Source organism: Herbaspirillum sp. BH-1, from assembly GCF_002870055.1.
Lineage (GTDB): Bacteria > Pseudomonadota > Gammaproteobacteria > Burkholderiales > Burkholderiaceae_D > Herbaspirillum > Herbaspirillum frisingense.
This window is the reverse complement of sequence record NZ_PKOI01000018.1, coordinates 1-56,615: the sequence shown is the minus strand read 5'-3', so window position 1 is coordinate 56,615 and position 56,615 is coordinate 1. Positions and strand designations below refer to the sequence as shown.

The following is a 56,615-nucleotide window of genomic DNA, read 5'->3' as shown; positions in this document are numbered from 1 at the left end:
CAAACCCGGGATTTCGCCGCGCATGGCGATTTCACGGACCTTGATACGGCCCAATCCGAACTTGCGGAAAGTACCACGGGGACGGCCAGTCAGCGCGCAACGGTTACGTTGGCGGGTCGGAGCCGAGTTACGGGGCAGCGCCTGCAGCTTCAGACGTGCTTCGTAACGCTCTTCATCCGACTTCGATTGGTCGTCGATAATAGCCTTCAACTCGGCGCGCTTGGCAGCATACTTCTTCACCATTTCTGCGCGCTTCTGTTCACGGTTAATCAGTGCCAGTTTTGCCATGGCATCCTCAGTTTCTGAACGGGAATTTAAATGCGGCGAGAAGCGCCTTCGCTTCGTCGTCGGTCTTTGCAGTCGTGGTGATGCTGATGTTCATGCCACGCAGTGCATCGATCTTGTCGTACTCGATTTCGGGGAAGATGATCTGCTCTTTCACACCGATGTTGTAGTTGCCACGACCGTCGAACGCACGACCCGACACACCACGGAAGTCACGCACGCGCGGCAGGGCCACGGTGATCAGACGATCCAGGAATTCGTACATGCGGGCGCCACGCAGGGTCACCATGCAACCGATCGGATAGCCTTCGCGGATCTTGAAACCTGCGATAGCCTTGCGAGCCTTGGTCACCACCGGCTTCTGGCCAGCGATCTTGGTCAGATCGCCAACGGCGTGCTCGATGATCTTCTTGTCCGCAACTGCTTCCGACAGACCCATGTTCAGGGTGATCTTCAGGATGCGCGGAACTTCCATCACCGACTTGTACGAATACTTCGTAGTCAGATCGGCGACGACCTTATCTTTATAAAACTGTTGAAGACGTGCCATGATGTTTAAACCTTAACGACTTCGCCGTTGGACTTGTAAGCGCGGACCTTCTTGCCGTCCACTTCCTTGTAAGCCACACGATCTGCCTTGCCGGTCGCAGCGTTGAACAACGCGACGTTCGACACATGAATTGGCATCAGCTTATCGACGATGCCGCCAGTTGCACCAGTCATCGGATTGGGACGGGTCGCCTTCTTTGCGACATTCACGCCTTCCACGACGACATAATCGGCGCTGACGCGAGCAGTCACGACACCGCGCTTGCCCTTGTCTTTGCCGGTCAACACGATGACTTCATCGTTTTTACGAATCTTTGCCATGACCACTCCTTACAGAACTTCAGGTGCCAGGGAGACGATCTTCATGAAGCGCTCTGTACGCAGCTCACGAGTCACCGGCCCAAAGATACGGGTGCCGATGGGCTCCAGCTTGGCGTTCAGCAGGACGGCAGCATTACCATCGAACTTGACCAGCGAACCATCCTGACGACGCACGCCCTTGGCGGTGCGAACGACGACAGCGTTATAAATTTCACCCTTCTTGACGCGACCACGCGGTGCTGCGCTCTTGACAGTAACCTTGATCACATCGCCAATGCCCGCATAGCGGCGCTTGGAACCACCCAAGACCTTGATGCACAGAACTTCGCGCGCACCAGTGTTGTCGGCCACTTCGAGCCGGCTTTCAGTTTGAATCATGATATTTTCTTTCCCAACTTAATCCGCTTCGCACGATGCGCTGGCGGTCAGTCTTGGTCCTGTTAGCAAGCGAACTCGCTAGTTAGGGGACGAATAGAGCTACTCTTGAGCCTTTCTTTGCAGGCTTATGCTTACAAAGAAAGAGCTCGATATTATGGCAGCATAATATCGAGCACGCAAGTACTACATTTACTACTTAGACGATTTGTGCTTCCTGCACCACACGGGTCACAGTCCACGACTTCGTCTTGGAGATCGGACGGCTTTCGGTGATTTCCACCACATCGCCGGCCTTCGCCGAGTTTTGCTCATCATGCGCATGGTACTTCTTGGTGCGCTTGATGATCTTGCCGTACAGCGGGTGCTTCATTTGACGCTCGATTTCGACAGTGACGGTCTTGTCCATCTTGTCCGACACAACTTTGCCAATCAGCGTGCGCTTGAGCGCTTGTTTCACTTGATCGTTCATTGTTGGCCATCCTTCGAGTTGATCACAGTTTTCACACGTGCGATGTCGCGACGTACCTTCTTCAGCTGTGCGGTATTGTTCAGTTGCTGGGTCGCAATTTGCATGCGCAGGCTGAACTGGGCCTTCAACAGCTCGCCCAGTTCCTTTTCCAGCCCTGCCTTGTCCTTACCGCGGAGTTCCGATGCTTTCATGTTCCGCTCCTAATTATTGACCGACTTGGCGAACAACGAAAGTCGTCGCAAGCGGCAATTTGGCAGCAGCCAAACGGAACGCCTCGCGAGCCAGGGTTTCGTCCACACCGTCCATCTCGTACAGTACCTTACCCGGCTGGATTTCAGCCACGTAGTACTCCGGATTGCCCTTACCGTTACCCATACGCACTTCAGCAGGCTTCTGGGAGATTGGCTTGTCCGGGAAAACGCGGATCCAGATACGACCACCGCGCTTGATGTGACGGGTCATCGCGCGACGAGCAGCTTCGATCTGACGAGCAGTGATACGGCCGCGGCCGACTGCCTTCAGACCAAAATCGCCGAACGAGACGGCGGTTCCGCGGGTGTGCGAAATGCCGGTGTTACGACCTTTTTGTTCTTTACGATATTTTCTACGTGCTGGTTGCAGCATGATTATTCTCCTGCTTTCTCAGCCGACACACCGGCATCGGCAGCTTGAGGACGACCACCGCCACGCTTTGCACCGGCGCCAGGAGCACCAGTCTTGGAGCGGGGACGTGCACCCGGCTTGCCGTCGTCACGACGGGGACCACGACGCTTCTTGTCGTCTTCCGGTTCACCGACCAGCACCGGCGCTTCGCCGTTTGCCAGGCGATCGCCCTTGTAGACCCACACCTTCACACCGATGATGCCGTAGGTGGTTTCAGCTTCGCCGAAGCCATAGTCGATATCGGCGCGCAGGGTGTGCAGGGGCACACGGCCTTCACGGTACCATTCGGTACGTGCGATTTCGATGCCGTTCAGACGACCCGACGACATGATCTTGATGCCTTGGGCGCCCAGACGCATGGCGTTCTGCATCGCACGCTTCATGGCGCGACGGAACATGATGCGCTTTTCCAGCTGCTGGCAGATCGAGTCAGCGATCAGCTGAGCATCGGCTTCCGGCTTGCGGATTTCTTCGATGTTGACGTGCACGGGCACGCCCATCAGCTTGGCCAGTGCCGACTTCAGCACTTCGATGTCTTCACCCTTCTTGCCAATCACAACGCCCGGACGGGAGCTGTAAATGGTGATGCGGGCATTCTTGGCCGGACGCTCGATGACCACACGGCCGACCGAGGCGTTCTTCAGCTTCTTCTTCAGGTAAGCACGGACCTTCAGGTCCTCGTTGAGCATGTCGGCAAAGTTGTTGTTGCCTGCATACCAACGCGAGCCCCAGTTACGTGTAACCGCCAGACGGAAACCGGTTGGATGAATCTTCTGTCCCATCGTGACTCCTTAGTTTCCGACGGTCACGTAGATGTGACACGACTGCTTGGAAATACGATCACCACGGCCCTTTGCACGCGCTGTGAAGCGCTTCAGGACCGCACCCTTTTCCACATAAATGGTCTTGACTTTCAGCTCGTCAATGTCGGCACCATCGTTGTGTTCGGCGTTCGCGATTGCGGACTCCAGAACCTTCTTGATGATGACCGCGCCCTTCTTGGGGCTGAAGGCCAAGATATTCAGTGCCTGATCAACTTTTTTACCGCGGATCAGGTCTGCAACCAGGCGGCCTTTCTGGGCCGACAGGTGCACACCGCGCAGAGTAGCTTTAGTTTCCATCATAGGACCTTATTTCTTAGCCTTCTTATCGGCAGCGTGACCCTTGAAAGTACGGGTCAGCGCGAATTCGCCGAGCTTGTGACCAACCATGTTTTCCGACACATAGACAGGCACGTGTGCCTTGCCGTTGTGCACGGCGATGGTCAGACCGATGAAGTCGGGCATGATGGTCGAACGACGCGACCAGGTCTTGATCGGCTTCTTGTCCTTGGTAGCCTGGGCAGCCTCAACCTTTTTCACCAGGTGGGCGTCGCAGAAAGGACCTTTTTTCAATGAACGTGTCATGTTTTATCCTTTATTTCTTGCCGCGACGCGAGACAATCATCGAAGTCGTACGCTTGTTGCTACGAGTCTTCTTGCCCTTGGTCTGCTGGCCCCACGGCGAAACCGGGTGACGGCCAGCGGCGGTCTTGCCTTCACCACCACCGTGCGGGTGATCCACCGGGTTCATGACAACGCCACGAACGGTCGGACGCACACCGCGCCAACGGGTTGCACCGGCCTTACCGATCTTGCGCAGGTTGTGCTCGCCGTTACCGACTTCACCGATGGTGGCGCGGCATTCGATGTGAACGCGACGCACTTCACCGGAGCGCAGGCGAACCTGAGCGTAGGTACCTTCGCGTGCCATCAGCACGACAGCGGCACCGGCGGTACGGGCGATTTGAGCACCCTTGCCCGGCAGCATTTCCACGCAGTGGATGGTGGTACCGACTGGGATGTTGCGGATCGGCAGGGTGTTGCCCGACTTGATCGGAGCTTCAGAACCGCTGATCAGCTGATCGCCAACCGACACGCCCTTGGGAGCGATGATGTACTTGCGCTCGCCGTCCGCGTAGCACAGCAGTGCGATGTGCGCGGTACGGTTCGGGTCGTATTCGATACGCTCGACCTTGGCCGGAATGCCATCCTTGTTGCGACGGAAGTCGACAACACGGTAGTGCTGCTTGTGACCACCGCCGATGTGGCGGGTGGTGATGTGGCCGTTGTTGTTACGGCCGGCGGTCTTGGACTTCTTTTCGACCAGCGATGCCAGCGGACGGCCCTTGTACAGGTCGGGATTGACGACCTTGACCATGCCGCGCCGACCGGGCGAGGTCGGCTTCACTTTTACGAGTGCCATTATTTAGCCTCCTCGGTGAAGTTGATTTCTTGACCCGGCTTCAGGCTGACGAAAGCACGGCGGGTGTGGTTGCGACGACCCATACCGTTCTTCGAGCGCTTCTGCTTGCCCTGACGGTTGGCGACTTGCACCGAATCCACTTCCACCTTGAACAGCAGTTCGACGGCGGCCTTGACTTCCAGCTTGGTAGCATCCTTGGCGACCAGGAAGACGACTTGCTCGTTCTTCTCGGCGACGAAAGTTGCCTTTTCGGAGATCACCGGTGCCAGCAGCACCTTCATCAGGCGCTCTTCGCTATGTTTCACGATTGCGTTCATGCCAGCAACTCCTCAATCTTTGCCAGAGCCGGCTTGGTGATCAAGACATTCTTGAAGTACACCAGCGACACGGGATCAGCTTGACGCGGCTCGACCACCAGCACGCCCGGCAGATTGCGCGAGGCCAGCAGCAGCTTTTCGTCCAGGCTGTCGGTAATAACCAGCACCGATTCCATGCCCATGCCCTTCAGCTTTTGGGCCAGCAGCTTGGTCTTCGGGGCTTCGACGGCGAATTCTTCCACGACCGACAGGCGGCCTTCACGTGCCAACTGGGACAGGATCGAGCAGACACCTGCGCGATACATCTTCTTGTTGACCTTGTGGGTGAAGTTTTCGTCAGGCGAGTTCGGGAAGATACGACCACCACCGCGCCACAGAGGCGACGAGGACATACCGGCACGTGCACGGCCAGTACCCTTTTGACGCCAAGGCTTCTTGGTGGTGTGGCTGACTTCTTCACGATCCTTTTGCTTGCGATTGCCGCTACGAGCGTTAGCTTGGTAGGCAACCACGACCTGGTGGATCAGGGCTTCGTTGTAGTCACGACCGAAAATGGTATCCGGTGCGGCGACGTTCGAAGCAGCTTGACCTTGGTCATTCAGGAGCTTCAGTTCCATTGATTAAGCCCCCTTCTTCGCTTTGACTTTGACTGCCGGCGAAACGATCACTTGACCGTTCTTGGCGCCGGGAACGGCACCCTTCACCAACAGCAATTGACGCTCTGCGTCCACACGGGCGATTTCCAGGTTCTGGACGGTGGTCTTGACATCACCCAGATGACCGGTCATGCGCTTGCCGGGGAACACGCGGCCCGGATCCTGCGCCATACCGATGGAGCCAGGAACGTTGTGCGAGCGGGAGTTACCGTGGGTCGCGCGACCCGACGAGAAGTTGTAACGCTTGATGGTACCGGCGTAGCCCTTACCGATCGACACGCCTTGCACGTCGACTTTCTGGCCAGCTTCAAACATGCCGATGCCAACGACGTCGCCTGCCTTCAGTTCGGCAGCCTTGGAAGCGTCAACACGGAATTCTTTGAGGACAGTACCTGCCTCGACGCCAGCTTTGGCGAAGTGGCCGGCGGCGGCTTTCACCACGCGCGAAGCGCGGCGTTGACCGAAGGTCACCTGAACAGCGGAATAACCATCCACTTCAGGCGTTTTGATTTGTGTCACGCGGTTGTTGGACACGTCCAGCACGGTCACAGGGATCGAATCCCCATCTTCCGTGAAGATGCGCATCATACCAACCTTGCGACCAACAAGGCCCAGGCTCATTGTTTTCTCCATTCCCGCCTGCGATTGGGCGGGGCTGATGTTCGTACTACCATAAATTGCAGGCTTTGCGGACGCAAAACCCACATCGAAGCCGAGTATTATAGCCCCTAAAAGAAAAGCGCACAACCGAGGTTGTGCGCTTTTCCAACACTACACCTGCTGATGACTGCAATTACTGCAGCTTGATTTCGACATCAACGCCAGCGGGCAGGTCCAGCTTCATCAATGCGTCAACCGTCTTGTCGGTCGGATCGACGATATCCATCAGGCGCTGATGGGTACGGATTTCGAACTGATCGCGGGAAGTCTTGTTGACGTGCGGCGAACGCAGGACGTCGAAGCGCTGGATGCGGGTCGGCAGGGGAACCGGGCCCTTGACGACAGCGCCGGTACGCTTGGCGGTGTCAACGATTTCCAGTGCGGACTGGTCGATCAGACGATAGTCGAAAGCTTTCAGACGGATACGGATTTTTTGGCTAGGAACCGACATGATTTTCCTTTAAAGAACGAACCGGGGATGGGGATCATCCCCGGCGATGTTAAAAATGCGACTAGTGTTGCTTGTTGCTTTGCTGCTACTGCGATTCGACGATTAGTCGAAGATCTTGGCGACGACGCCGGCGCCGACGGTACGACCGCCTTCACGGATAGCGAAACGCAGACCTTCTTCCATGGCGATCGGGTTGATCAGTTGCACGGTGATCGACACGTTGTCGCCCGGCATGACCATTTCCTTGTCCTTCGGCAGTTCGATCGCACCGGTCACGTCAGTGGTACGGAAGTAGAACTGCGGGCGGTAGTTGTTGAAGAACGGGGTGTGACGGCCGCCTTCGTCCTTCGACAGAACATAGATCTCGCCGGTGAAGTGCTTGTGCGGCTTGATCGAACCCGGCTTGGCCAGAACCTGGCCACGTTGCACGTCTTCACGCTTGGTACCGCGCAGCAGAACGCCAACGTTGTCGCCAGCCTGACCTTGGTCCAGCAGCTTGCGGAACATTTCCACGCCGGTGCAGGTGGTCTTCTGGGTGTCAGCGATACCGACGATTTCGATTTCTTCGCCGACCTTGACGATACCGCGCTCAACGCGACCGGTCACCACGGTGCCACGGCCAGAGATCGAGAACACGTCTTCCACCGGCATCAGGAAGGTACCGTCAACAGCACGTTCCGGGGTCGGGATGTAGGTGTCCAGCGCTTCAGCCAGGGCCATGATCGCTTGCTCGCCCAGGGGACCGGTGTCGCCTTCCAGCGCCAGCTTGGCCGAACCCTTCACGATGGGCAGGTCGTCGCCAGGGAACTCGTACTTCGACAGCAGTTCACGGACTTCCATTTCCACCAGTTCCAGCAGTTCTTCGTCATCCACCATGTCAGCCTTGTTCAGGAAGACGATGATGTAAGGAACGCCGACCTGACGCGACAGCAGGATGTGTTCACGGGTCTGGGGCATCGGGCCGTCAGCGGCCGAGCACACCAGGATCGCGCCGTCCATCTGCGCAGCGCCGGTGATCATGTTCTTCACATAGTCGGCGTGGCCTGGGCAGTCAACGTGGGCGTAGTGACGGTTGGCGGTTTCGTATTCGACGTGCGCGGTGTTGATGGTGATGCCGCGGGCCTTTTCTTCAGGCGCTGCGTCGATCTGGTCGTATGCCTTCGCTTCGCCGCCGAACTTCTTCGACAGAACGGTTGCGATTGCAGCGGTCAGGGTGGTCTTGCCGTGGTCAACGTGACCGATGGTGCCGACGTTCACGTGCGGCTTGGTCCGTTCAAACTTGCCTTTTGCCATTTTAAATTTCCTTCAAAAGAACGATGTGTTCGATGTTCAATATTCAATGATTGGCTGGTGATCCAGCCGGCGATCCCTTCCACACGGAAGAGACCGCCCTTGCTGCAACTTACTTGGCCTTGGAGGTGACGATTGCGTCGATCACGTTCTTGGGCGCTTCGGAGTAATGCTTGAATTCCATCGAGTAGGTTGCGCGACCTTGAGTGGCCGAACGCAGCGTGGTCGAGTAACCGAACATTTCCGACAGAGGCACTTCGGCCTTGATGATCTTGCCACCGCCGCCGGCGATTTCATCCATGCCTTGCACCATACCGCGGCGGGACGACAGGTCGCCCATCACGGTACCGGCGTAGTCTTCCGGGGTTTCCACTTCGACAGCCATCATCGGTTCCAGGATGACCGGGCTGGCGCGACGGCAACCGTCCTTGAAGGCCATCGAACCGGCCATACGGAAGGCGTTTTCGTTCGAGTCCACATCGTGGTACGAACCGAAGAACAGGGTGACCTTGACGTCAACCACCGGGTAACCAGCCAGCACGCCGGTGTTCAGGGTTTCACGCACACCCTTTTCAACGGCCGGGATGAATTCGCGAGGAACGGTACCGCCCTTGATGGCGTCGACGAACTCGAAGCCCTTGCCGGCTTCTTGCGGCTCGATCTTCAGCACGACGTGACCGTATTGACCACGACCACCTGACTGCTTGACGAACTTGCCTTCGGACTCTTCGCAGGTCTTGCGAATGGTTTCGCGGTAGGCCACCTGCGGCTTGCCGACGGTGGCTTCAACGTTGAATTCACGCTTCATGCGGTCGACGATGATGTCCAGGTGCAGCTCGCCCATACCGGCGATGATGGTCTGGCCCGATTCTTCGTCGGTACGCACGCGGAAGGACGGATCTTCAGCAGCCAGGCGGTTCAGGGCCAGGCCCATCTTTTCCTGGTCGGCCTTGGTCTTGGGCTCGACAGCCTGCGAGATCACCGGCTCCGGGAAGACCATGCGTTCCAGCACGACCATTGCCTTGTCGTCGCACAGGGTGTCACCGGTGGTGGTGTCCTTCAGGCCGACGACGGCGGCGATGTCACCGGCCATCATTTCCTTGATTTCTTCACGCTGGTTGGCGTGCATCTGGACGATACGGCCGATACGTTCCTTCTTCGACTTCACCGAGTTCAGCACGGTGTCGCCCGAGTTCAGGGTACCGGAGTAGCAGCGGATGAAGCACAGCTGACCAACGAACGGGTCGGTAGCGATCTTGAAGGCCAGGGCGGAGAACTTCTCGTCGTCCTTGGCTTCGCGCACGACCGGCTCGTCGTCTTCGTTCAGGCCCGGAACCGGGGGGATGTCCACCGGCGACGGCAGGTACTCGATCACGCCGTCCAGCATGGCTTGCACGCCCTTGTTCTTGAAGGCGGTGCCGCACATCATCGGAACGATTTCGCCGGAGATGGTGCGTTGACGGATCGCGCCCTTGATTTCGGCTTCGGTCAGGTCGCCTTCTTCCAGGTACTTGTTCATCAGGTCTTCCGATGCTTCAGCAGCGGTTTCGACCAGGTTTTCGCGCCACTTCTGCGCGTCAGCCTTCAGATGCTCGGGGATGTCTCGGTAGTCGAACTTCATGCCCTGGGAAGCGTCGTCCCAGTAGATCGCGCGCATCTTGACCAGATCGATCACGCCTTCGAAGTTTTCTTCGGCGCCGATAGGCACTTGCATCGGGATCGGGTTGGCCTTCAGGCGGGCGCGCATCTGGTCGTAGACCTTGAAGAAGTTGGCACCGGTACGGTCCATCTTGTTGACGAAGGCCAGACGCGGGACCTTGTACTTGTTGGCCTGACGCCACACGGTTTCCGACTGGGGCTGCACGCCGCCGACTGCGCAGTAGACCATGCAGGCGCCGTCGAGCACGCGCATCGAGCGTTCGACTTCGATGGTGAAGTCAACGTGACCCGGGGTGTCGATGATGTTGATGTGGTGGGCCGGGAAATTGTTCGCCATGCCCTTCCAGTAACAGGTGGTCGCAGCGGAGGTGATGGTGATACCACGCTCTTGTTCCTGCTCCATCCAGTCCATGGTGGCGGCGCCGTCGTGCACTTCACCGATCTTGTGGTTCACACCGGTGTAAAACAGCACGCGCTCGGTCGTGGTGGTTTTGCCAGCATCGATGTGCGCGGAGATACCGATGTTGCGGTAGCGCTCAATGGGGGTCTTGCGAGCCATGATTTATTCCTAAGTCTTTAATGCACGAAACCGAGCGTCATTTTTTTCAAATAAACGCTCGGCTCGAACCAATTTAAGATGCAGACCAGGGCACTCCCGGATAGAGAGGCACTGGCCCAGTCTTTGTTAGAAGCGGAAGTGCGAGAACGCCTTGTTCGCTTCTGCCATGCGGTGCACTTCATCACGACGCTTCATGGCGCCGCCACGGCCTTCGGCGGCTTCCATCAGTTCACCACCCAGGCGCTGCGGCATCGACTTTTCGCTGCGCTTGTTGGCGGCTTCACGCAGCCAGCGCATCGACAGGGCCATACGGCGCACCGGACGCACTTCAACGGGCACCTGGTAGTTGGCGCCACCGACGCGGCGGGACTTCACTTCCACCATCGGCTTGCAGTTGTTCAGGGCTGCGGAGAACACTTCCAGCGGGTCCTTGCCCGACTTGGTCTGGATGTAGTCGAAGGCACCGTAGATGATGTTTTCAGCGACGGACTTCTTGCCCGACAGCATCAGCACGTTCACAAACTTGGCGACTTCAACGTTGCCGAACTTCGGATCCGGCAGAATTTCCCGCTTGGGGACTTCACGACGACGTGGCATTTCGATTCCTTTCAATCTTCAGTTGAGTGGGCGAACCCTGCTTCAACTTCGCCTGCACTCGCGGAGAGCCATCATGGCTTCCACTTACTCGGCCCGACCTGGACCGACTCTGAGTCTGTTCACACGACGCAGCGCGTCATGATAAACACCAATTATTACTTCTTCGCTGCCTTGGCGCGCTTGGCACCGTACTTCGAGCGAGCTTGCTTACGATCCTTGACGCCCTGGGTATCCAGTGCACCGCGAACCATGTGGTAACGCACACCCGGCAAGTCCTTCACACGGCCGCCGCGGATCAGCACGACGCTGTGTTCTTGCAGGTTGTGGCCTTCACCGCCGATGTACGAAATGACTTCGAAACCGTTGGTCAGACGCACCTTGGCCACCTTACGCAGCGCCGAGTTCGGCTTCTTCGGGGTGGTGGTGTAGACGCGGGTGCAAACACCGCGCTTCTGCGGGCTGTTTTCCAGCGCCGGCGATTTGCTCTTCACGATCGCGCGGACACGTGGTTTGCTAATCAGTTGATTGATGGTTGGCATCGTTTTAATCCAACAAAGTACAACATTGAAAACAGGTTCCGGAATCGGTTGCCCGGAACCACACAGGAAACTCTTGCGCGAAGACTACGCGCGTATCGGATTTAAGACCGGAAGGGAGATCAGCGTCGCAGAAGCGATGATTCAGACCAAAGAACGCATAAGCCCGGGAGAGCCTAAATTCGAGAACTCGCGAGTATATGCCTGAAATACCAGCGGGTCAACCGGGACCGGCCTTTGGCGCGGATTTCAGGCCGTCTATGGCCATTTCACCACGGTTTTACAGTGGCAAAACGGCAATGTTTTCCAACTTGCAATAGAGGCCGCGATCAGGTGCGGGGCAAGTCTGCCACCATGCGGCGCCATTGTTCGGTTTCTGGCTGGCCGCGGTCCCGGCGCGAGAAGAAATTGACCAGTTGGCGTCCGGCTGCATCGTAGAACTCCACCGAGGTGACGATGCCATGGTCGGTAGGCCGACGTACCACCCAACCATGACGAATCGCGCCGCTGCGGACATGCAGCTCGAAGTCGGCAGCCGATGCGTTGTACCACTCCCCCTTGATCGCAGTCTTGTCGATGAGGCCACTGTAGATCTGCGTCATGCCACCATTGCTGACGAACACCATGATCGGCTGGTGCCGCGACTTGGCATCCTCGATGAGCAGCTGCAGGGCTTGCGGTCCGATGCGCCAGGCGGATTGACTACCGATCAGCTCCAGCGCCTGTTCGCGGCTCAGCTTCAGTTCCCGCAACAGGCGCGGGAACTGGTGTACGTCGGTCAGTTCCTGCCACGACTGGCGCAGTTCGGCGATATCGGCCGAGGAGGGGTTGCCGCGCACGCCGGGGGCAGACGCCGGCAAGGGCTCCACCTGCAGCGCGGCCCGCTGGTCGGGCAAGCGGAACTGGCCGACCAGCCGCTCGAAGTCGGCGACATGCTGGTCATTGTCGAGATAGATCTTGTGTACCGCCTGCCCATGGCGATCGAAGAACTGCAGGCTGCGGCTGGTCTTGCCGTCCCGCCCTGGCTGGACCACGGCGAACGCGCTGCCCCACTGCGCAGCGCCAAAGCGCAGGTCGATGGCGCCGCCCGCCAGGCCGGTGCCCGGCACCACCCTGCCCTGCTCGTCGCGGCGTATCGGCGCCACCTCGCCAGCACGTTCCAGCACCACATCGTCATTGCGGGTGATGGCCTTGATCCGCCCCAGTTCGGGGAGATGCTCGTAGAGCGCCTGGATGTCCTTGGCATCGGCCCCCAGCCGCTTGGCCTGCCAGGTGGTGCCGGCCGCCAGCAGTTGGGCTTCGGACACGCCCAGTTGGCGGGCGGCATCGCGCGGATGCAGCTTGGGCTGCGCCTGGTGCAGCTGGGACCAGCGTTGGGCCAGCGTGGGCGCCGTATTGGCACAGCCGGCTGCGGCCAGCGTCGCGGCCAGCAGCAAGCCCAAAGTATGCAGACGGGTGGTTTGCCTAGGTCGGTTCATGGAAATTCCTTTCATACGTGCGGATGATTCAGTATTCGATCTTCAGGCTGACGTTGAAGCTGCGACCGGGCTCGGTGTAGGCATCCTTGTTGACTGCGCTGTCAGCCAGCGACAGCCCCCGGATGTCGGTCCAGCTCCAGTACTTGCGATCGAACAGGTTGCGGATGCCGACGGTGACGGTCATGTTGCGGGTGAGGTGATAGCCGCCCGACAGATCCATCACGAAGAAGGAAGGCGAGACGAAGTTGGTAGCCGTCGGAATATCTTCCTTCTTCTTGGCCGCGTTGTAGACCAGGTCGCTCTGTACGAACCACTGCTGGGGACGCTCATAGCGCAGGCCCGTCACCACCGACAGCGGGGCCACGGATTCCAGTCCCTGCTCGACGCCATTGGCAGTGGTGGTTCCCTTGGTCCATGCGAACCCGCCCTTGACCGTGAAGCCATTGTCGAGCGCGTAATCGATCCGCCCTTCCAGCCCGTGGATCTCGGCCTTGGCTGCATTGCGGTACTGGAAGATGGTCGGGTTGGCCACCGTGAGGTTGCCGCGTACGGTCACCAGATCGATGAAGTTGCGGTAATTGCCTTTGTACGCCGCCGCGCTGTAGCGCAGTGCTCCGGCCCCGGCCGCCAGCTTGCCGCGCAGGCCGACTTCGACCGTGTTGCTGGTCTCCGGTTTCAGATCGGGATTGGAGATCTGGCGATAGACGGTGTTGTTGAAGAAGGAATTGATCTCCTGCGGCGAGGGCGAACGGAAGCCGCGCGCATATTGGATGTAGGGGATGAAAGCCGGCGTGACTTCATAGAGGAAAGCCAGGCGCGGCGAGAAGGCACTGTCGCGGCTGCTCACTGCGGGCTGTCCGTTGGCGATGGCCTGGGCATCGTACTTGGCGCTGGCCTTGGGCTTGAGTTCATAGCTGTCCAGCCGCAGGCCGGCGATGGTGGTCAGCCCGCCGGTGCGCATCTCATCCTGCACATAGGCCCCGAGCTGGGTGCTCTCGGTCTTGGGGAAGTATTGGCAATACTGCGTGCCGGTACAACTGGTCCAGCCGGTGCCGTCGGCACTGGTCTGCAAGGTGGACAGGCTCAGGTCCAACCCATAGACCAACTTGTGCCGCCAGCGGTCGGAGCCGAAGTTGCTCTCGGCCAGCAGGCTGCCGCTGATCATCTGGTCGCTGTAGGAAACTGCACGGAAACGGGGCCGCACGATCGTCGTCGTGCTGGTCCCCGCTTCATTGGTGAACTGGTCAGTGTCGGCATTGCGATAAGTGAGGCTGGCCTTGAATTTCTGTATCCACGGCTGATCCGCATCGTTGCGTTCGTAGACCAGCGTGGCGCGCTGTCCGGTGGACTTGCTGCTCGTACTGTAGGCGGTCACGCCGTTGCCGATCGCGGAGAGACTGTCGCCGCTCTCGCGCTCTTCGGTGGCCTGCAGGGTGAGCTTGAAGGTGTCGATGCCATTGGGCTTGAAGACCAGCTTGCCCAGCGCGGAGCGATTGGTGTAGCTCATCGGGTCAGGCGTGGTGCGGGCACTGCCGCGCACATCATTGGTCCCCTTGTTGTCACTCTCGTTGCCGTGGCGCGCATTGAGGATCAACATGCCCTGCCACTGCTCGTTGCCCCAGGCCGCGCTGGCGGTCGCGCCAAAGCTCTTGTCGGCCGAGTCGTAGGAAGGCTTGAAGGAGAAATAGCTGGACTTGCCATAAACGTCCAGCAAGTCAGATGGGTCCTTGGTGATGAAGTTGACCGCGCCGGTGAGGCCATCGCTGCCGTAGAGCGAAGAGGCCGGCCCGCGCAGCACTTCGATGCGGCGATACAGTTCGGTATCAGTGGTCGCGCCCCGCCCCACGCTGGCCACGCCCTGGCTGAAAGCGCGCGGCATGACGATGCCATCCTCCAGCAGCAGCACACGATTGCCATCAAGGCCTCGGATCGTGATGCCCTCATTGCCGCCACGCCCGGTGGTGGCAGTCGCCCCCGTGATGCCGGACATGCGATACACCGAGCGCCGTACCTCCACGCCCGGCTCATAGCGCAAGGCATCTTTGATGTCCTTGGCATTGTGCTCCTCGATCTCCTCAGAGGTAATGACGGAGACGGTAGCGGCCGCGTGATCGAGGTCACTGCTGCCGGAGCGATTGGCCGTCACCACCACGTCCTGCAGTTTCTTGCCGCTGGCTTGCGCCAAGGTGATGGACTCACTCGCGGGCAGGCGAGCGGGACTGGCTTGGGTATTGGAATCGGCCGATTGCGCAAAGGCACTCGCACACAGCCACTGCTGCAGCGCCAGGAACACGGCCGCTGCACACTTCGATTTGCTTGGAAACACTGGTAACCACCCCTTGGTCTGGTTCGGTTACTAGCGCTGGCTGGCTACCTCTTGGATAAAAACGGCCTGCGGGCGCAGGCCGTCATCAATATGAAGTTTGATTCCACGCGACGGGAATCAGATGAGAATCATTATTATCTAGAGATGATAAAAGATTCACTCATCCTTGGCAATGCCGCAAGCAGCAAGGCCTACCGCCAGTAGGGATATGAAGGTAGTGATACCCCGACAAATACCCCCCATGAACGAAAAAACGGCACCGGAATTGCTTCCGGTGCCGTTCTCTCTTGCAGCTTGTTGTCTTGCCGGGGCGGCCAGGCCAGCTGGCCGCCCCATGATGCCTTGCCAGCGATGCTTACGCTTCGCCTTCGACACCGCCGAAGGATTCGGCCGAGGAGACTTCCTCGTCGCCGAACTCGGAGCGGGAGGCACGTTCGGCTTCGAGCAGTGCTGCACGCTCTTCGGCTTCCCATGCATCCTTTTCCTTGCGGGCGCGGTGGAAGGCCAGGCCGGTACCCGCCGGGATCAGGCGGCCGACGATGACGTTTTCCTTCAGACCGCGCAAGCCGTCCTTCTTGCCCATGATCGCGGCTTCGGTCAGCACGCGGGTGGTTTCCTGGAACGATGCGGCCGAGATGAAGGAGTCGGTCGACAGCGATGCCTTGGTAATACCCAGCAGCACGTTTTCGTAGGTCGCCGGGATCTTGCCTTCGGCGTTCACGCGGTCGTTTTCGTCCAGCAGTTCGGAGCGCTCGACCTGCTCACCGGTGATGTAGTTGGTGTCGCCCGGCTCCACCACTTGCACGCGGCGCAGCATCTGGCGCACGATCACTTCGATGTGCTTGTCGTTGATCTTCACGCCCTGCAGACGGTACACGTCCTGCACTTCGTCGACGATGTAACGGGCCAGCGCTTCGATACCCAGCAGACGCAGGATGTCCTGCGGGTCGGCCGGACCGTCCACGATCATTTCGCCCTTGTTCACCACCTGGCCATCGTGCACCAGCACCTGCTTGTCCTTGGTGATCAGGAACTCGTGCTTGGTGCCTTCCATGTCGGTGATTTCCAGACGCTGCTTGCCCTTGGTTTCCTTGCCGAAAGCAACGGTACCAGTGACTTCGGCCAGCATGCCGGCATCCTTGGGCGAACGTGCTTCGAACAGTTCGGCCACGCGCGGCAGACCACCGGTAATGTCACGGGTCTTCTGCGATTCGGTCGGGATACGGGCCAGCACTTCACCCACATGCACCTGCTGACCGTCCTTGACAGTGATCAGTGCGCCGACCTGGAAGCCGATGGTCACCGAGTGTTCGGTGCCGGCGATCTTCACTTCTTCGCCCTGTTCGTTCAACAGCTTGACCTGCGGACGCATGACCTTGGAGGACGGACCACGACGCTTCGCATCGATGACCACCAGGGTCGACAGACCGGTGACTTCGTCGATCTGCTTGGCCACGGTGGAGCCTTCTTCCACGTTCTCGAACTTCACGGTACCGGAGTACTCGGTGATGATAGGACGGGTCAGCGGATCCCAGGTCGCCAGTGCGGTACCAGCCTTGATGGTCATGCCATCCTTGACGATCAGGGTGGCGCCGTACGGCACTTTGTGACGCTCGCGCTCACGACCCAGGTCGTCGGTAATCAACACTTCGCCGGAACGGGAAATGACGATCTGTTCACCCTTGCCATTGGTCACATAACGCATCGTGGCGGTGAAGCGCACGGTACCGTTGGACTTGGCTTCCACCGAGGAGGCCACTGCTGCACGCGACGCCGCACCACCGATGTGGAAGGTACGCATGGTCAGCTGGGTACCCGGCTCACCGATGGACTGCGCTGCCACCACGCCGACGGCTTCGCCGGAGTTGACCAGCAGGCCACGGCCCAGGTCGCGGCCGTAGCACTTGGCGCACAGACCATAACGGGTGTCGCAGGTCAGCGGGGTGCGGACCTTGACTTCGTCGATGCCCATGCGTTCGATCTCTTCGACCTTGTCTTCATCCAGCAGGGTGCCGGCTTCGAACAGGGTGGCTTGATCTTCCGGATTGACGATGTCGGTCGCTGCCACGCGGCCCAGGATACGGTCGCGCAGGGCTTCGATGACTTCACCGCCTTCGACCAGGGCCTTCATGGCCGAACCGTTGGAGGTGCCGCAATCGTCTTCGATCACGACCAGATCCTGGGTCACGTCCACCAGACGACGGGTCAGGTAACCGGAGTTGGCGGTCTTCAGCGCGGTGTCGGCCAGACCCTTACGGGCGCCGTGCGTCGAGATGAAGTACTGCAACACGTTCAGGCCTTCGCGGAAGTTCGCGGTAATCGGCGTCTCGATGATGGAGCCGTCAGGCTTGGCCATCAGGCCGCGCATACCAGCCAGCTGGCGGATCTGGGCGGCCGAACCACGGGCGCCGGAGTCGGCCATCATGTAGATCGCATTGAAGGACTCCTGGGTGGTCTTCTTGCCTTCGCGCGTGACGACGTCTTCCACCTTCAGCTGGTCCATCATGGCCTTGCCGACTTCGTCACCGGCCTTGCCCCAGATGTCCACGACCTTGTTGTAGCGCTCGCCCGCGGTCACCAGACCGGAGGAGTACTGCTGCTCGATCTGCTTGACTTCGGACTCGGCAGCGGCGATCAGGGTAGCCTTTTGCGGCGGCACCAGCATGTCGTCCACGCAGATCGAGATACCGGCGCGGGTCGCCAGGCGGAAGCCCGACTGCATCAGCTGGTCGGCAAACACGACGGTGGCACGCAGACCGCACTTGCGGAAGGACGTGTTGATGAGCTTGGAGATTTCCTTCTTCTTCAGCGCGCGGTTCAGCACCGAGAACGGCAGGCCCTTGGGCAGGATCTCGGAGAGGATGGCGCGACCGATGGTGGTCTCGTAGCGCTTGACGGTACGCACGAATTCGCCGGTGACCGGGTCCTTCGGATGTTCGACGATACGCACCGTGATACGGGTCGCCAGCTCGACTTCCTTGTTGTCGTAGGCGCGGATCACTTCCGAGACGTCCTGGAACATCATGCCTTCGTTCTTGCCGTTGATGGCTTCACGGGTGGCATAGTACAGACCCAGCACGATATCCTGGGACGGCACGATGGACGGTTCGCCGTTGGACGGGAACAGGATGTTGTTGGAGGCCAGCATCAGGGTGCGGGCTTCCATCTGCGCTTCGATCGACAGCGGAACGTGGACGGCCATCTGGTCGCCGTCGAAGTCGGCGTTGAACGCCGCGCAGACCAGCGGGTGCAGCTGGATCGCCTTGCCTTCGATCAGGACCGGCTCGAACGCCTGGATGCCCAGACGGTGCAGGGTCGGCGCACGGTTCAGCATGACCGGGTGTTCGCGGATGACTTCTTCCAGGATGTCCCAGACCACCGGTTCCTGTGCTTCCACCAGCTTCTTGGCAGCCTTGATGGTGGTCGACAGACCCATCAGTTCCAGCTTGTTGAAGATGAAGGGCTTGAACAGTTCCAGGGCCATCAGCTTGGGCAGGCCGCACTGGTGCAGCTTCAGCTGCGGACCCACCACGATGACCGAACGGCCCGAGTAGTCCACGCGCTTGCCCAGCAGGTTCTGACGGAAACGACCGCCCTTGCCCTTGATCATTTCGGCCAGCGACTTCAGCGGGCGCTTGTTGGCGCCGGTCATGGCCTTGCCGCGACGACCGTTGTCCAGCAGCGAGTCAACCGCTTCCTGCAGCATGCGCTTTTCGTTGCGCGTGATGATTTCAGGTGCGCGCAGCTCCATCAATCGCTTCAGACGGTTGTTGCGGTTGATGACGCGGCGGTACAGGTCGTTCAGGTCGGAGGTCGCGAAGCGGCCGCCATCCAGCGGCACCAGCGGACGCAGTTCCGGCGGCAGCACGGGCAGCACTTCCATGATCATCCACTCAGGCTTGATGCCCGAGCGCTGGAACGCCTCCAACACCTTCAGGCGCTTGGCGTACTTCTTGATCTTGGCTTCGGACTTGGAGTCCTTCAGTTCCTGGCGCAGGGTTTCCGCTTCGCGGTCGATGTCGATCGAGCGCAGCAGTTCGCGGATACCTTCGGCGCCCATGAAGGCGATGAAGTCGTCACCGTACTCTTCGTACTTGGCGGCGTAGTCGTCTTCGGACATGATCTGGCACTTCTTCAGCGGGGTCATGCCGGGATCGGTCACGACGTAGGCTTCGAAGTACAGCACGCGCTCGATGTCGCGCAGGGTCATGTCCAGCACCATGCCCAGACGGGAGGGCAGCGACTTCAGGAACCAGATGTGGGCAGTGGGGGAAGCCAGCTCGATGTGGCCCATGCGCTCACGGCGCACCTTGGCCAGGGTCACTTCCACGCCGCACTTCTCGCAGATCACGCCGCGGTGCTTCAGGCGCTTGTACTTGCCGCACAGGCACTCGTAGTCCTTGATGGGGCCAAAGATCTTGGCGCAGAACAGGCCATCGCGCTCGGGCTTGAAGGTACGGTAGTTGATGGTTTCCGGCTTCTTGACTTCGCCGAAGGACCACGAGCGGATCTTGTCAGGCGAGGCCAGACCGATCTTGATCGCGTCGAATTGTTCGTTTTGCTGGACTTGCTTGAATAGATCGAGCAGTGCTTTCATGTATCACTCCAGGTTGGCGTGAAAAAACTAAATTTACGTGTGGCCGGTTCACCCTGCTTAACCCTGTTCGCATCGGCGGGAGAGCCAACGAAAGCGCTGTTTCGTGGTGCCGCTCGATACCGGGACAGACCTCCCCAGCTTACTGCCGTACTTCTCTTGAATCTCGTGATTCGCTGATACTGAATTCTCGCTTCGCCGGAAAGACCGGCGGGGTGCGCAGCCTGCGCCGCGCACCCCTTTACATCATTCGCGTTCCAGGTCGATGTCGATACCCAGCGAGCGGATTTCCTTCACCAACACGTTGAAGGATTCCGGCATGCCGGCGTCGATCACGTGATCGCCCTTGACCAGGTTCTCGTAGACCTTGGTACGGCCGTTCACGTCGTCGGACTTGACGGTCAGCATTTCCTGCAGGACGTAGGAGGCGCCATAGGCTTCCAGTGCCCACACTTCCATTTCGCCGAAACGCTGGCCGCCGAACTGTGCCTTGCCGCCCAGCGGTTGCTGGGTCACCAGCGAGTACGGGCCGGTGGAACGTGCGTGCATCTTGTCGTCGACCAGGTGGTGCAGCTTCAGGTAGTGCATGTATCCCACCGTCACAGTACGCTCGAAGGCTTCACCGGTACGGCCGTCATACATGGTGACCTGGTTCTTGGACGGGGTCATGCCCAGCTGCTTGGCGATCGGATCCGGGTAGGCCAGGTCCAGCATGCGGCGGGTTTCGTCCTCGTGCGCACCGTCGAACACCGGGGTCGCGAAGGGCACGCCCTTCTTCAGGTTTTCCACCAACTCGACGATTTCCTCGTCGCTGAACTTGTCCAGCTCTTCCTGCTTGCCGGATTCGTTGTAGATGGTGGTCAGGAACTTGCGCAGTTCGGCGATCTTGGCCTGTGCCTGCACCATTTCGCCCAGACGCAGGCCCAGGCCCTTGGCGGCCCAACCCAGGTGAACTTCCAACACCTGACCGACGTTCATACGCGAAGGCACGCCCAGCGGGTTCAGCACGATGTCGGCGGGGGTACCGTCGGCCATGTGCGGCATGTCTTCGATCGGCAGGATGCGGGAAACCACACCCTTGTTACCGTGACGACCGGCCATCTTGTCGCCAGGCTGCAGGCGACGCTTCACAGCCAGGTAGACCTTGACCATCTTCTGCACGCCCGGCGGCAGTTCGTCGCCCTGGGTCAGCTTCTTGCGCTTCTCTTCGAAGGCCAGGTCGAACTGGTGACGCTTCTCGGCGATGGATTCCTTGATGGCTTCCAGGGCGTTGGCGATGTCATCGTCGGCCGGACGGATGTCGAACCAGTGGAACTTGTCCAGATCGTCCAGGTAGGCCTTGTCCAGCTTGGTGCCCTTGACCAGCTTCTTCGGGCCGCCATTGGCGACCTTGCCGATCAGCAGGCGTTCCAGACGCTGGAAGGCATCGCCTTCCACGATACGCAGCTGGTCGTTCAGGTCCAGGCGATAGCGCTTGAGTTCATCGTCGATGATCTGCTGGGCGCGCTTGTCGCGCTGGATGCCTTCGCGGGTGAACACCTGCACGTCGATGACGGTGCCGACCATGCCCGAGGGCACGCGCAGAGAGGTGTCCTTCACGTCGGAAGCCTTCTCGCCGAAGATCGCGCGCAGCAGCTTCTCTTCCGGGGTCAGCTGGGTCTCGCCCTTCGGGGTGACCTTACCGACCAGGGTGTCGCCGGCTTCGACTTCAGCGCCGATGTAGACGATGCCCGATTCATCCAGACGTGCCAGCTGGTTCTCGGCCAGGTTGGAGATGTCGCGGGTGATTTCTTCAGCGCCCAGCTTGGTGTCACGGGCGACCACCGACAGTTCCTCGATGTGGATCGAGGTGTAGCGGTCATCGGCCACGACCTTTTCGGAGATCAGGATCGAGTCTTCGAAGTTGTAGCCGTTCCAGGGCATGAAGGCCACCAGCATGTTCTGGCCCAGTGCCAGCTCGCCCATGTCGGTCGATGCGCCGTCGGCGATCACGTCGTGCTTGGCGACGCGGTCACCGATCTTGACGATCGGACGCTGGTTGATGTTGGTGTTCTGGTTGGAACGGGTGTACTTGATCAGGTTGTAGATGTCCACACCGACTTCGCCGGCTTGCGCCTCGTCGTCGTTGACGCGGATCACCACACGGCCTGCATCGACGTAGTCCACCACGCCGCCACGCAGGGCTTGCACGGTGGTACCGGAGTCAACCGCCACGGTACGCTCGATGCCGGTGCCGACCAGCGGCTTTTCCGGGCGCAGGCAAGGCACGGCCTGGCGCTGCATGTTGGCGCCCATCAGTGCACGGTTCGCGTCATCGTGTTCCAGGAACGGAATCAGCGAGGCTGCCACCGACACCACCTGGCCCGGGGCCACGTCCATGTACTGCACGCGCTCGGGCGAGACCAGGATGGTTTCGCCGGCTTCACGGGCCGACACCAGTTCGTCGGACAGCTTGCCTGCGCCGTCGATGGTCGCGTTCGCCTGGGCGATCACGTAACGACCTTCTTCGATGGCCGACAGGTAGTCGATCTGGTTGGTGACCTTGCTGCCCTCGACCTTGCGGTACGGGGTTTCCAGGAAGCCGTATTCGTTCAGGCGGGCGTACAGCGCCAGCGAGTTGATCAGGCCGATGTTCGGGCCTTCAGGCGTTTCGATCGGGCAGACGCGGCCGTAGTGGGTCGGGTGCACGTCGCGCACTTCGAAGCCGGCACGTTCACGGGTCAGACCGCCAGGGCCCAGGGCGGAAACGCGACGCTTGTGCGTGATTTCCGACAGCGGGTTGGTCTGGTCCATGAACTGCGACAGCTGCGAGGAACCGAAGAACTCACGGATGGCAGCCGAGATCGGCTTGGAGTTGATCAGGTCGTGCGGCATCAGGTTGTCGGCTTCGGCTTGACCCAGACGCTCCTTGACGGCGCGCTCCACGCGCACCAGGCCGGCACGGAACTGGTTCTCGGCCAGTTCGCCCACGCAACGCACGCGACGGTTACCCAGGTGGTCGATGTCATCGACTTCGCCACGGCCGTTACGCAGTTCGACCAGGATCTTGATGACGGCCAGGATGTCGTCATTGGACAGGGTCATGGTGCCGGTCAGCTCGTCGCGACCGACGCGACGGTTGAACTTCATGCGGCCCACGGCCGACAGGTCGTAGCGGTCTTCGCTGTAGAACAGGCCGTTGAACAGGGCTTCCACGGACTCTTCGGTCGGCGGTTCGCCAGGACGCATCATGCGATAGATCGCCACGCGTGCGGCGGTCTGGTCGGCGGTGTCGTCGGTGCGCAGGGTCTGCGAGATGTAGCCGCCCTGGTCCAGGTCGTTGGTGTACAGGGTCTGGATGGCCGAGATGTTGGCTTCGCGCAGCTTGGCCAGCAGGTCTTCGGTCAGCTCGTCGTTGGCGCTGGCGACCACTTCGCCGGTGTCCGGATCGACGATGTTCTTGGCCAGGACGCGGCCCAGCAGATAGTCTTCAGGCACGGAGATGTGCTTGATGCCGGCGGCTTCGATGTCACGCACGTGCTTGGCGTTGATGCGCTTGTCCTTGGCGACCATCACCTTGCCCGACTTGTCGGTGATGTCGAAACGTGCGACTTCACCGCGCAGGCGCTCGGAGACGAACTCCATGTCCGCGCCTTCGGCGTGCAGGTTGAAGTTGTCGAAGACGAAGAAGTTCGCCAGGATCTGCTCGGAGGTCATGCCGATGGCCTTCAGCAGGATCGTCACCGGCATCTTGCGGCGGCGGTCGACGCGGAAGAACAGGATGTCCTTCGGATCGAATTCGAAGTCCAGCCAGGAGCCACGGTAAGGAATGATACGGGCCGAGAAGAGCAGCTTGCCCGACGAGTGCGTCTTGCCGCGGTCGTGTTCGAAGAACACGCCCGGGGAGCGGTGCAGCTGGGACACGATCACGCGCTCGGTGCCGTTGATGACGAAGGAACCGGTGGTGGTCATCAGGGGCAGTTCGCCCATGTAGACTTCCTGTTCCTTCATTTCCTTGACGACCGGCTTGGTGGGCGACTCCTTGTCCAGGATCACCAGGCGCACCTTGGCACGCAGCGGGGACGCGAAGGTCAGGCCACGTTGTTGGCACTCTTTGACATCAAACGGCGGAGCGCCCAGCACATACGACAGGAATTCGAGACGCGCAAAACCATTGTGCGACACGATGGGGAAAATCGAGGTGAAAGCCGATTGCAGGCCTTCGTTCTTGCGTTCCGATGCGATGCGTTCGGGTTGCAGGAAATTCTGATACGACTCGATCTGAGTCGCGAGCAGGAACGGAACGTTGTGGACGTTTGCGCGTTTCGCGAAGGACTTGCGAATGCGCTTCTTCTCAGTAAATGAGTAGTGCATGGACACTCCGTGAGTGACAGGAAGGATAGAGAGTTCAAGATTCGATCAAACCGCGCGACTTGCCGGTCAAGCAGGTCCGGGTTATCGGCACTCAAATCTTCAAATGTCTACCCTAGTTTTTTGCTGCGATCGCGCTTAATATTCCCGACAACGAACACTGCGGCGCATCAATTCCACCAGCAAAAATAAGAAACGACAAAGGAGCCAAAGCCGAATCCCTTTTTCAAGGGATTCTGCACTTTGACTCCGGAGTAATGACTCGCCTTGGTAGGCAAGAGAATTACTTCAGTTCGGCCTTGGCGCCAGCTTCTTCCAGCTTCTTCTTGGCAGCTTCAGCGTCAGCCTTGGCGATGCCTTCCTTGACCGGCTTCGGTGCACCGTCAACCAGATCCTTGGCTTCCTTCAGACCCAGGCCGGTGATTTCACGGACGGCCTTGATGACGCCGACCTTGTTGGCGCCGACTTCAGCCAGCACAACGGTGAATTCGGTCTGTTCTTCAGCAGCAGCAGCGCCACCAGCAGCGCCACCGGCGGCCGGAGCAGCCATAGCGGCAGCGGAAACACCAAACTTCTCTTCGAATGCCTTGACCAGGTCATTCAGTTCCATCACGGACAGCGCGCCAACGGCTTCCAGGATGTCTTCTTTGCTAATTGCCATTTGAAACTCCTAAATTTATTTCGGTAATAACATCAGATTGGTAATGACGCGAAAGCGTCGAAACAACAGAGCGGGGCCGCCAAGGGCGGCCGTGCATCATGCGGCTTCGGCTTCCTTCTTGGCTGCCAGAGCAGCCAGAGCGCGCGCAAAGCCCGACACCGGAGCCTGCATCATGCCCAGGACCTGGGCCAGCAGAACTTCGCGAGACGGGATGTTTGCCAGCGAAGCAACAGCAGCCTTGTCCAGCTGCTTGCCTTCGTAGTTACCTGCCTTCACAACCAGCTTGTCGTTGGTCTTGGCAAAGTCCGACAGGACTTTGGCAGCGGCCACGGCATCTTCCGAGATCGAGTAGATCAGCGGACCGGTCAGTTGCGGGGCGAGGTCGGCAAACTTCGTGCCTTCGACAGCGCGACGAGCCAGCGTGTTTTTCAACACGCGCAGGTACACGCCTTGGGCACGCGCTTGTGCGCGCAGTTGCGTCAAGGAACCAACCTGGATGCCACGGTATTCGGCCACGACGATCGTTTGCGCAGTTGCAACCTTTGCGGAAACTTCGGCGACGACGGCCTTCTTGTCATTCAGATTGAGACTCAAGATCAACCTCCAAAAATAGTGCTGGGCCACCACACAGGCCACTGCCTGCTTGCCTTGCACCGGTTCGAACACGGCGTCCGACGTTTAGGAGTTCACTGCAGCATAGGGCAAAACTGAAAATGCTGCCTGAGACCACAAAACTTGCTCGGGTTCACCATCTGCGTTGGGTCAACTGAACTTTCGTACAGCCTTTTTAACTTTGACCGGCTTGTTGCTACCGGCTTCCGCCCAACGGTCTTTGAAGGCCTGCCGTCATTATCGAGACAATAACGACAGCCCAAAGAGATGCCCCGCTTCCGTGAGGAAACGGGGACTATATTGCTTGCTTAGGCAGCCAGGGAAGCCTGGTCCACGCGAACGCCAGCGCCCATGGTGGACGACAGAGCGATCTTGCGCAGGTACACACCCTTGCTGCTGGCCGGCTTGGCCTTGTTCAGGGCATCGATCAGGGCCAGCAGGTTGGCCTTCAGATCGGCGTCGGAGAACGACTTGCGGCCGATGGTAGCGTGGATGATGCCGGACTTGTCGGTACGGTATTGCACCTGACCAGCCTTGGCGTTCTTGACAGCGGTAGCGACGTCAGGGGTCACGGTGCCAACCTTCGGGTTAGGCATCAGGCCGCGGGGACCCAGGATCTGGCCCAGGGTACCGACGATACGCATGGTGTCGGGCGAAGCGATGACGATGTCGAACGGCATGTCGCCGGCCTTCACGCGCTCTGCCAGGTCTTCCATGCCGACCACGTCAGCGCCAGCTGCCTTGGCAGCTTCAGCCTTGTCGCCGGAGGCGAACACGGCCACGCGAACGGTCTTGCCGGTACCGGCAGGCAGCACCACCGAACCACGAACGACCTGGTCCGACTTCTTGGCGTCCACGCCCAGCTGGACGGAGACGTCGATCGATTCATTGAACTTCGCGGTTGCGAATTCCTTGATCAGGGAAACGGCGTTGTCGAACGGATAGGCCTTGGTACGATCGACCTTTTCCTTCATTGCCTTGACGCGCTTGGATACCTTAGCCATTACAGACCCTCCACCGTGATGCCCATCGAACGTGCGGAACCAGCGATGGTACGCACTGCAGCTTCCAGATCAGCAGCGGTCAGGTCCGGCTTCTTCTGGGTTGCGATCTCTTCCGCTTGCTTGCGGGTGATCGAGCCGACCTTGTCGGTATGCGGCTTGGCGGAACCCTTCTGGATACCGGCAGCCTTCTTGATCAGGATGGTCGCCGGCGGGGTCTTCATCACGAAGGTGAAGGACTTGTCCGCGAAGGCGGTGATCACGACCGGAATCGGCAGACCCGGCTCAACACCTTGGGTCTGGGCGTTGAACGCCTTGCAGAATTCCATGATGTTCAGGCCACGCTGACCCAGCGCAGGGCCGATCGGGGGGGACGGGTTTGCTTTACCAGCTGGCACTTGCAGCTTGATAAAACCAATAATCTTCTTTGCCATGACGGCTCCTTATTGATTGAGTTGTAGCGCCGATTCGTTGGCCTTGCGGCTTTCTACTTGGGCTCCTCGGATTGCTGGATTGGCAGACGATGACTTGTCCGGTGCGCTCCAGCGGGCGCTGAAAACTTGACAGGGAAAGGCGGGATTCCGGAGCGGGATCAGACTTTTTCCAGTTGGCCGAACTCGAGTTCGACCGGGGTGGCGCGACCGAAGATGGTCACCGAGACGCGCACGCGCGATTTCTCGTAGTTCACTTCCTCGACGTTGCCGTTGAAATCGGTGAACGGGCCTTCCTTGATGCGGACCATTTCGCCCACTTCGTAGAGCACCTTTGGACGGGGCTTCTCAACGCCTTCCTGCATCTGGCGGAGCAGCGAATCCACTTCGCGCTGGGGCAGCGGGGTCGGACGATTCGACTTGCCGCCGATGAAACCGGTCACTTTGGCGGTGTTCTTCACCAGGTGCCAGGTTTCGTCCGTCATTTCCATCTCGACCAGGACATAGCCCGGGAAGAAACGACGCTCGGTCACCGACTTGTGACCATTCTTCATATCAACGACTTCTTCAGTCGGCACCAGGATCTGGCCGAACTGTTCTTGCATGCCGGCGCGGTTGATGCGCTCGGTCAGCGCGCGCTGCACGCTCTTTTCCATGCCGGAATACGCATGCACCACGTACCAGCGCTTATTTCCGGCGCCTGAAACGCTTTGCGCACCAATCGGTGCGCTGTCTTGCGTGCTATCGCTCATGTTATTTCCAGCCCAAAATTACGTCGTACAACAGGAACTCGAGCAACTTGTCCGTACCCCACAGGAAGATGGCCATGACCAGCACGAAGGCAAACACCACCGCAGTGATCTGCATGGCTTCCTTGCGGGTGGGCCAGACGACTTTCTTGGTTTCGCGGACGGATTCCTTGGCGAAACCGACAAAGCCGCGGCCTTGTGCAGAGGTCCAGGCAAACGCCACAGCCACCAGCAGACCGGCGACCAGGGCGACAGCACGCACCGGAGTCGACTGATCAGACAACACAAAAAAACCGACCACGCCTGCAACCACAGCCACGATCGCCAGTGCGATCTTGATCTTGTCGTTGGAGGTGTTGACGGTTTGAACTGGCTGGCTAGACATATTTACTTTCAGTACCCTGCACCAGATTCGGTGGCAGGGGCGGAGGGCATCGAACCCCCAACCTTCGGTTTTGGAGACCGACGCTCTGCCAATTGAGCTACGCCCCTACAAAAACTCGCGATTGAGACACGAATGCCGCGATACGTTACGCACCGCGGCAAAGTGTTTTACAGCTTGATCTTAGTCGAAGATCTTGGCGACGACGCCGGCGCCGACGGTACGACCGCCTTCACGGATAGCGAAACGCAGACCTTCTTCCATGGCGATCGGGTTGATCAGTTGCACGGTGATCGACACGTTGTCGCCCGGCATGACCATTTCCTTGTCCTTCGGCAGTTCGATCGCACCGGTCACGTCGGTGGTACGGAAGTAGAACTGCGGACGGTAGTTGTTGAAGAACGGGGTGTGACGGCCGCCTTCGTCCTTCGACAGAACATAGATCTCGCCGGTGAAGTGCTTGTGCGGCTTGATCGAACCCGGCTTGGCCAGAACCTGGCCACGTTGCACGTCTTCACGCTTGGTACCGCGCAGCAGAACGCCAACGTTGTCGCCAGCTTGACCTTGGTCCAGCAGCTTGCGGAACATTTCCACGCCGGTGCAGGTGGTCTTCTGGGTGTCGGCGATACCGACGATTTCGATTTCTTCGCCGACCTTGACGATGCCGCGCTCAACGCGACCGGTCACCACGGTGCCACGGCCAGAGATCGAGAACACGTCTTCCACCGGCATCAGGAAGGTACCGTCAACAGCACGTTCCGGGGTCGGGATGTAGGTGTCCAGCGCTTCAGCCAGGGCCATGATCGCTTGCTCGCCCAGGGGACCGGTGTCGCCTTCCAGCGCCAGCTTGGCCGAACCCTTCACGATGGGCAGGTCGTCGCCAGGGAACTCGTACTTCGACAGCAGTTCGCGGACTTCCATTTCCACCAGTTCCAGCAGTTCTTCGTCGTCCACCATGTCAGCCTTGTTCAGGAAGACGATGATGTAAGGAACGCCGACCTGACGGGACAGCAGGATGTGTTCACGGGTCTGGGGCATCGGGCCGTCAGCGGCCGAGCACACCAGGATCGCGCCGTCCATCTGCGCAGCGCCGGTGATCATGTTCTTCACATAGTCAGCGTGGCCTGGGCAGTCAACGTGGGCGTAGTGACGGTTGGCGGTTTCGTATTCGACGTGCGCGGTGTTGATGGTGATGCCGCGGGCCTTTTCTTCAGGCGCTGCGTCGATCTGGTCGTATGCCTTCGCTTCGCCGCCGAACTTCTTCGACAGAACGGTTGCGATTGCAGCGGTCAGGGTGGTCTTGCCGTGGTCAACGTGACCGATGGTGCCGACGTTCACGTGCGGCTTGGTCCGTTCAAACTTGCCTTTTGCCATCTTAGACTCCTAGATTTGATGAGAATGTCCAGGCAACACGCCCGACTGATTACTGACTTGTCAGCGATACGACGAGAAACTGGTGCCCTTGACGTGGATTGAACACGTGGCCTCTCCCTTACCAAGGGAGTGCTCTACCACTGAGCTACAAGGGCATTTTTCCGACTGCACAACAACCAAACATGCAACCGGACCAAAACTTGGAGCGGGTGAAGGGAATCGAACCCTCGTCTTAAGCTTGGAAGGCTTCAGCTCTACCATTGAGCTACACCCGCGAGGAAACAACTTTCACTTCACAACCGCCGCGTCTTTCGATCGCGTATGTACTGCAGGACTGCTTTGACTCCCGGCCTAATGGTGGAGAGGGCTGGATTCGAACCAGCGTACTCGTAAGAGGGCAGATTTACAGTCTGCTGCCATTAACCACTCGGCCACCTCTCCGTGCAGGGAACTCAAAACTATAGAGGAACATCTCTGGACTGTCAACTATATTTTTGCTTCAGGGCGAAATATTTGATCGACTGCCGGATATTGCTCAGAGGAACGACCCGCGACGTTTTTTCGAATCTTCAGGCTTTTTGTGTCTGCGACTCAACCGGCTTTTCATTCCAGGGCGCAATTCTAGGCAACATCAGCATTCCAGGCAAGGCCAGAACGAAGCAAATCAGAAAAAAATTTAACCAGCCGGTGTCGGCGACGATATAACCAACCGAAGAATTGACGAAAGTCCGAGGGACGGCCATCAAACTGGTGAACAGCGCAAACTGGGTGGCGGTATAGCGTGGATCGGTCTCGCGCATGATGTAGGCAACGAAGGCGGTGGTGCCCAGGCCGACGCCGAAGGCCTCCAGTCCGATCACCACCGCCAGCAACGGCAGGCTGGCGCCGACATGGGCCAGCCAGGCAAAGCCCAGGATAGGTACCGCCTGCAGCACGCCAAACACCCACAGACCACGATTGATGCCCAGCCGCACCATCCAGATGCCACCGATGATGCCGCCGGCCACGCTGGCCCACAGACTGGTGGTCTTGGAAACGACGCCGATCTCGGTCATCGAGAAGCCCAGATCGATGTAGAACTTGGTGGCCAGCGCCGTGGCCATGCTGTCGCCCAGCTTGTAGAGGAAGATGAAGCCCAGCACCCAGAGCGCATTGCCCCAGCCGCCACGGGCGATGAATTCGCGGAAAGGCAGCACCACGGCTTCGTAGAGGCTCTTGGGCGGCGTCCCATAGACCTTGGGCTCCTTCACCAGCAGCGAGCAGAGCAGCCCCGGCAGCATGAAGGCGGCGGTGATCCAGAACACGGTGGACCACGGCATCTGGTCGGCCAGCACCAGCGAGAGAGCGCCGGGCACCATGCCGGAGAGCTTGTAGGCGTTGACGTGGATGGCGCTGCCCAGGCCCAGTTCAGCCTCGGGCAGGATTTCACGCCGGTAGGCGTCGATGGCGATGTCCTGGCTGGCCGAGAGGAAGGCCACCACCGAGGCCATGAAGGCGATCGTGCTGACATCAGTCAGCGGGTCCAGCATGCCCATGCCGCCGATGGCGAGGAACAGCAGCAGCTGCGTGAACACCATCCACCCGCGTCGCCGGCCCATGCCACCGAAGTGGAAGCGGTCCATCAGCGGCGACCAGACGAACTTCCAGGTGTAGGGAAACATCACCAGCGCGAACAACCCGAGGGTCTTCACGTTCAGACCGGACTTGGCCAGCCACGCCTGCAGCAGGCTCAACAGAATGAACAGCGGAAGGCCGGAAGTGAAGCCGAGGAAGACGCAGATCAGCATGCGCCGGTTCAGGTATTGGTGCCAGGAAGCGGCGGGTGCAGTCATGGGCGGGTCGGCTCGAAAAACACGGGATATGAAAGAAAAAACGCCGGAGGCCAGCGATGGGGCGCTGCCGGACCGGCGTCTGCGGGGCATGTGAAGCTGAGCGCTTATTTCTTGCGCAACCTGAACACCGCCAGGCTGCCGCGCCAGTTGGGCAGGTAGCGTACCGGCTTGCCGTCCTTCAAGGCCACGCATTCCAGCACTTCCAGCCCGACCTGGTTGGCCAGCGCCTCGAAGTCCCTGATCGTGGCGCAGCGCAGGTTCGGCGTATCATACCACTGGTAGGGAAGGCTTCTGGAGACCGGCATGCGCCCCCGCAAGAGCGCCACCCGGTGCGGCCAGTAGGCGAAATTGGGGAAGGACACCGTCACCTCACGCCCGACCCGGGCGATCTCGCGCAACGTGCCTTCCACGTCCTTGACCATCTGCAGCGCCGACAGGCACAGCACGGTATCGAAGGCATTGTCCTCGAACATGGCCAGGCCGCCATTCAGGTCCTGCTGGATCACCGAGACGTCGCGCGCCACGCACTTGGGAATCTGCGCATCATCGATCTCCACCCCATAGCCGGAACAGCCCTTGTCGGTCTGCAAATAATCCAGCATCACACCATCGCCACAGCCCAGGTCCAGCACCTGCGACTTCTCACGCACCCAGTGGGCGATGAAGGCCAGATCGGGGCGCAACGCGCTCAATTGTTCGAAAGTCATGCGCGGCCCTCCTGCTGCAGTTCGGTCCAGATGCTGGCGTAGTATTCGCGCACCACCTTCATGTAGCGCGCATCATCGAGCAAGAAAGCGTCATGCCCGTGCGGCGCGTCGATTTCGGCATAGCTCACGCGGCGTTTGTTGGCCACCAGCGCCTGCACCATCTCGCGGCTGCGTTCCGGCGAGAAACGCCAGTCGGTGGTGAAGGACACCAGCAGGAACCTGGCCCGTGTGCGGGCGAAGGCCTTGGCCAGGTCGCCGCCGAATTCACGCGCCGGGTCGAAATAGTCCAGCGCCTTGGTGATCAGAAGATAGGTATTGGCGTCGAAGTAGGTAGAGAACTTGTCGCCCTGGTAACGCAGGTAGGACTCGATCTCGAAGTCCACGCCGTAGCCGAACTGGTACTGGCCGGAGCGCAGGTCGCGGCCGAATTTCTCGGCCATGTCGTCATCCGAGAGGTAGGTGATGTGACCCACCATGCGCGCCACCCGCAGACCGTTCTTGGGTACCACGCCATGCGCATAGAAATCGCCGCCATGGTATTGCGGATCGGTCAGGATGGCCTGACGCGCCACGTCGTTGAAGGCAATGTTCTGGGCCGACAGCTTGGGGGTAGAGGCGATCACCAGGCAATGACGCAGGCGATCCGGGTACATCATGCTCCAGGCCAGCGCCTGCATGCCGCCCAGCGAGCCGCCCATGACGGCGGCAAAGCAATCGATGCCCAGACGGTCCGCCAGGCGTGCCTGGGCATTGACCCAGTCTTCCACCGTCACCACCGGAAAATCGGCACCGTAGGGCTGGCCGGTGGCCGGATTGGGGTGCATGGGGCCGGTGGAGCCGAAACAGGACCCCAGGTTGTTCACGCCGATGACGAAGAAGCGGTCGGTATCGAGCGACTTGCCGGGGCCGACCATGTTGTCCCACCAGCCGACGTTGTCGGGGTCGTCGGCATAGACGCCGGCCACATGGTGGGACGCATTGAGCGCGTGGCACACCAGCACGGCATTGGATTTGTCGGCATTGAGGGTGCCGTAGGTTTCATAGGTCAGCGAGTAATCGGCCAGCGCGGCGCCGCTCTGTAGCGGCAGGGGCTGGTCGAAATGCATGACCTGGGGCGATACGATTCCGATCGACATGATGTTTCTGCGTAAGTGACTCGGCGCCAGGTGATCCTTGTGGATCAGGGCTGGCGGTCGCTTCGCCGGAATGAGCTGGAGCCCGTCTTCGCAGCGCTGGTCACGGGCAACAAAAAAGCCCGGAAGCAATGCTTGCGGGCTCACTCATCGATGGGGCTGGGGCTGGTCTTGGGAAGAACTGCTGATCCAAGCTCGCTTTAGCCGCATTTAGATGGGATCAGGATCCCGGCGCCCGCAAGCTGAAGTTGGTCAAACCGTTCAAATCGGCGCAGTGGCGTAAGAATACCCAAGTCGGGCAGGCCCGTCAAACGACCCTGCCCGGCCAACGCGGCGCAGCTCAGCGTCGCCTTGCCACCTTGGCTTCGACCGCCGGCACTTCGGCGTGCAGGGCCTGCAGTTGCGCCATGGCCGCGCTGATGGCGGACGGTTCGGAGGCGCGCAAGACCTTCTTGACCTGTGGTTCCAGCAGACGCAGGTCACTGTTGAGGATCTCGTTCTTCACCGACAGGATCTGCGAGGGATGCATGGAAAATTCCAGCAGGCCCATGCCCAGCAACAGGCGCGTCCATTTCAGGTCGCCCGCCATTTCACCACACACCGACACAGGAATGCCGGCCTTGCGCCCCTGGGCGATCACCGTCGAGAGCAGGAACAGCACGGCCGGATGCAGCGGGTCATAGAGATGCGCCACTTCGTGGTCGACACGGTCGATGGCCAGCGTGTACTGGATCAGATCGTTGGTACCGATGGAGAGAAAGTCCAGGCGCTTGATGAACAGGGGCAGTGCCAGTGCCGCCGCCGGAATCTCGATCATGGCGCCCACCGGGATGTCCTCATCGAACTTCTGCTTGCGATCGCGCAGCTGCTGCTTGGCCTGCTCGATCATCGCCAGGGTCTGGTCGATCTCGAAGGCATGCGCCATCATCGGGATGAGCAGCTTGATCGGCCCATACGCGGAAGCACGCAGGATGGCGCGCAGCTGCGTGAGAAACATCTGCGGCTCGGACAGGCAATAGCGGATGGCGCGCAGACCCAGGGCCGGGTTCAGGGCGGTTTCCTCATCCTCGTCCAGCGGCTTGTCGGCACCCACGTCGAGCGTACGGATGGTGACCGGCCGCCCCTTCATGGCGATGACGACCTGCTTGTATGACTCGCACTGTTCATCCTCGGAGGGGAATTTCTCCAGATGCCCGGCGCGCCCCATGAACAGGAACTCGGAGCGGAACAGACCGATGCCCATGGCCCCCGCCTCGAAGGCCGGCGCGGCATCGCCCGGCAATTCGATGTTGGCCAGCAGCGTGACGGGTTCGCCATCCTGGGTGATGGCGGGAGTCTTCTTCAGGCGCGAGAGCTTCTTGCGCTCGCGCAGCAGGCGCTCCTGGCGGGCACGGTACTGCGCCAGCACCAGCGGCGAGGGATCGACGATGACCACACCGGCATCGCCATCGATGATGAGCACGTCGTCGTGCTTGACCAGTACCGAGGCGTTATGCATGCCCACGGCCGCCGGAATGGCCAGGCTGCGGGCGACGATGGCGGTATGCGAATTGGGCCCGCCCAGGTCGGTGACGAAGCCGGCGAAGGCATTCCCGCGGAACTGCAGCATGTCGGCCGGCGAGATGTCGTGCGCCACCACGATGATGTTGGCGGCGGCTTCCCCGGTGGGGGGAAGATGACTGGCGCTACCGGTCATGACCTTGAGGATGCGCTCGCCCACCTGCTGGATGTCGGCCTTGCGCTCGCGCAGGTAGGGGTCCTCGATTTCGTCGAACTGGGCCGACAATTCCTCGATCTGGGTGACCAGCGCCCACTCGGCGTTGTAGTAGCGGTGACGGATGATGTCCTGCGGCACTTCGGCCAGCATCGGGTCCGACAGGATCAGCGAATGCACATCGATGAAGGCGCCCAGTTCCGGCGGCGCATCCTTGGGCAGTTCCGAACGGATGGTGTGCAGTTCCTGGTGCACCGCCTTGACGGCGCCCTTCAGGCGCGCGATCTCGGCTTCGACCTGGTCGGCCGCGATCAGGTAATGTTTGACGTCCAGTGCGGCCGGCGCCATCAAGTGCGCGCGTCCGATGGCGATGCCTTGCGACACCGCGATTCCATGTAAGCTGAAAGAAGCCATCGCGTATCTCCTGCCTGTGTTCTTATAGTCCGCCGTGTTGCCAGCGCGCGGTAGCCTGGAGCAAGTTACCGAACAAATAGCGGTTTGGCAATCGCGACCGGGGACATCGCGGCGGGGTAGGGTGACAGGCAGCTGGGGGTAAATATTGTTTCACGTCACGCAACATGTACGTGACGATCCTCACATCGCAAGAAGCATTCCAGCCGCGCCGCGATGTTGCGGCGCAAAACCGCGGGCGCGGTCGGGGAGGATTACTGGCCTTCGCCGAACTTGTCGGCGATCAGCGCTTCAAGCGCCGTGAAGCATTCCTGCTCGTCGGCGCCATTGGTTTCCAGGGTCACCATGCTGCCCTTGCCGGCGGCCAGCATCATCACGCCCATGATGGACTTGGCATTGACGCGGCGCTTGTTGAAGGTAAGCCAGACTTCGCACTTGAACTTGCCGGCCAGCTGGGTGAACTTGGCCGAAGCACGGGCATGCAGGCCAAGCTTGTTGACGATTTCGAGTTCTTTTTGAATCATGTTCCGCTTTCGTTTTTATCTTGTTGGCGCGCGCCGTCCGCGACCGCGGTCCACTACGGTCACAACGATGGATCAGGCCGAGGCTGCCACACGGATGCGATTGTCGATCCGCACTGCACCATTCTGGCCTCCGGCCAGCGCCATTTCAACCACTACATCCAGCGTGTCATTGCGATAGGTCAGCGCTCGCAGCAGCATCGGCAGGCTGATGCCTGCGATTACCTGGACGTTGCCCAGACCACACAGGAAGCCCGTACAGTTGGAGGGCGTACCGCCCATGACATCGGTGATGACCAGCACACCGCTGCCATCATCGAGGCGACCTACCGCCTCGATGGCGAGTTTTTGCACCTCCGCCGGGTTCTGGTCGGCGATCACGTCGATCGCCTCCATCCGTTCGGGACGGCCGCGGAAGACGTGCGTTGCGGCGGCCAGGAAAGCTTGCCCCAGCGGGGCGTGCGTCAAGAGAAGAATACCAACCATGGATTTGTTGCCATCTGATGCGACGCGCTTTTCCCCGAGCAGCCCGTCATGCTCTGCCGATCCCATTATCCGACCGACCCTGTTGCTTCTGCTGCCCCTGCGGCTGCCTCCAGCGCGTCCACGAACATCGCCGCCACGTCAAACCCGGTCTGCTGGGTAATTTCCTGGAAGCAGGTCGGGCTGGTCACGTTGATCTCGGTGAGATAGTCGCCGATGGCGTCCAATCCTACCAGCAACAGGCCACGTTCATACAGGACAGGACCCAGCGCTTCGCCGATCTCGATATCCCGCGCCGATGCCGGCTGTGCACGGCCCAGACCACCGGCGGCCAGGTTGCCGCGCACCTCGTTGCCCTGCGGAATGCGTGCCAGCACATTGGGCACCACCTTGCCGCCGATCAACAGGATGCGCTTGTCGCCTGCGCTGATCTGAGGAATGAAACGTTGCGCCATGATCGTGCGTTGACCGTTGTCGGTCAGGGTCTCGATGATGGAGCCCAGGTTCATGCCGTCGGCCTTGACGCGGAAGATGCCCATGCCACCCATGCCATCCAGGGGCTTGAGGATCACGTCCTGGTGCTCACCGTGGAAATCGCGCAGACGCTTGGCATCCCGCGTGACCAGGGTCGGCGCGGTGTATTGCGGGAACTGGGCGATGGCCAGCTTCTCGTTGTGGCTGCGGATGGCCGCCGGCTTGTTGAACACGCGCGCGCCCTGCTTCTCGGCCAGCTCCAGCAGGTAGGTGGTGTAGATGTACTCCATGTCGAAGGGCGGGTCCTTGCGCACGATCACCGCATCGAACTCGGAGAGGAAGGCCGAGGCCGGCTTGTCGGCCCGGTACCAGTCATCGGCATCGCCGGTCAGCGTCACCTTGAAGGCATTGGCGGTCACCAGCCCGCTTTCCAGCACCAGGTCGCCCTGTTCGAAGGCATAGATGGCGTGACCACGGCGCGCGGCTTCGCGCATCATGGCAAAGGTGGAATCCTTGTACGTCTTGAACGTGTCCAGAGGATCGGCGAGGAAAGCGATTTTCATGAGACGGGTGTCCTGTTGGGCCTGGCGCAGGCCCGATATTAATAAACTTCCGGGTTGGGATCGGTCTTTTCCATCTCCACCGATGCCGCCAGCAGCGCCAGTCGCGCCACCACGCCATACATGTAGAAACGGTTGGGCGCGGCCGTCCCCGGCTTGGCGTGCATGTCCGGCAGGGCGTGCTGCTGGGCGAAGGCCAGCGGCACGAAATGCGCGCCGGGCGCATTGAGGTTCTCGTTCACGCCACGGTCGGCATGTACGCGGTAGAAACCGCCCACCACGTAACGGTCGATCATGTAGACCACCGGCTCGGCCACGGCCTGGTTGATGCGCTCGAAGGAATGCACGCCTTCCTGCACGATCACCTCCGACACTTCCAGCCCTTCCTTGCCGGCCAGCATGCCGGTGCGCTGCTTGCGGTTGAGATCCTTGATCTCGCTGGCGTCCTTGACCGTCATGATGCCCATGCCGTAGGTACCGGCATTGGCCTTGATGAAGACGAAGGGCTGCTCCTTGATGCCGTATTCCTTGTACTTCTTGCGGATCTTCGACAGCAGCGAGGACACACTGTCGGCCAGCGCGTCGGTACCGGTATTTTCCTGGAAATCGATGTCGCTGACCTTGGCGAAGAGCGGATTGAGCATCCAGGGATCGACTTCCACCATCTTGGAAAACTTCTTCACCACCTCATCATAGGCAGCGAAGTGATTGCTCTTGCGGCGCATCGCCCAGCCGGCATGCAGCGGCGGCAGCACGCTCTGCTCGTGCAGACCCTCCAGCACCGACGGAATGCCGATGGAGAGATCGTTGTTGAGCAGCACCGTACAGGGATCGAAATTCTTCAGGCCCACGCGGCGGCCATTGGCGGACCGCTCCAGCGGCTCCAGGGTGATCTGGGTGCCGTCGGGCAACTCCATGTGCTGTGGCTTGGTCACGCCCGGCGCCAGGGTCCCCAGGCGCACGTTCAGGCCGGTCTGGCGGAAGATCTGCATCAACCGGCCGATGTTTTGCAGGTAGAAGGTATTGCCGGGCTGGTTTTCCGGGATCAGCAGCAGGTTGCGCGCATCCGGACAGTATTTCTCGATGGCGGCCATGGCCGCCTGCACTGCCAGCGGCAGCATTTCCGGCGACAGGTTGTTGAAGCCGCCCGGGAACAGGTTGGTATCGACCGGCGCCAGCTTGAAGCCGGCGTTGCGCAGATCGACCGAGCAATAGAACGGCGGCGTATGTTCCTGCCACTCCATGCGGAACCAGCGTTCGATGGCCGGCGTGGCGCCCAGGATTTTCTTCTCCAGCTCCAGCAGGGGACCATTCAGAGCGGTGACGAGATGCGGGACCATAAAAAACCTTAACGAGATGTAAATGCCGGCAGCGAGTGACGATTTTAGCGGATTCCTGCATCCGTGTTGCGACGCGGTATAGCCCGCCGGGCTGCGCTGTTGCCATTTCAGCCACGCCCCCGGACCGGCCACGGTCGCTGCATGGGCGTGGCTGGGAGACTCCAGATGGCGATGATGAAGGTATTTTAAAGAGCCCGAGTCAAATAGTCGGGAATTATTGCGCGGCGATGCAAAAGCGCATCACTTGCAGCATTACCATGAAGAAATCTTCACTTACCAGTCTCTTCCCGGCGGCCGGAAAATGAAAAAAGGCGCCCGAAGGCGCCTTATAAAGAGGCCGTTTCCAGCCCCGAAGGAATACTGCAGACTCGTTACAGCTGATGCTTAGTGGTAGGCCGACTCGCCGTGGCTGGAAATGTCCAGGCCTTCGCGTTCTTCCTCTTCGGTCACACGCAGACCGATGACGACGTCGACGATCTTGTAAGCGATGAAGGAAACCACACCCGAGACCACCACGGTGGTCAGCACGCCCTGGAACTGGATCCAGACCTGGCCGCCGATGGAGTAGTCCGGTGCCACGGCATTGGCGACGTAGTCGTAGATGCCGGTGCCGCCCAGGCTCGGTGCAGCGAACACACCGGTCAGGATGGCACCCAGGATGCCGCCCACGCCGTGCACGCCGAACACGTCCAGCGCGTCGTCCGAACCCAGCAGCTTCTTCAGACCGCTCACGCCCCACAGGCACAGCAGGCCAGCCAGCAGGCCCATGACCACGGCGCCGATGACGCCCACGAAGCCGGCCGCCGGAGTGATCGCCACCAGACCGGCGACAGCACCCGAAGCAGCACCCAGCATGGAGGGCTTGCCCTTGCCGATCCATTCGCCGAAGCTCCAGGACAGCACGGCAGCAGCAGTTGCCAGGATGGTGTTGACGAAGGCCAGGGCAGCACCACCGTTGGCTTCCAGACCGGAGCCGGCGTTGAAGCCGAACCAGCCGAACCACAGCAGCGAGGCACCGACCATGGTCAGGGTCAGGCTATGCGGCTTGAAGGCTTCCTTGCCGAAACCGATACGCTTGCCGATCACATAGGAACCGACCAGGCCAGCGATAGCGGCGTTGATGTGCACCACGGTGCCGCCGGCGTAATCCAGCGCGCCCTTCTGGAACAGCCAGCCCGAGATCGCGGTCGCCTTTTCAGCGGCAGCAGCGTCGGTGAAGGCGTCCGGACCCGGCCAGAACCAGACCATGTGGGCCATCGGCAGGTAGGAGAAGGTGAACCACAGGATCGAGAACAGGATCACGGCGGAGAACTTCACGCGTTCTGCGAAGGAACCGATGATCAGCGCCACGGTGATGGCTGCAAAAGCACCCTGGAAGGCCACGAAGACCAGTTCGGGGATGACCACGCCCTTGCTGAAGGTACCGGTGTTGGAGTCACCCGTGAGGCCATGCAGGAACAGTCGGTCGAAGCCGCCGAAGAATGCTCCGCCCTCGGTGAACGCGATGCTGTAGCCGTACACGAACCACAGGATGTAGATCAGCGAGAAGATCATGAAGCACTGCATCAGCACCGACAGCATGTTCTTGCTGCGCACCAGACCGCCGTAGAACAGACCCAGGCCCGGCAGGGTCATGAGGATGACGAAGGCGGTGCAGACCAGCATCCAGGCGGTATCGCCCTTGTTGGGCACCGGTGCAGGTGCGGCGGCAGCGGCCGCCGGGGCGGCAGGAGCAGCAGCGGCAGGAGCGGCAGCTTCAGCCTTGGGTGCAGCCGGAGCGGCAGCAGCCGGGGCAGCGGCGGTGGCCGCAGCTTCAGGCTTGGGCGCGTCCTGCGCCTGGGCCGGGGCAGTAAAACCTACTGCAAACAGCAGCGCGCCAATGGCGAGCGCGCCGGAAAACATTTTCTTCATGCTCATTAGAATTCCCCTTTTTTTACAGAGCGTCTTTGCCGGTTTCGCCGGTGCGGATACGGATCACATCCAGCAGATCCTGGACGAAGATCTTGCCGTCACCGATCTTGCCGGTGCGGGCTGCGGTCTCGATGGCTTCCAGCGCGCGCTCGACGATGGCGTCGTCCACCGCTGCCTCGATCTTGGTCTTGGGCAGGAAATCGACCACATACTCGGCGCCACGATAGAGCTCGGTATGGCCTTTCTGACGACCGAAGCCCTTGACTTCGGTCACGGTGATGCCTTGCACACCGATCGCGGAGAGGGCTTCACGCACCTCGTCCAGCTTGAACGGCTTGATGATCGCAGTGATCAGTTTCATACGAACCTCTTGTTAGAAAGTTTTGCTGATGGAGACGACGACGCCGTTCTTGCCGACGTTCTTGGCACCGTCCGATGCCGGAGTGGTAGCGAAGCCATCCTTCATGTCGGTACCGACATAGGCCACGCCCAGGGTGATGCCGGCAACTTCGTCGAAGGTCTTGGACAGGCCGATCTTCCAGTCGGTGTAGCTGGCCTCGTTGGGGTTACCGCGCACGTTCTGGTGACCCACGTGCAGACCCAGCATCACGCCATAGAAGGTCTCGAAGTTGGCACCCAGGTCGTAGTACTGGCTGTACTTGCTGTTGACCGCGCCGAACAGGTTGGTCAGCGATTGCGAATACTTGAAGTAGCCCGGGCCGTAACCGATCTGGCCATACAGTTCGAAGGTATTGGCGTTCTTCAGGCCGGCATTGGCCAGGGTGTTGCCCGGGTAGTAGTAGTACAGGCCGCCGACGTCGTAGGTGAAGCCGCCGCCGATGTCACCACGCTTGCCGCCGTAGATGTCCCATTCGACATTGCCCTTGGTATCGGTACCGGTCAGTGCGCCCGCGTCCTTGATCCACTTGATGTTGGTCAGCCAGGTACCGGCGTACAGGCCGGTCGGGTTGTGCGTGTAGTCAGCGCCAACCTGCAGGGCGGGGTCGAAACGCGTCTGGGTCAGGCCGCGGTAGCGGTAATCGCTCACGACCGCAGCGTTGAAGCTCAATTCATTGTCTGGCTTGGCGTCCTCTGCACGGGCCACGGTAGAAACGAAGGATGCTGCGATGGCTGTTGCAAGAATCAGTTTCTTCATGACTTTCCCTCTGGTTTGTGTTTAACAGTTAAGTCTTTTAGTCTTTTGCCCAAACCATGTAGCAGGAGCCGTGCCATGTCCTTTCGGCAAGGCAGACTTGTGTTTTTGCTGTAAAGCGGAGATTTGCAACGATTTTTTTCGACACCAGCTTCAAAATAGTGCATCGGAAGCGAAAATGCACGACTGTGGTGCGATATTGATTGCTTTTTGATAATCCTGCGTCAAACGAGGCAAACACATTTTGGTGCGTGGGCCCGGGGCGAAGCCAAAGTCACCAAGTCGGCGCATTTCCTGAAGGAAAATTCTTCACTTTCCGGCACCCGCTCGCAAAAAAACGGTCTCATCAGGGCATCGCGTTTTGAGGATGGCTGCGAAACCGCTAAACTTGCAGCTTAGCTATCTGCCAAGGAGATCCGACATGGACAAGCCCCCATTTTTTGAAGACCTGCAATCCAAGATCAACAAGGCGATCGAGAATTCTCCGGCCAAGGACATCGAGAAGAACGTCAAGGCCATGCTGAGCCAGGGTTTTGCCAAGCTGGACCTGGTCACGCGCGAGGAATTCGACATCCAGGCCCAGGTGCTGGCCAAGACCCGCGCCCGCCTGGAAGCGCTGGAAGCGCGTGTTGCCGAGCTTGAGGCTCAGCAAAAACAGACCCCATGACCCTGGCGACGACCTTCTCTTCCTTTCCTCCCCCTCCCCTTTTCCCTTCCAGCACACTGCCGGGCTCGTTGCGATGAGCCTGGCGGTCTTGCGCAGCCGCGCGCTGGCCGGGATGGCCGCCCCACCGGTGACGGTGGAAGTGCATCTGGCCAATGGCCTGCCATCCTTCACCATCGTCGGTCTTCCCGAAGCCGAAGTGAAGGAAGCCAAGGACCGCGTCCGGGCGGCGCTGCAGAATGCGCGGTTCGAATTCCCGGCGCGACGCATCACGGTCAACCTGGCGCCTGCCGACCTTCCCAAGGAATCCGGGCGCTTCGACCTGCCGATCGCCCTGGGCATCCTGGCGGCCTCCGGGCAGATTCCCTCTGACCATCTGGATGACTATGAATACGCCGGCGAACTGTCGCTGTCGGGCCAGTTGCGGCCGATCCGCGGCGCACTGGCGATGACCTGCGCCATGCAGCAGCCCGCGGAGTCGGACGGAAGGCAACCTGCCTTCATCCTGCCGGCCGGCAATGCCGACGAGGCGGCGCTGGTGCAGCAGGCGACCATCCTTCCGGCCGCGTCGCTGCTGGATGTATGCGCGCATTTCAGCGCCCGCGACGAGAGCGGCCGCCTGCAGCGCCATCGAGGCGCCACCGGGGCCGGGGCAGCGGGCAGGCGCCCGGCCTATCCCGATTTCAGCGATATCAAGGGACAGCTCCGGGCCAGGCGGGCGATGGAGGTCGCGGCCGCCGGGGGGCACAGCATCCTGCTGGTGGGGCCACCCGGTGCGGGCAAATCGATGCTGGCCACGCGTTTTGCCGGCATCCTGCCACCCATGAGCGAAGCACAGGCGCTGGAGTCGGCGGCGGTGCAATCGCTGGCCGGCCACTTCGACAGCGCCCGTTGGAAACAGCGCCCCTATCGCGCTCCACATCACACGGCCTCCGCCGTGGCGCTGGTCGGTGGCGGTGGCACGCCCCGCCCGGGCGAGATCTCGCTGGCCCATCACGGGGTGCTGTTCCTGGACGAGATCGCGGAATACCCGCGCAGCGTGCTCGATGTGCTGCGCCAGCCGATGGAGTCGGGTCACATCGTCATTTCACGGGCGGCGCGCCAGGCGGAGTTTCCGGCGCGCTTCCAGCTGGTCGCGGCCATGAACCCCTGCCCATGTGGCTTCTACGCCGACCCGACCGGGCGCTGCCGCTGCACGCCCGAGCTGGTCAAGCGCTACCAGCAACGCCTGTCCGGCCCCCTGCTGGATCGCATCGACATGCAATTGCAGGTGGCTGCGCTGACGCCCACAGAGCTGGGCGCGCCTGGCCAGGGGGAATCCAGCGACGCCATCGCCGCACGGGTGGCGGCCGCCGCCGAGCGGCAATGGCAACGCCAGGGCATGCCCAACAGCCAATTGAGCGGCGGCGCGGTGGACCGGTATTGCGAACCCGGCGCCGAGGGCGCGCAACTGCTGCAGCAGGCCATGGTCCGCCTGCAGTGGTCGGCCCGGGCCTATCACCGCGTGCTGCGGCTGGCGCGCACCATCGCTGATCTGGCCGGCGCGCCTGCCATCCAGGCGGCGCATATTGCCGAAGCGATCCAGTACCGTCGCGCCCTCAATACGGGATGACGCCGCACTGTTGATGCCGCCAGGGCCTGTTGCGATGACCATGCGGCGGCTCTGTATCTTTTGCGACCGCCCTGACCGGGCTAGTCTGTGATGGCTGGAGCGGCGATGACGCCGCTCGCGTCATTTCCGGAAAGAGCCCGCCCATGCCCACCACCTCCACCCTGCTTGCCTTTGGCGCGATCTGCCTGGGCATGGTACTTACGCCCGGACCGAACATGCTTTATCTGGTTTCGCGTTCGGTCTGCCAGGGCCGCAAGGCCGGGCTGATCTCGCTGGGCGGCATCGTGCTGGGATCGGTCTTCTATATGCTCTGTGCGGCAGGCGGCATCACCGCGCTGGTGATGGCGGTGCCCCTGGCCTATGACGCACTGCGCCTGGGTGGCGCGGCCTACCTGCTCTACCTGGCCTGGCAGGCGTTGCGGCCGGGTGGGCGCTCCCCCTTCGCGTTGCGCGAGTTGCCGCCGGACAGCCCGCGCAAGCTCTTTGCCATGGGCCTGGTGACCAGCCTGCTCAATCCCAAGATCGCCGTGATGTACCTGTCCCTGCTGCCGCAGTTCATCCATGCAGACCAGGGCAGCGTACTGGGGCAATCGCTGGCGCTGGGCATGACCCAGATCGCGGTGGGCCTGAGCGTCAATGCCATGATCACGCTCTCGGCGGCGTCCATCTCGGCCTTGCTGGCCGCCCGCCCAGGCTGGCAGCTGGTACAGCGCTGGCTGATGGGCACGGTGCTGGCCGGGCTGGCCTTGCGCATGCTGGTGGAGAGCCGCAGCTAGGCTTGTATTCAGCGCGCCGGCATGATGCGCCGTACGAAGGCCACCAAAATCAGCACCAGCGCAGCCAGTCCCAGCCATTGACCGGTGGACTCGAAGTCGCCCGACACCAGCGCCAGTGGCGCATCCTTGCCGGTGAAGCCGATCACGGCCGCCAGCAGCACCCCGACCAGGCTTTCGCCGACGATCAGGCCGGATGCCACCAGGATGCCGCGCTGGCGCGGCTTGTCGGCATAGGCGTCAAAGTCGGTACCGGCAGCCCGGGCGCGTCGGCGCAGACCGCGTTCGATCAGCCAGCCCAGTACCGCACCCAGGAACAGGGCGCTGCTGACCATCGGCGGCAGATAGATGCCGATGCCCACTGCCAGTACCGGCAGGCGCGCCACACCGCCACGACGCGCCAACAGCCAGTCGATCACGATCAGCACGATGCCCAGCGCCACCCCCACACCCAGCATGGTCCAGTTGAGCTCACGGGTGAAGATACCGGTGGCGATCGCCGTCATCAGGGTTGCCTGCGGTGCCGCCAGCGCCTGCGCCGCATCCATGCCGGCTCTCGGCAAGGCGCCGGTGAAACCGTAGGCGTTGTACAGCAGGTTCAGTACCGGCGGGATGATCAGCGCACCCACCACGCAACCGACCAGCAACGCCACCTGCTGGCGCCATGGCGTGGCACCGACCAGTTGGCCGGTCTTGAGATCCTGCAGGTTGTCGTTGGCGATGGCGGCCACGGCAATGATGGCGGCCGTCACGAACAAGGCCACGGCAATGGCCAGCTTGCTGCCTTCAGGCGTGGCCAGCAGCGGATCGACCGCCCCCGAGACCAGCAGCAGGACCGACACCAGGATCACGGCGACGATGCCGATGCCGGAAATCGGGCTGGACGAAGAGCCGATCAGCCCGGCCATGTAGCCGCAAGCGGCCGCGACCAGAAAACCGAACACGAAGGCGAACACCACCGCATAGACGACCAGTCCGATGAACAGGCCCGCCGTCACCGGCGTACCCGAGAGGAACGAGGCAAACACCACCGCCAGCAGCGCGATCATGGCCAGGCTGATGACGATGATCCAGCGCGGCGACATGTCCTGGTCGGTGCGTTCGGTGCTGCCCTGCTGGCGGCGCGCCAGCGTCGACAGCGAGGCCTTGACGCCTTCCAGCATGGGCTTGAAGAGCGTCATCAGGGTCCAGATCGCCGCCACGCCGATCATGCCGGCGCCGATGAAGCGCACCTGGCTTTTCCACAGCCCGTTGGCAAAGTCGGACAGCGCCACGCCGGCAGCATGCGGGGTCACCGCGGTCAGGTACGGCACGGCCACGCCCCAGGCCAGGACCATGCCGATCAGGATGGCAATGCCGGAGACGATGCCGATCATGTACCCCGCGCCGACCAGTGCCAGCGAAAAGCCCATCGTCAGCCTTACCACCGAGGCACCGGCGGTAAGCCACACGCTGATGCTCTCGGCGAACAGCTTCAGGCCGCTGGCGATGACGCTGAAGGCGGCCGCCAGGGTGCCGCCGAAGAGGATGTCGCGCAGCCCGCGGCGGGTCTCTTCACCGCCATCGGCATCGGCGCTGCCCACCCGCAGGATTTCGGCCGCCGCCACGCCCTCGGGATAGGGCAGCGCGCTTTGCACCACCATCACCCGGCGCAGCGGGATGGAAAACATCACGCCCAGCATGCCGCCGGCAGCACAGATGCCCAGCGTCTGCAGGAAGGGGAAGCCCTGCCAGTGCCCCATCATCACCAGTCCGGGCAGGATGAAGATGATCGAGGACAGGGTGCCGGCCGCCGAGGCCTGGGTCTGCACCATGTTGTTTTCGAGGATGTTGGCATTGCTGAACAGGCGCAGCACCGCCATCGAGATCACGGCGGCGGGAATCGCCGACGAGAAGGTCAGGCCGACCTTCAGTCCAAGATAGACGTTGGAGGCGGTAAACACCACCGTGATCAATGCGCCCAGCAGCATGCCGCGCAGCGTCAGCTCCGGCAGGCTGGTTTGGTTGTCGTTTTGCATATCCGTAGAGGGTTCCGTTGGGATGCGTTCTTATACCGCAAGAATTGCCGGCCGGCCATCAGACAATGGCGCTTTTTCAGCAGCCCGGGTCGGGCCTGATGCCTTTGCTATGATGGACGCCCTTCCATTCCGGTCCGCCCCATGCGCCCTGTCCGCGTCGCCCTCGTTTCCCTGAGCCTGGCCTGCCTGTGCCTGGCGGCCTGTTCGCCGCGCTACAACTGGCGCGAAGCCAGTGACAACGGCGCCCATTTCGTGGTGCTGCTACCGGCCAAGCCGGCCAGCGTCACGCGCCCGGTCGATCTGGACGGCCCCAAGGTGGAGATGAGCATGACCGCCGCCGAGGTGGACGGCCTGACCTTCGCCGCCGGTACCGCTGAATTGCCCGACGCCGCCAGCGCCAACCGGACGCTGGACGCCATGCGCACGGCCCTGCTCAACAACATCGGTGGTCAGGTTCAGTCAGGTGCGGCCTGGCCGGGCAAGACCGAGGGCTTTGCGCGCACCGTCGATCTGGACGCCCGAGGTGTCTCCCGTGGCCGGCCGCTGCGGTTGGCGGCGCGCCTGGTCGCCCGTGAGCGGCGGGTGTACCAGATCCTCATCGTGGGCGATGAAAAGGCCTTCACCGAGGAAAACATTGAAACCTTTTTCAGCTCTTTCAAACCAAGCTGAGCGGGGCCATTGCAAGATGACAGAAATCAGGCGACCGGAGTATTCTTGTCGCTGCCCGTCACTCCAAACGGGCAATCCCGCAGGAATGCGGATGCAGTCTGCAGCGCATTTCCACCATGGCCCGGCCCAGGCGGCCGCGCCCGAAGAAACGTTTTCAATCAAAGACCCTGAGGAAATATGCTGATTACATTCAAATCAAAAGCGGCTGCCGATGTGGTGATGTACGAATCACACGCCAAACCCATCCTGGACCTGCTGCACAAGGATCCCGCACGCGGCGTGATCACCGCGGCCGAGGCCGGTGACGCCGTCGCCCTGCTGGAACAGCAGATCAATGCCAGCAAGGCGCACGAAGCGGCCGAAGCACTGGCGCGTGATGTCAACGCCCACCACAACGCCGACACCGACGACCACAACCACGAAAAGATCGAGGCCGTCAGCTTCTCGGCGCGCGCCTATCCGCTGCTGGACATGCTGCGCGAGGCCAAGAAGGGCGGCTACGACATCCTCTGGGGCGTCTGACCCTGTTACGCCCCCTGCCCGTCAAGACGGCTGCCGCGATCATCCACCGCGGCAGCCGTTTTTTATTGGTGCCGGCCAGGCATACCCCGCCACACCGACAGGTGTAGGACACCCTGGCGGCTGGTACACTGGCGGCCCGCGCCCTTTCGCCGACCCATGACCGCCGCCAATACTGCAAGCCATTGCCAAGGCGCAACTCCGGTCTGCAACGGGCCTCCTAGACAAGCATAGACGTGATCCAGATTTCCCTTCTTTCTCCCTCGGCCAAGGCCGATTCGCTGGCGTACCAGCTGGCCTACGCGGCCCAGGCCGTGGCCGCCGTGCGTGCCGGTCACGCGTTGCCACAGGCCCTGGCACAGATTTTTGCCCGCAGCGACGCCCCGGCGCCGGCCCGTGGTGCCATCCAGGACCTGAGCTACCGCGCCATGCGCCGACTGGGCCTGACCGACGCCCTGCTGAGCCTCTTGGCCAACAAGCCGCCCCAGCCTGACGTGCTCCACGGCCTGCTGGTGAGCGCCCTGGCGCTGCTGGTGGAAGATGACGAGGCCGGCTATGACAGCTTCACCGTGGTCAACCAGGCTGTCGAAGCGGCCGCCATCAGCCCCGAGATGAGCTTTGCCAAGGGTGTGGTCAATGCCATCCTGCGCCGCTTCCTGCGCGAGAAGGCGACGCTGATGCCGCAGGCCACCAAGACCCCGCCAGGAACCTGGAACTATCCCACCTGGTGGATCGACCGTCTCAAGGCCGCCTATCCCGAGCAATGGCAGGCCATCCTGCATGCCGGCAACCAGGCGCCACCGCTGACCTTGCGCGTGAATCGCCGCCGCACCAGCGTCACCGAGTATCTGGCAGAGCTGCAGCAGGCCGGCATCGGCGCGCGCCAGGTCGGTCCCTACGCGGTGCGGCTGGACCAGCCGACACCGGTGCAGCAGATTCCCGGTTTCGCCGCGGGCCTGGTTTCGGTACAGGACGCTGCCGCCCAGCTGGCCGCGCCGCTGCTGGATGTGGCCGACGGCATGCGCGTGCTGGACGCCTGTGCCGCGCCCGGCGGCAAGACCGGCCACCTGCTGGAACTGGCCGATCTCGACCTGCTGGCGCTGGATCACGATAGCCGCCGCCTGCAACGCATCGCCGAAAACCTCGAACGCCTGCACCTGCGGGCCAGCCTCGTCACCGGGGACGCCCGCCAGGACGACTGGTGGGACGGCCAGCCCTTCGACCGCATCCTGGCCGACGTGCCGTGCACGGCTTCTGGCATCGTGCGGCGTCACCCGGATATCCGCTGGCTGCGCCGCAAGACCGACACCGCGCAGCTTGCAACACTTTCCGCGCAAATTCTGGACAAGCTTTGGCAGATGCTGCGACCGAATGGTAAATTGCTGCTCGTAACCTGCTCGCTGTGGCCCCAGGAATCGGAGCAGCAAGCGATCGCCTTCGCGCAGAAACACAATGCCATCCGGTTGCCCGCTCCCGGTCAACTATTGCCGACCGCAGACGCAGAAGCAGACGCCGACCACGATGGCCTGTTCTATGCGCTGTTCCAAAAACCTGGTGCATGAATTTGACGCAATCGGCCCTCCTCCCCTCTCCAGCACGCAGCCTGACCACGGGCGGCGCCCGACTGCTGCGCAGCGTGCTGCCATGGCTGCTGGCGGTGCTGCTGGCCTGTTCCACCCTCACCGCCCGGGCCGCCGAGATCACCGTCAGCCAGGCCAGCATCGAAGCCAGCGACCAGGGCTATCGCCTGTCGGTGTCCTATGACTTCGAATTGAATCGCGGCCTGGAAGACGCGCTTTCACGCGGCGTACCGCTGTACTTCACGACCGAAGTCCAGCTCACGCGGCGGCGCTGGTACTGGTTCGACGAAACCAGCGTCTCGGCCACACGCACGGTACGCGTGTCCTATAACGTGCTGACCCGGCAATACCACACCGCCATCAGCGGCCAGTTGCAGCAGAGCTTCAGCAACCTGGAGGACGCGATGACGCTGATCCGCCGCCCGCCGCGCTGGATCATTGCCGACAGCAACACCCTCAAAGCCGGCGACGCCTACCAGGTCGGCCTGCGCATGCGCCTGGACGTGGCGCAGCTGCCCAAGCCCTTCCAGGTCAATGCGCTCAACAATAGCGACTGGCGCCTGTCCTCCGACTGGATCGAATTCACCTACAAACCCGAATGAGCCGCACCTTACGCTATCTGCTGGTGGTCGGCGGGGGCGTCATCAGCATCCTGCTGTTCCTGCTGGCCTCGGCCTCCGAAAATTCCGCCCTCTTCGAGCAGCACTACCCGTGGCTGCTGTTCCTCAACGGCCTGGCCGCCATCTCGCTGCTGGGCCTGGTGCTGCTGCTGCTGGGCCGGCTCTACAAGCGCTACCGGCGCGGCAAGTTCGGCTCCAAGCTGCTGGCGCGACTGGTGCTGATGTTCGCACTGGTGGGCATCGTCCCGGGCGCGGTGATCTACCTGATGTCGGTGCAGTTCGTGTCGCGCTCCATCGAATCCTGGTTCGACGTGCGCATGGAAGCGGCGCTGGAGTCAGGCCTGAACCTGGGCCGCAATGCCCTCGACTCCTCGCTGTCGGATCTGGTCTCGCGGGCACGCGGCATCGCCCAGGAACTGTCCGACATGAGCGACTCCGAGCAGGTGACCTACCTCTCCCGCCAGCGTGACCAGAACATGGAAATCACCATCGTCAATGGCAACGGCCAGGTGATGAGTACCGTGGGCGGCGCCATCGGCTCGCTCACCCCCATCCTGCCCAGCACCCAGGCGATGCGCCAGGCGCGGGTCTCGCGGGCCTTCTCGGCGGTGGAAAGCGACGATGCCCGCCCCAGCATCGGCGAATCCGATACCGACGGCAACCTGCGGCTGCACGTGGTGGTGCTGGTCCCGGCGCCCAGTCGCGGGCTGTCCCTGCAGAGCGAAACGCGCTACCTGCAGATCCTGCAGCCGGTCCCGGATTACCTCGCCACCAATGCCGAAACGCTCAGGCTGGCCTACAACGAATACCAGCAGCGCTCGGTCTCACGGTCCGGCCTGCGCAAGATCTACCTGGTCACGCTCACGCTCACGCTGCTGCTGGCCATCTTCGCGGCCATCGCCAGTGCCTTCCTGATCGCCAGCGACCTGGCCAAGCCGCTGCTGCTGCTGGCCGAGGGGACCAAGGCGGTGGCCGAAGGCAATCTCTCGCCGCGGCCCATCGTCAGTACCTCCGACGAACTGGGGACGCTGACGCAATCGTTCAATACGATGACGCGCCAGTTGCTGGAAGCCCGGACCTCCGTCGAAAAGAACCGCGCCGAACTGGAAAACGCCAAAGCCTACCTGGAATCGGTGCTGGCCAACATGTCGGCCGGGGTGATGGTGCTGGACGGCCAGTTCAACATCGTCAGCGCCAACGATTCGGTGCGGCGCATCCTGGGCTACGACTTCTCTGCCGACATCGGCACCCCGCTGCAGACCATCGAAAGCCAGGCCCCCTTCGCCCAGGCCATCATCCGCGCCTTCTCCGAGCAACTGGCCCAACACAGCGGTGAAGCCGGCGACGGCCTGCACTGGCAGCGGCAGTTCGAACTGTCGCGCCAGCCCGGCGTGAGCTTCGAGGCCAATGACGAGCAAGGCGGCAAGCCCGACCACGACAAGCTGACCCTGCTGGCGCGCGGCTCGCACCTGCCGGTGGAAAACGGCGTGGGCTACGTGGTGGTGTTCGACGACATCAGCAACGTCATCTCTGCCCAGCGCTCGATCGCCTGGGGCGAGGTGGCCCGCCGCCTGGCGCACGAGATCAAGAACCCGCTGACGCCCATCCAGCTCTCGGCCGAACGCCTGCAGCACCGCCTGTCGGACAAGCTCATGCCGGGCGATGCCGCCATCCTGGAAAAAGGCACCACCACCATCGTCAACCAGGTCACGGCCATGAAGCGCATGGTCGACGACTTCCGCGACTATGCCCGCACGCCGCCGGCCAAGCCGGTAGCACTGGACCTGAACGCGCTGATCGAGGAAATCCTCAACCTCTACCTCAGCGGCGACGGTCGCGACGTGATCCACGCCCGCCTGGCACCGCAGATGGCCAAGGTCCTGGGGGATGCCACCCAGATGCGCCAGGTCATCCACAACCTCCTGCAGAACGCCCAGGATGCGGTGGCCGACGATGGCCAGGAGGCGCCGCGCATCGACGTGCTGACCGAGCAGATCGACATCGCCGCCGCCAACGGCCAGCGCCAGCCGGCGGTGCGGCTGTCGATCATGGATAACGGCCCCGGCTTCTCGGCCAAGATCCTGGCCCGCGCCTTCGAGCCCTACGTCACTTCCAAGACCAAGGGAACCGGCCTGGGGCTGGCGATGGTCAAGAAAATCGTCGAAGAACACGGCGGTCGTATCGATATACAGAACCGTACAGAGGGCAGAGGCGCAAAAATTGTAATTTTGCTGGTAAAGTTAGCATCTATTGATCAAGAGACGGTTTCATAGGGAAACCGACCCTACGGCTCAAGATTCGACAGCACTACGCCGGGGGGACCTGGCAGTTCATCAAGGCCTGCTCGCTAACGCCGCGTTGGGCAGGCCGGCCCGGAACAAGATCGAAAACTTGGACAATGAACTAGCAGCGAGGAAAGCAGCACATGGCAAACATCCTGGTCGTCGATGACGAAATGGGTATCCGCGAATTGCTCTCAGAAATTCTGGGCGATGAGGGACATGTCGTGACCACTGCGGAAAACGCGCAGCAGGCACGCGAGCTTCGCCAGGCCGGTGTACCCGACCTCGTGCTGCTCGATATCTGGATGCCCGATACCGACGGCGTCACGTTGCTCAAGGAATGGCAGCGCGACGGTCTGTTGACCATGCCGGTCATCATGATGTCCGGGCATGCCACCATCGATACGGCCGTGGAAGCCACCCGCATCGGTGCGCTGAATTTCCTGGAAAAGCCGATCGCCCTGCAAAAGCTGCTCAAGGCCGTGCAACAGGGTCTCTCGCACAGCCGCGAGGCAGTACGTCCGGCCAGCTATCGCCCGGCACCGGTGGCCGCCGTGGCCAATGGCGCCGGCGACAGCCTGCACTCGCCAGAACATGTGGCACCGGTGGCCGCCTACGCCCCGGCCATGGGCAGCGAAGCGCTGCACCACGGCACCCCCGCTGCCGCCCCGTTCGGCCAGGTGGCCGACAACGCCGCCAACATCTCCTTCGACCTACCCCTGCGCGAAGCCCGTGACGCCTTCGAGCGCGCCTATTTCGAATACCACCTGGTGCGCGAGAACGGCAGCATGACACGGGTGGCCGAACGCACCGGCCTGGAGCGCACCCACCTCTACCGCAAGCTCAAGCAACTGGGCGTGGAACCGGGCAAGCTGGCGCGCAAGAATCACTGACGCCAACTGAGGCCCGCTGAGGCCACCGGACAGGGCAGCCTGTTCACCCTCCACCAGGCAGCACAGAACGGGATCGCAACGCGGTCCCGTTTCTTTTGCCAGTCTGGGTTCGTCCTGCGGCGGGCTCAGAAATTTCCTGATGTTCTTTTTACGCTGACAGCGGCATCCTGCAGTCATGGACAGGGCTTGCCCGGATGCAATGGATACGCCGGCTCGGCGCGCCGTCGATGAACTTCCATGGCAGCGCGTCATCTACCCTCAGCAGGCAAGTGCAGGTGCAAGCCGCACAGCCATGGAATTTTGTGTGGATTGCATGACTTGCAGGCAAGGAACACGACAGGGACCAAAGTTTTCCGCCCTTCCTGCCGTAACCAGACTCAGGAGCGCAAGCGACGCGGCGCTCCCCGAGGGAGCTGTATCGAAGCAGCAGAAACGCACCAGCGGCCCGCAAGGGCCTTGAAATTGACGGTGATGGCGCCACTTCCTTTTCGAAGCAGTATTCCAGCATAAGGAGTCACTATGAACCTGATCTACAACAGCGAGCAGTACAGCGTCGTCGAATTCGGTGCCGATACCGACCACGAAGCCTTGCGCTTCGGCGGCTACGAGATCATGGACAAGTCCGGCCAGCGTGAAATCTACATCGATGGCCCGGCCGCCGAACTGTTCCGCAAGGACGTTCAGGAGCTGATCGCCTCCGAGCCGACCATGGAAGACATCGACAACTTCCTGAGCCGCTACGACGTGATGATGCGTCATCCCATGACCTTGCACTGATCGGGTCCCTCATCCCGGGTTCAACCCGGTGATCCACGCCGCGCCGCCAGCGCGGCGTTTTTATTTCCAGGTCAGCCTGCTGCCGGCGTGCCACGCGCAGAGTCCATTAAAATGGCGCTTTGCCGCCCATCCCTGGTTTTTCGTGAATTCCTCGCCCATCAGCAGCGCCCAGACCGGCGTACATGAGCAACTGGCCGAACTGGTCGCCCGCCATGCCCAGCACCCCTTCCGCAAACCCGTCACGGACTACAACCAGCGCGCCTTCGACGCCAGCATGCACGCCTGGCAGTCGGCCGGTGCGGCACCGCTGATCCTCGATACCGGTTGCGGCGTGGGTCTGTCCACTCTCAACCTGGCCACGCAATACCCTGATCATTTTGTCATCGGCATCGACCAGTCGGCCGACCGCCTGGCGCGCAACACCCACTGGGACGGCCCGCAACCGGAGAACCTCTGCTTCGTGCGCGCCGACCTGGTCGATTACTGGCGCCTGGCGCAGCAGACCGGACTGCGCCCGGCCCGGCATTACCTGCTCTATCCCAACCCCTGGCCCAAGATCGGCCACCTGGCGCGACGCTGGCCGGGGCATGCGGTCTTTCCCAGCATCGTGGCCCTGGGCGGCCAGATCGAATGCCGCAGCAACTGGTGCATCTATGTCGAGGAATTCGCCGCCGCGCTGAACCAGTTGAGCGGCCTGTCCGTCCAGGCCCAGGCCTGGCATCCCGCCGCACCGATCACCCCCTTCGAGCGCAAGTACCTGGCCTCCGGCCATGCGCTGTGGCGCTGCGTGGCCGATCTCGACCAGGGGCGGGCGACATGAGCCTCGGCGTCATCGGCCTGGTGCTGGCCGCAGCCCTCCTGCACGCCTCCTGGAACGCCCTGCTCAAGAGCAGCCATGACCGCCTGGCCTCGTTGTCGCTGATGACCATCGGCGCCGGCCTCGGCGCCCTCCCGCTGGTTCTGTGGCGACCGCTCCCGGACGCGGCCAGCTGGTTCTACATCGTCCTCTCCGGCCTGCTGCACACCGGCTACAACCTGTTCCTGATCCGCGCCTACCGGATCGGCGACTTCGGCCAGTCCTACCCGATCGCCCGCGGCTCCTCGCCCCTGCTGGTGGCATTGGGCGCAGCCCTGTTCGCGGGCGAACAACTGGGCAGCACCACCGTCATCGGCATCGCCCTGGTATCGGCCGGCATCGTCAGCCTGGCCAATCTGCGCGCCATGCGCAGCCGCGAGCACCTCTCCGGTCCGCTAGCGGCGTTTGCCACCGGCGCCTTCATCGCCGCCTATACCATCACCGACGGCATTGGAGCGCGCCTGGCGGGCGATGCCATCGGCTATGCCGGCTGGCTGTTCGTACTGGACAGCATCCCGCTGGCCCTGATCTACCACCGCAAGCACGGACGCTCCCCGCTCGTGCTGTCGCAGAAGGAAACCTGGATCGGTCTGGCCGGTGGTGTCATGTCGCTACTGGCCTATGGCATCGTGATCTGGGCGGTCACGCTGGCGCCCATGGGCATGGTCTCCGCCCTGCGCGAAACCTCGGTATTGTTCGCGCTCCTGATCGGCGCCCTCTTCCTGGGCGAAAAGCTCACCCTGCGGCGCGTACTGTCCTGCCTGGTCATCGCCGCGGGTGCGGTGGTGCTGGGCGCGCATCATTGAGCGATCGCCGGCGGCTACATCCCTGAATAATTCGGCCCGCCGCCGCCTTCAGGCGTGACCCAGACAATGTTTTGCGTCGGGTCCTTGATATCGCAGGTCTTGCAGTGCACGCAGTTCTGGGCGTTGATCTGCAGGCGGTCGGTGTTGTCTTCGTTCTTGACGAATTCATAGACACCCGCCGGGCAGTAGCGTGCTTCCGGGCCGGCGTACTTGGCCAGGTTGATCTGGACCGGTACGGCCTTGTCCTTCAGCGTCAGGTGCGCGGGTTGGTCTTCACCATGGTTGGTATTGGAGATGAAGACCGAGGACAGGCGATCGAAGGTCAGCTTGCCATCCGGCTTGGGATAGGCGATCGGCGCAAAGTCGGCGGCCGGACGCAGGCATTCGTGGTCGGCATGCGTGTGGCGCAGGGTCCAGGGGGCCTTGCCACCGAACAGTACCTGATCGATGCCCACCAACAGCGTGCCGGCCACCAGACCCTTGCTCATCGAGGGCTTGAAGTTGCGGGCCTTGTGCAGTTCTTCCTTCAGCCAGGAGGCCTCGAAAGCGGCCCGGTAGGCCGACAGCTCGTCGGATTGGCGATTCTCACCCAGGGCATTGAATGCCGCATCCGCTGCCAGCATGCCGCTCTTGATCGCCGCATGGCTGCCCTTGATGCGCGAGGCATTGAGGAAGCCGGCATCGCAACCCAGCAGCGCACCACCGGGGAACACCA

General features: G+C 61.4%; 55 protein-coding genes and 4 tRNA genes (1 of these 59 running past the window's edge). 12 read left to right on the top strand and 47 right to left on the bottom strand.

What is annotated here, in order from left to right; translation table 11 throughout:
- The 45 genes from rpsN to HBH1_RS19800 all read right to left on the bottom strand — a co-directional run.
- Window positions 1–288: the 5' portion of a 30S ribosomal protein S14 gene (gene rpsN / locus HBH1_RS20020; RefSeq protein ID WP_006464921.1), read on the bottom strand. The gene continues 18 nt to the left of window position 1, outside the view; only the first 288 of its 306 coding nucleotides appear in the window; it begins with the start codon at window positions 286–288; the stop codon falls past the left edge of the window.
- A gap of 7 nt (window positions 289–295) precedes the next feature.
- Window positions 296–835 (bottom strand): 50S ribosomal protein L5, encoded by a 540-nt coding sequence (rplE, locus tag HBH1_RS20015; protein WP_006464922.1) that lies wholly within the window; start codon window positions 833–835, stop codon window positions 296–298.
- Between the two features lie 5 nt (window positions 836–840).
- Entirely contained in the window at window positions 841–1,155 is a 315-nt protein-coding gene (rplX, locus tag HBH1_RS20010) for a 50S ribosomal protein L24 (RefSeq protein WP_006464923.1), read from the bottom strand.
- A 9-nt stretch (window positions 1,156–1,164) separates the two neighbouring features.
- Window positions 1,165–1,533, bottom strand: coding sequence for a 50S ribosomal protein L14 (gene rplN / locus HBH1_RS20005; RefSeq protein ID WP_006464924.1), 369 nt, complete (start codon window positions 1,531–1,533; stop codon window positions 1,165–1,167).
- A 196-nt stretch (window positions 1,534–1,729) separates the two neighbouring features.
- Window positions 1,730–2,002, bottom strand: coding sequence for a 30S ribosomal protein S17 (gene rpsQ / locus HBH1_RS20000; RefSeq protein ID WP_006464925.1), 273 nt, complete (start codon window positions 2,000–2,002; stop codon window positions 1,730–1,732).
- On the bottom strand, window positions 1,999–2,193 hold the full coding sequence (gene rpmC / locus HBH1_RS19995; protein WP_006464926.1) for a 50S ribosomal protein L29: 195 nt from the start codon (window positions 2,191–2,193) through the stop codon (window positions 1,999–2,001). Before rpmC ends, rpsQ begins: the two co-directional genes overlap by 4 nt.
- Window positions 2,194–2,206: 13 nt before the next feature.
- Window positions 2,207–2,626 carry a 50S ribosomal protein L16 gene (gene rplP, locus HBH1_RS19990; protein WP_006464927.1) on the bottom strand — a complete coding sequence of 140 codons (420 nt, stop codon included), beginning with the start codon at window positions 2,624–2,626 and terminating at the stop codon, window positions 2,207–2,209.
- A gap of 2 nt (window positions 2,627–2,628) precedes the next feature.
- The gene (rpsC, locus tag HBH1_RS19985) at window positions 2,629–3,447 is read right to left on the bottom strand and encodes a 30S ribosomal protein S3 (protein WP_006464928.1); all 819 of its coding nucleotides are present in this window, start codon (window positions 3,445–3,447) and stop codon (window positions 2,629–2,631) included.
- Between the two features lie 9 nt (window positions 3,448–3,456).
- On the bottom strand, window positions 3,457–3,789 hold the full coding sequence (gene rplV, locus HBH1_RS19980) for a 50S ribosomal protein L22 (protein WP_008334132.1): 333 nt from the start codon (window positions 3,787–3,789) through the stop codon (window positions 3,457–3,459).
- A 6-nt stretch (window positions 3,790–3,795) separates the two neighbouring features.
- On the bottom strand, window positions 3,796–4,071 hold the full coding sequence (rpsS, locus tag HBH1_RS19975) for a 30S ribosomal protein S19 (protein WP_006464930.1): 276 nt from the start codon (window positions 4,069–4,071) through the stop codon (window positions 3,796–3,798).
- A 10-nt stretch (window positions 4,072–4,081) separates the two neighbouring features.
- Window positions 4,082–4,909: a 50S ribosomal protein L2 gene (rplB, locus tag HBH1_RS19970; protein WP_006464931.1), complete on the bottom strand. Its 828-nt coding sequence runs from the start codon at window positions 4,907–4,909 to the stop codon at window positions 4,082–4,084.
- Window positions 4,909–5,226 carry a 50S ribosomal protein L23 gene (gene rplW / locus HBH1_RS19965; RefSeq protein ID WP_102664103.1) on the bottom strand — a complete coding sequence of 106 codons (318 nt, stop codon included), beginning with the start codon at window positions 5,224–5,226 and terminating at the stop codon, window positions 4,909–4,911. The genes rplB and rplW overlap by 1 nt, the downstream gene beginning before the upstream one ends.
- A complete protein-coding gene (rplD, locus tag HBH1_RS19960) occupies window positions 5,223–5,843 on the bottom strand; it encodes a 50S ribosomal protein L4 (protein ID WP_006464933.1) in 621 nt (206 codons plus the stop codon). Before rplD ends, rplW begins: the two co-directional genes overlap by 4 nt.
- Before the next feature lie 3 nt (window positions 5,844–5,846).
- Window positions 5,847–6,515 carry a 50S ribosomal protein L3 gene (gene rplC / locus HBH1_RS19955; RefSeq protein WP_013232185.1) on the bottom strand — a complete coding sequence of 223 codons (669 nt, stop codon included), beginning with the start codon at window positions 6,513–6,515 and terminating at the stop codon, window positions 5,847–5,849.
- 160 nt (window positions 6,516–6,675) lie between these two features.
- Window positions 6,676–6,993 carry a 30S ribosomal protein S10 gene (gene rpsJ, locus HBH1_RS19950; RefSeq protein ID WP_006464935.1) on the bottom strand — a complete coding sequence of 106 codons (318 nt, stop codon included), beginning with the start codon at window positions 6,991–6,993 and terminating at the stop codon, window positions 6,676–6,678.
- A 102-nt stretch (window positions 6,994–7,095) separates the two neighbouring features.
- A complete protein-coding gene (tuf, locus tag HBH1_RS19945) occupies window positions 7,096–8,286 on the bottom strand; it encodes an elongation factor Tu (RefSeq protein ID WP_077234960.1) in 1,191 nt (396 codons plus the stop codon).
- Between the two features lie 109 nt (window positions 8,287–8,395).
- Window positions 8,396–10,501 carry an elongation factor G gene (gene fusA, locus HBH1_RS19940; protein WP_006465488.1) on the bottom strand — a complete coding sequence of 702 codons (2,106 nt, stop codon included), beginning with the start codon at window positions 10,499–10,501 and terminating at the stop codon, window positions 8,396–8,398.
- A gap of 126 nt (window positions 10,502–10,627) precedes the next feature.
- Window positions 10,628–11,098, bottom strand: coding sequence for a 30S ribosomal protein S7 (gene rpsG, locus HBH1_RS19935; protein WP_006465489.1), 471 nt, complete (start codon window positions 11,096–11,098; stop codon window positions 10,628–10,630).
- Between the two features lie 155 nt (window positions 11,099–11,253).
- Window positions 11,254–11,637, bottom strand: a complete 384-nt coding sequence (gene rpsL / locus HBH1_RS19930; protein WP_006465490.1) for a 30S ribosomal protein S12 — start codon at window positions 11,635–11,637, stop codon at window positions 11,254–11,256.
- Window positions 11,638–11,963: 326 nt separating this feature from the next.
- Window positions 11,964–13,112 (bottom strand): hemin-degrading factor, encoded by a 1,149-nt coding sequence (locus HBH1_RS19925; protein ID WP_102664102.1) that lies wholly within the window; start codon window positions 13,110–13,112, stop codon window positions 11,964–11,966.
- A 28-nt stretch (window positions 13,113–13,140) separates the two neighbouring features.
- Complete coding sequence (locus tag HBH1_RS19920; protein WP_199181630.1) at window positions 13,141–15,438, bottom strand: TonB-dependent hemoglobin/transferrin/lactoferrin family receptor; 2,298 nt, start codon at window positions 15,436–15,438, stop codon at window positions 13,141–13,143.
- A gap of 355 nt (window positions 15,439–15,793) precedes the next feature.
- Complete coding sequence (rpoC, locus tag HBH1_RS19915) at window positions 15,794–20,035, bottom strand: DNA-directed RNA polymerase subunit beta' (RefSeq protein ID WP_006465493.1); 4,242 nt, start codon at window positions 20,033–20,035, stop codon at window positions 15,794–15,796.
- A gap of 243 nt (window positions 20,036–20,278) precedes the next feature.
- The gene (rpoB, locus tag HBH1_RS19910; protein ID WP_102664100.1) at window positions 20,279–24,385 is read right to left on the bottom strand and encodes a DNA-directed RNA polymerase subunit beta; all 4,107 of its coding nucleotides are present in this window, start codon (window positions 24,383–24,385) and stop codon (window positions 20,279–20,281) included.
- Window positions 24,386–24,665: 280 nt separating this feature from the next.
- On the bottom strand, window positions 24,666–25,043 hold the full coding sequence (gene rplL, locus HBH1_RS19905) for a 50S ribosomal protein L7/L12 (RefSeq protein WP_006465495.1): 378 nt from the start codon (window positions 25,041–25,043) through the stop codon (window positions 24,666–24,668).
- A 96-nt stretch (window positions 25,044–25,139) separates the two neighbouring features.
- Window positions 25,140–25,637: a 50S ribosomal protein L10 gene (gene rplJ, locus HBH1_RS19900; RefSeq protein ID WP_006465496.1), complete on the bottom strand. Its 498-nt coding sequence runs from the start codon at window positions 25,635–25,637 to the stop codon at window positions 25,140–25,142.
- 326 nt (window positions 25,638–25,963) lie between these two features.
- Window positions 25,964–26,659, bottom strand: a complete 696-nt coding sequence (gene rplA / locus HBH1_RS19895) for a 50S ribosomal protein L1 (protein WP_006465497.1) — start codon at window positions 26,657–26,659, stop codon at window positions 25,964–25,966.
- The gene (gene rplK, locus HBH1_RS19890; protein WP_006465498.1) at window positions 26,659–27,090 is read right to left on the bottom strand and encodes a 50S ribosomal protein L11; all 432 of its coding nucleotides are present in this window, start codon (window positions 27,088–27,090) and stop codon (window positions 26,659–26,661) included. Before rplK ends, rplA begins: the two co-directional genes overlap by 1 nt.
- A gap of 158 nt (window positions 27,091–27,248) precedes the next feature.
- A complete protein-coding gene (gene nusG / locus HBH1_RS19885) occupies window positions 27,249–27,839 on the bottom strand; it encodes a transcription termination/antitermination protein NusG (RefSeq protein WP_006465499.1) in 591 nt (196 codons plus the stop codon).
- 1 nt (window position 27,840) lies between these two features.
- Window positions 27,841–28,221 (bottom strand): preprotein translocase subunit SecE, encoded by a 381-nt coding sequence (gene secE / locus HBH1_RS19880; RefSeq protein ID WP_006465500.1) that lies wholly within the window; start codon window positions 28,219–28,221, stop codon window positions 27,841–27,843.
- A gap of 31 nt (window positions 28,222–28,252) precedes the next feature.
- Window positions 28,253–28,328: transfer RNA gene (locus HBH1_RS19875), tRNA-Trp, on the bottom strand.
- 73 nt (window positions 28,329–28,401) lie between these two features.
- Window positions 28,402–29,592 (bottom strand): elongation factor Tu, encoded by a 1,191-nt coding sequence (gene tuf / locus HBH1_RS19870; RefSeq protein WP_077234960.1) that lies wholly within the window; start codon window positions 29,590–29,592, stop codon window positions 28,402–28,404.
- Between the two features lie 80 nt (window positions 29,593–29,672).
- A tRNA-Thr gene (locus HBH1_RS19865) sits at window positions 29,673–29,747 on the bottom strand.
- 46 nt (window positions 29,748–29,793) lie between these two features.
- Window positions 29,794–29,867 (bottom strand) — tRNA-Gly (locus HBH1_RS19860).
- Between the two features lie 80 nt (window positions 29,868–29,947).
- Window positions 29,948–30,033 (bottom strand) — tRNA-Tyr (locus HBH1_RS19855).
- Window positions 30,034–30,161: 128 nt separating this feature from the next.
- Complete coding sequence (locus tag HBH1_RS19850) at window positions 30,162–31,424, bottom strand: AmpG family muropeptide MFS transporter (protein WP_102664099.1); 1,263 nt, start codon at window positions 31,422–31,424, stop codon at window positions 30,162–30,164.
- A 104-nt stretch (window positions 31,425–31,528) separates the two neighbouring features.
- A complete protein-coding gene (metW, locus tag HBH1_RS19845; protein ID WP_006713312.1) occupies window positions 31,529–32,131 on the bottom strand; it encodes a methionine biosynthesis protein MetW in 603 nt (200 codons plus the stop codon).
- The gene (locus HBH1_RS19840; protein WP_102664098.1) at window positions 32,128–33,267 is read right to left on the bottom strand and encodes a homoserine O-succinyltransferase MetX; all 1,140 of its coding nucleotides are present in this window, start codon (window positions 33,265–33,267) and stop codon (window positions 32,128–32,130) included. Before HBH1_RS19840 ends, metW begins: the two co-directional genes overlap by 4 nt.
- A gap of 337 nt (window positions 33,268–33,604) precedes the next feature.
- On the bottom strand, window positions 33,605–35,392 hold the full coding sequence (gene ptsP, locus HBH1_RS19835; protein ID WP_102664097.1) for a phosphoenolpyruvate--protein phosphotransferase: 1,788 nt from the start codon (window positions 35,390–35,392) through the stop codon (window positions 33,605–33,607).
- 251 nt (window positions 35,393–35,643) lie between these two features.
- Window positions 35,644–35,913, bottom strand: a complete 270-nt coding sequence (locus HBH1_RS19830; protein WP_006713306.1) for an HPr family phosphocarrier protein — start codon at window positions 35,911–35,913, stop codon at window positions 35,644–35,646.
- 72 nt (window positions 35,914–35,985) lie between these two features.
- The gene (locus tag HBH1_RS19825) at window positions 35,986–36,462 is read right to left on the bottom strand and encodes a PTS sugar transporter subunit IIA (protein WP_102664096.1); all 477 of its coding nucleotides are present in this window, start codon (window positions 36,460–36,462) and stop codon (window positions 35,986–35,988) included.
- Window positions 36,462–37,430 carry a glutathione synthase gene (gene gshB, locus HBH1_RS19820; RefSeq protein ID WP_102664095.1) on the bottom strand — a complete coding sequence of 323 codons (969 nt, stop codon included), beginning with the start codon at window positions 37,428–37,430 and terminating at the stop codon, window positions 36,462–36,464. Before gshB ends, HBH1_RS19825 begins: the two co-directional genes overlap by 1 nt.
- A gap of 38 nt (window positions 37,431–37,468) precedes the next feature.
- Window positions 37,469–38,767: a glutamate--cysteine ligase gene (gene gshA / locus HBH1_RS19815; protein ID WP_102664094.1), complete on the bottom strand. Its 1,299-nt coding sequence runs from the start codon at window positions 38,765–38,767 to the stop codon at window positions 37,469–37,471.
- Window positions 38,768–39,151: 384 nt separating this feature from the next.
- Entirely contained in the window at window positions 39,152–40,684 is a 1,533-nt protein-coding gene (locus HBH1_RS19810; RefSeq protein WP_102664093.1) for an ammonium transporter, read from the bottom strand.
- A gap of 16 nt (window positions 40,685–40,700) precedes the next feature.
- The gene (locus tag HBH1_RS19805) at window positions 40,701–41,039 is read right to left on the bottom strand and encodes a P-II family nitrogen regulator (RefSeq protein WP_006713297.1); all 339 of its coding nucleotides are present in this window, start codon (window positions 41,037–41,039) and stop codon (window positions 40,701–40,703) included.
- 12 nt (window positions 41,040–41,051) lie between these two features.
- Complete coding sequence (locus HBH1_RS19800; protein ID WP_102664092.1) at window positions 41,052–41,834, bottom strand: TorF family putative porin; 783 nt, start codon at window positions 41,832–41,834, stop codon at window positions 41,052–41,054.
- 418 nt (window positions 41,835–42,252) lie between these two features.
- On the opposite strand from HBH1_RS19800, the gene HBH1_RS19795 reads away from it, so the two are divergent.
- From HBH1_RS19795 to HBH1_RS19785, 3 genes are all read left to right on the top strand, one after another.
- Window positions 42,253–42,498 (top strand): accessory factor UbiK family protein, encoded by a 246-nt coding sequence (locus HBH1_RS19795; protein WP_006713294.1) that lies wholly within the window; start codon window positions 42,253–42,255, stop codon window positions 42,496–42,498.
- Between the two features lie 73 nt (window positions 42,499–42,571).
- Window positions 42,572–44,107 carry a YifB family Mg chelatase-like AAA ATPase gene (locus tag HBH1_RS19790; protein ID WP_102664091.1) on the top strand — a complete coding sequence of 512 codons (1,536 nt, stop codon included), beginning with the start codon at window positions 42,572–42,574 and terminating at the stop codon, window positions 44,105–44,107.
- A gap of 143 nt (window positions 44,108–44,250) precedes the next feature.
- Window positions 44,251–44,883: a LysE family translocator gene (locus HBH1_RS19785; RefSeq protein WP_102664090.1), complete on the top strand. Its 633-nt coding sequence runs from the start codon at window positions 44,251–44,253 to the stop codon at window positions 44,881–44,883.
- Window positions 44,884–44,891: 8 nt separating this feature from the next.
- Here HBH1_RS19785 and HBH1_RS19780 read toward each other — a convergent pair whose 3' ends face one another.
- Window positions 44,892–46,898: an OPT family oligopeptide transporter gene (locus HBH1_RS19780; protein WP_102664089.1), complete on the bottom strand. Its 2,007-nt coding sequence runs from the start codon at window positions 46,896–46,898 to the stop codon at window positions 44,892–44,894.
- A gap of 141 nt (window positions 46,899–47,039) precedes the next feature.
- Between HBH1_RS19780 and HBH1_RS19775 the strand changes: the two genes are divergently transcribed.
- The 9 genes from HBH1_RS19775 (at window position 47,040) to HBH1_RS19735 (ending at window position 55,900) form a co-directional block, all read left to right on the top strand.
- Entirely contained in the window at window positions 47,040–47,567 is a 528-nt protein-coding gene (locus HBH1_RS19775; protein WP_102664088.1) for a hypothetical protein, read from the top strand.
- A gap of 177 nt (window positions 47,568–47,744) precedes the next feature.
- Window positions 47,745–48,089 (top strand): DUF1840 domain-containing protein, encoded by a 345-nt coding sequence (locus HBH1_RS19770; protein ID WP_102664087.1) that lies wholly within the window; start codon window positions 47,745–47,747, stop codon window positions 48,087–48,089.
- Window positions 48,090–48,322: 233 nt separating this feature from the next.
- On the top strand, window positions 48,323–49,648 hold the full coding sequence (gene rsmB, locus HBH1_RS19765) for a 16S rRNA (cytosine(967)-C(5))-methyltransferase RsmB (protein ID WP_102664086.1): 1,326 nt from the start codon (window positions 48,323–48,325) through the stop codon (window positions 49,646–49,648).
- A complete protein-coding gene (locus tag HBH1_RS19760; RefSeq protein WP_233207661.1) occupies window positions 49,645–50,268 on the top strand; it encodes a DUF4390 domain-containing protein in 624 nt (207 codons plus the stop codon). Before rsmB ends, HBH1_RS19760 begins: the two co-directional genes overlap by 4 nt.
- A complete protein-coding gene (locus tag HBH1_RS19755; protein ID WP_102664085.1) occupies window positions 50,265–52,559 on the top strand; it encodes a sensor histidine kinase in 2,295 nt (764 codons plus the stop codon). The genes HBH1_RS19760 and HBH1_RS19755 overlap by 4 nt, the downstream gene beginning before the upstream one ends.
- A 152-nt stretch (window positions 52,560–52,711) precedes the next feature.
- A complete protein-coding gene (locus tag HBH1_RS19750) occupies window positions 52,712–53,461 on the top strand; it encodes a response regulator (protein ID WP_006713247.1) in 750 nt (249 codons plus the stop codon).
- A 519-nt stretch (window positions 53,462–53,980) separates the two neighbouring features.
- Entirely contained in the window at window positions 53,981–54,238 is a 258-nt protein-coding gene (locus HBH1_RS19745; protein ID WP_006713246.1) for a BTH_I0359 family protein, read from the top strand.
- 142 nt (window positions 54,239–54,380) lie between these two features.
- A complete protein-coding gene (locus HBH1_RS19740; RefSeq protein WP_102664084.1) occupies window positions 54,381–55,058 on the top strand; it encodes a tRNA (guanine(46)-N(7))-methyltransferase TrmB in 678 nt (225 codons plus the stop codon).
- A complete protein-coding gene (locus tag HBH1_RS19735) occupies window positions 55,055–55,900 on the top strand; it encodes a DMT family transporter (protein ID WP_102664083.1) in 846 nt (281 codons plus the stop codon). The genes HBH1_RS19740 and HBH1_RS19735 overlap by 4 nt, the downstream gene beginning before the upstream one ends.
- 14 nt (window positions 55,901–55,914) lie before the next feature.
- On the opposite strand, the gene HBH1_RS19730 is transcribed toward HBH1_RS19735, so the two are convergent.
- Window positions 55,915–56,615, bottom strand: a 701-nt coding sequence (locus tag HBH1_RS19730) for an electron transfer flavoprotein-ubiquinone oxidoreductase (protein WP_199181629.1), incomplete at its 5' end; no start/stop codon positions are given.

Bases quoted from the DNA above. Each gene is read 5' to 3' on its own strand.
- rplE (WP_006464922.1), bottom strand. From the start codon at position 835: ATGGCACGTCTTCAACAGTTTTATAAAGATAAGGTCGTCGCCGATCTG.
- rplX (WP_006464923.1), bottom strand. From the start codon at position 1,155: ATGGCAAAGATTCGTAAAAACGATGAAGTCATCGTGTTGACCGGCAAA.
- rplN (WP_006464924.1), bottom strand. From the start codon at position 1,533: ATGATTCAAACTGAAAGCCGGCTCGAAGTGGCCGACAACACTGGTGCG.
- rpsQ (WP_006464925.1), bottom strand. From the start codon at position 2,002: ATGAACGATCAAGTGAAACAAGCGCTCAAGCGCACGCTGATTGGCAAA.
- rpmC (WP_006464926.1), bottom strand. From the start codon at position 2,193: ATGAAAGCATCGGAACTCCGCGGTAAGGACAAGGCAGGGCTGGAAAAG.
- rplP (WP_006464927.1), bottom strand. From the start codon at position 2,626: ATGCTGCAACCAGCACGTAGAAAATATCGTAAAGAACAAAAAGGTCGT.
- rpsC (WP_006464928.1), bottom strand. From the start codon at position 3,447: ATGGGACAGAAGATTCATCCAACCGGTTTCCGTCTGGCGGTTACACGT.
- rplV (WP_008334132.1), bottom strand. From the start codon at position 3,789: ATGATGGAAACTAAAGCTACTCTGCGCGGTGTGCACCTGTCGGCCCAG.
- rpsS (WP_006464930.1), bottom strand. From the start codon at position 4,071: ATGACACGTTCATTGAAAAAAGGTCCTTTCTGCGACGCCCACCTGGTG.
- rplB (WP_006464931.1), bottom strand. From the start codon at position 4,909: ATGGCACTCGTAAAAGTGAAGCCGACCTCGCCCGGTCGGCGCGGCATG.
- rplW (WP_102664103.1), bottom strand. From the start codon at position 5,226: ATGAACGCAATCGTGAAACATAGCGAAGAGCGCCTGATGAAGGTGCTG.
- rplD (WP_006464933.1), bottom strand. From the start codon at position 5,843: ATGGAACTGAAGCTCCTGAATGACCAAGGTCAAGCTGCTTCGAACGTC.
- rplC (WP_013232185.1), bottom strand. From the start codon at position 6,515: ATGGAGAAAACAATGAGCCTGGGCCTTGTTGGTCGCAAGGTTGGTATG.
- rpsJ (WP_006464935.1), bottom strand. From the start codon at position 6,993: ATGTCGGTTCCTAGCCAAAAAATCCGTATCCGTCTGAAAGCTTTCGAC.
- tuf (WP_077234960.1), bottom strand. From the start codon at position 8,286: ATGGCAAAAGGCAAGTTTGAACGGACCAAGCCGCACGTGAACGTCGGC.
- fusA (WP_006465488.1), bottom strand. From the start codon at position 10,501: ATGGCTCGCAAGACCCCCATTGAGCGCTACCGCAACATCGGTATCTCC.
- rpsG (WP_006465489.1), bottom strand. From the start codon at position 11,098: ATGCCACGTCGTCGTGAAGTCCCCAAGCGGGAAATTCTGCCGGATCCG.
- rpsL (WP_006465490.1), bottom strand. From the start codon at position 11,637: ATGCCAACCATCAATCAACTGATTAGCAAACCACGTGTCCGCGCGATC.
- HBH1_RS19925 (WP_102664102.1), bottom strand. From the start codon at position 13,112: ATGAACCGACCTAGGCAAACCACCCGTCTGCATACTTTGGGCTTGCTG.
- rpoC (WP_006465493.1), bottom strand. From the start codon at position 20,035: ATGAAAGCACTGCTCGATCTATTCAAGCAAGTCCAGCAAAACGAACAA.
- rpoB (WP_102664100.1), bottom strand. From the start codon at position 24,385: ATGCACTACTCATTTACTGAGAAGAAGCGCATTCGCAAGTCCTTCGCG.
- rplL (WP_006465495.1), bottom strand. From the start codon at position 25,043: ATGGCAATTAGCAAAGAAGACATCCTGGAAGCCGTTGGCGCGCTGTCC.
- rplA (WP_006465497.1), bottom strand. From the start codon at position 26,659: ATGGCTAAGGTATCCAAGCGCGTCAAGGCAATGAAGGAAAAGGTCGAT.
- rplK (WP_006465498.1), bottom strand. From the start codon at position 27,090: ATGGCAAAGAAGATTATTGGTTTTATCAAGCTGCAAGTGCCAGCTGGT.
- nusG (WP_006465499.1), bottom strand. From the start codon at position 27,839: ATGAGCGATAGCACGCAAGACAGCGCACCGATTGGTGCGCAAAGCGTT.
- secE (WP_006465500.1), bottom strand. From the start codon at position 28,221: ATGTCTAGCCAGCCAGTTCAAACCGTCAACACCTCCAACGACAAGATC.
- tuf (WP_077234960.1), bottom strand. From the start codon at position 29,592: ATGGCAAAAGGCAAGTTTGAACGGACCAAGCCGCACGTGAACGTCGGC.
- HBH1_RS19850 (WP_102664099.1), bottom strand. From the start codon at position 31,424: ATGACTGCACCCGCCGCTTCCTGGCACCAATACCTGAACCGGCGCATG.
- metW (WP_006713312.1), bottom strand. From the start codon at position 32,131: ATGACTTTCGAACAATTGAGCGCGTTGCGCCCCGATCTGGCCTTCATC.
- HBH1_RS19840 (WP_102664098.1), bottom strand. From the start codon at position 33,267: ATGTCGATCGGAATCGTATCGCCCCAGGTCATGCATTTCGACCAGCCC.
- ptsP (WP_102664097.1), bottom strand. From the start codon at position 35,392: ATGGCTTCTTTCAGCTTACATGGAATCGCGGTGTCGCAAGGCATCGCC.
- HBH1_RS19830 (WP_006713306.1), bottom strand. From the start codon at position 35,913: ATGATTCAAAAAGAACTCGAAATCGTCAACAAGCTTGGCCTGCATGCC.
- HBH1_RS19825 (WP_102664096.1), bottom strand. From the start codon at position 36,462: ATGGGATCGGCAGAGCATGACGGGCTGCTCGGGGAAAAGCGCGTCGCA.
- gshB (WP_102664095.1), bottom strand. From the start codon at position 37,430: ATGAAAATCGCTTTCCTCGCCGATCCTCTGGACACGTTCAAGACGTAC.
- gshA (WP_102664094.1), bottom strand. From the start codon at position 38,767: ATGGTCCCGCATCTCGTCACCGCTCTGAATGGTCCCCTGCTGGAGCTG.
- HBH1_RS19810 (WP_102664093.1), bottom strand. From the start codon at position 40,684: ATGAGCATGAAGAAAATGTTTTCCGGCGCGCTCGCCATTGGCGCGCTG.
- HBH1_RS19805 (WP_006713297.1), bottom strand. From the start codon at position 41,039: ATGAAACTGATCACTGCGATCATCAAGCCGTTCAAGCTGGACGAGGTG.
- HBH1_RS19800 (WP_102664092.1), bottom strand. From the start codon at position 41,834: ATGAAGAAACTGATTCTTGCAACAGCCATCGCAGCATCCTTCGTTTCT.
- HBH1_RS19795 (WP_006713294.1), top strand. From the start codon at position 42,253: ATGGACAAGCCCCCATTTTTTGAAGACCTGCAATCCAAGATCAACAAG.
- HBH1_RS19790 (WP_102664091.1), top strand. From the start codon at position 42,572: ATGAGCCTGGCGGTCTTGCGCAGCCGCGCGCTGGCCGGGATGGCCGCC.
- HBH1_RS19785 (WP_102664090.1), top strand. From the start codon at position 44,251: ATGCCCACCACCTCCACCCTGCTTGCCTTTGGCGCGATCTGCCTGGGC.
- HBH1_RS19780 (WP_102664089.1), bottom strand. From the start codon at position 46,898: ATGCAAAACGACAACCAAACCAGCCTGCCGGAGCTGACGCTGCGCGGC.
- HBH1_RS19775 (WP_102664088.1), top strand. From the start codon at position 47,040: ATGCGCCCTGTCCGCGTCGCCCTCGTTTCCCTGAGCCTGGCCTGCCTG.
- HBH1_RS19770 (WP_102664087.1), top strand. From the start codon at position 47,745: ATGCTGATTACATTCAAATCAAAAGCGGCTGCCGATGTGGTGATGTAC.
- HBH1_RS19760 (WP_233207661.1), top strand. From the start codon at position 49,645: ATGAATTTGACGCAATCGGCCCTCCTCCCCTCTCCAGCACGCAGCCTG.
- HBH1_RS19755 (WP_102664085.1), top strand. From the start codon at position 50,265: ATGAGCCGCACCTTACGCTATCTGCTGGTGGTCGGCGGGGGCGTCATC.
- HBH1_RS19750 (WP_006713247.1), top strand. From the start codon at position 52,712: ATGGCAAACATCCTGGTCGTCGATGACGAAATGGGTATCCGCGAATTG.
- HBH1_RS19745 (WP_006713246.1), top strand. From the start codon at position 53,981: ATGAACCTGATCTACAACAGCGAGCAGTACAGCGTCGTCGAATTCGGT.
- HBH1_RS19735 (WP_102664083.1), top strand. From the start codon at position 55,055: ATGAGCCTCGGCGTCATCGGCCTGGTGCTGGCCGCAGCCCTCCTGCAC.